This window comes from Rhodococcus sp. IEGM 1354 (assembly GCF_030056855.1).
In the GTDB taxonomy this organism is placed as follows: domain Bacteria; phylum Actinomycetota; class Actinomycetes; order Mycobacteriales; family Mycobacteriaceae; genus Rhodococcoides.
Map to the genome: position 1 here is coordinate 1 of NZ_JASHKT010000012.1, position 57671 is coordinate 57671.

General features: G+C 65.1%; 45 protein-coding genes (1 of these 45 running past the window's edge). 25 read left to right on the top strand and 20 right to left on the bottom strand.

Features of this window, described 5'->3' with window-relative positions; genetic code table 11:
• Nucleotides 1–93: 93 nt before the first annotated feature.
• Nucleotides 94–426: a metallopeptidase family protein gene (locus QM588_RS21510; RefSeq protein ID WP_283316420.1), complete on the bottom strand. Its 333-nt coding sequence runs from the start codon at nt 424–426 to the stop codon at nt 94–96.
• Nucleotides 427–439: 13 nt separating this feature from the next.
• Entirely contained in the window at nt 440–1522 is a 1083-nt protein-coding gene (locus QM588_RS21515; protein ID WP_283316421.1) for a septum formation family protein, read from the bottom strand.
• Between the two features lie 34 nt (nt 1523–1556).
• On the opposite strand from QM588_RS21515, the gene QM588_RS21520 reads away from it, so the two are divergent.
• Both QM588_RS21520 and serS read left to right on the top strand, forming a co-directional pair.
• Nucleotides 1557–1949 carry an ankyrin repeat domain-containing protein gene (locus tag QM588_RS21520; RefSeq protein WP_283316422.1) on the top strand — a complete coding sequence of 131 codons (393 nt, stop codon included), beginning with the start codon at nt 1557–1559 and terminating at the stop codon, nt 1947–1949.
• Between the two features lie 11 nt (nt 1950–1960).
• Nucleotides 1961–3214 (top strand): serine--tRNA ligase, encoded by a 1254-nt coding sequence (serS, locus tag QM588_RS21525; protein WP_283316423.1) that lies wholly within the window; start codon nt 1961–1963, stop codon nt 3212–3214.
• A 7-nt stretch (nt 3215–3221) separates the two neighbouring features.
• Here the strand turns inward: serS and QM588_RS21530 are convergent, their stop codons facing one another.
• Nucleotides 3222–4109 carry a hypothetical protein gene (locus QM588_RS21530; protein ID WP_283316424.1) on the bottom strand — a complete coding sequence of 296 codons (888 nt, stop codon included), beginning with the start codon at nt 4107–4109 and terminating at the stop codon, nt 3222–3224.
• A gap of 100 nt (nt 4110–4209) precedes the next feature.
• Between QM588_RS21530 and QM588_RS21535 the strand changes: the two genes are divergently transcribed.
• Both QM588_RS21535 and QM588_RS21540 read left to right on the top strand, forming a co-directional pair.
• Entirely contained in the window at nt 4210–4950 is a 741-nt protein-coding gene (locus QM588_RS21535; RefSeq protein WP_048319140.1) for a lysophospholipid acyltransferase family protein, read from the top strand.
• A 9-nt stretch (nt 4951–4959) separates the two neighbouring features.
• On the top strand, nt 4960–5445 hold the full coding sequence (locus tag QM588_RS21540) for a GNAT family N-acetyltransferase (protein ID WP_283316425.1): 486 nt from the start codon (nt 4960–4962) through the stop codon (nt 5443–5445).
• Between the two features lie 25 nt (nt 5446–5470).
• On the opposite strand, the gene QM588_RS21545 is transcribed toward QM588_RS21540, so the two are convergent.
• Together QM588_RS21545 and QM588_RS21550 are read right to left on the bottom strand one after the other, a co-directional pair.
• Complete coding sequence (locus tag QM588_RS21545) at nt 5471–6874, bottom strand: sensor histidine kinase (RefSeq protein ID WP_283316426.1); 1404 nt, start codon at nt 6872–6874, stop codon at nt 5471–5473.
• On the bottom strand, nt 6874–7557 hold the full coding sequence (locus tag QM588_RS21550) for a response regulator transcription factor (protein ID WP_283316428.1): 684 nt from the start codon (nt 7555–7557) through the stop codon (nt 6874–6876). The genes QM588_RS21545 and QM588_RS21550 overlap by 1 nt, the downstream gene beginning before the upstream one ends.
• 118 nt (nt 7558–7675) lie before the next feature.
• Here QM588_RS21550 and QM588_RS21555 point away from each other — a divergent pair, with 118 nt between their 5' ends.
• The gene (locus QM588_RS21555; RefSeq protein WP_283316430.1) at nt 7676–8278 is read left to right on the top strand and encodes a hypothetical protein; all 603 of its coding nucleotides are present in this window, start codon (nt 7676–7678) and stop codon (nt 8276–8278) included.
• A gap of 76 nt (nt 8279–8354) precedes the next feature.
• On the opposite strand, the gene QM588_RS21560 is transcribed toward QM588_RS21555, so the two are convergent.
• From QM588_RS21560 to QM588_RS21585, 6 genes are all read right to left on the bottom strand, one after another.
• Nucleotides 8355–9188 carry an LLM class F420-dependent oxidoreductase gene (locus QM588_RS21560; RefSeq protein WP_283316432.1) on the bottom strand — a complete coding sequence of 278 codons (834 nt, stop codon included), beginning with the start codon at nt 9186–9188 and terminating at the stop codon, nt 8355–8357.
• Between the two features lie 105 nt (nt 9189–9293).
• Nucleotides 9294–9752, bottom strand: coding sequence for a nitroreductase family deazaflavin-dependent oxidoreductase (locus QM588_RS21565; RefSeq protein ID WP_283316433.1), 459 nt, complete (start codon nt 9750–9752; stop codon nt 9294–9296).
• Nucleotides 9753–10146: 394 nt separating this feature from the next.
• Nucleotides 10147–10740 (bottom strand): DinB family protein, encoded by a 594-nt coding sequence (locus QM588_RS21570; RefSeq protein WP_283316435.1) that lies wholly within the window; start codon nt 10738–10740, stop codon nt 10147–10149.
• Between the two features lie 5 nt (nt 10741–10745).
• The gene (locus QM588_RS21575) at nt 10746–11489 is read right to left on the bottom strand and encodes a CPBP family intramembrane glutamic endopeptidase (RefSeq protein ID WP_283316436.1); all 744 of its coding nucleotides are present in this window, start codon (nt 11487–11489) and stop codon (nt 10746–10748) included.
• A gap of 19 nt (nt 11490–11508) precedes the next feature.
• Nucleotides 11509–12807: a YhgE/Pip domain-containing protein gene (locus QM588_RS21580; protein WP_442972960.1), complete on the bottom strand. Its 1299-nt coding sequence runs from the start codon at nt 12805–12807 to the stop codon at nt 11509–11511.
• Between the two features lie 51 nt (nt 12808–12858).
• On the bottom strand, nt 12859–13452 hold the full coding sequence (locus tag QM588_RS21585; RefSeq protein WP_283316438.1) for a TetR family transcriptional regulator: 594 nt from the start codon (nt 13450–13452) through the stop codon (nt 12859–12861).
• 94 nt (nt 13453–13546) lie between these two features.
• On the opposite strand from QM588_RS21585, the gene QM588_RS21590 reads away from it, so the two are divergent.
• A complete protein-coding gene (locus QM588_RS21590) occupies nt 13547–14593 on the top strand; it encodes an NAD(P)-dependent alcohol dehydrogenase (protein ID WP_283316439.1) in 1047 nt (348 codons plus the stop codon).
• A 52-nt stretch (nt 14594–14645) separates the two neighbouring features.
• Here QM588_RS21590 and msrA read toward each other — a convergent pair whose 3' ends face one another.
• Together msrA and QM588_RS21600 are read right to left on the bottom strand one after the other, a co-directional pair.
• A complete protein-coding gene (msrA, locus tag QM588_RS21595) occupies nt 14646–15158 on the bottom strand; it encodes a peptide-methionine (S)-S-oxide reductase MsrA (RefSeq protein WP_283316441.1) in 513 nt (170 codons plus the stop codon).
• Between the two features lie 55 nt (nt 15159–15213).
• Nucleotides 15214–16245, bottom strand: a complete 1032-nt coding sequence (locus tag QM588_RS21600; protein ID WP_283316443.1) for an NADP-dependent oxidoreductase — start codon at nt 16243–16245, stop codon at nt 15214–15216.
• A 60-nt stretch (nt 16246–16305) separates the two neighbouring features.
• Between QM588_RS21600 and QM588_RS21605 the strand changes: the two genes are divergently transcribed.
• Nucleotides 16306–17142: an HAD family hydrolase gene (locus QM588_RS21605; RefSeq protein ID WP_283316444.1), complete on the top strand. Its 837-nt coding sequence runs from the start codon at nt 16306–16308 to the stop codon at nt 17140–17142.
• Nucleotides 17143–17218: 76 nt separating this feature from the next.
• On the opposite strand, the gene QM588_RS21610 is transcribed toward QM588_RS21605, so the two are convergent.
• Nucleotides 17219–19405 carry an N-acetylmuramoyl-L-alanine amidase gene (locus QM588_RS21610; RefSeq protein ID WP_283316446.1) on the bottom strand — a complete coding sequence of 729 codons (2187 nt, stop codon included), beginning with the start codon at nt 19403–19405 and terminating at the stop codon, nt 17219–17221.
• Nucleotides 19406–19620: 215 nt separating this feature from the next.
• Here QM588_RS21610 and cobM point away from each other — a divergent pair, with 215 nt between their 5' ends.
• From cobM to QM588_RS21690, 16 genes are all read left to right on the top strand, one after another.
• A complete protein-coding gene (gene cobM, locus QM588_RS21615; protein WP_283316447.1) occupies nt 19621–20364 on the top strand; it encodes a precorrin-4 C(11)-methyltransferase in 744 nt (247 codons plus the stop codon).
• Nucleotides 20361–21110, top strand: a complete 750-nt coding sequence (gene cobF / locus QM588_RS21620; protein WP_283316448.1) for a precorrin-6A synthase (deacetylating) — start codon at nt 20361–20363, stop codon at nt 21108–21110. The genes cobM and cobF overlap by 4 nt, the downstream gene beginning before the upstream one ends.
• Before the next feature lie 67 nt (nt 21111–21177).
• Nucleotides 21178–22407, top strand: coding sequence for a UDP-galactopyranose mutase (gene glf, locus QM588_RS21625; RefSeq protein WP_283316449.1), 1230 nt, complete (start codon nt 21178–21180; stop codon nt 22405–22407).
• A complete protein-coding gene (locus QM588_RS21630; protein ID WP_283316450.1) occupies nt 22404–24311 on the top strand; it encodes a glycosyltransferase in 1908 nt (635 codons plus the stop codon). The genes glf and QM588_RS21630 overlap by 4 nt, the downstream gene beginning before the upstream one ends.
• Entirely contained in the window at nt 24289–24825 is a 537-nt protein-coding gene (locus QM588_RS21635) for a phosphatase PAP2 family protein (RefSeq protein WP_176456748.1), read from the top strand. Before QM588_RS21630 ends, QM588_RS21635 begins: the two co-directional genes overlap by 23 nt.
• Complete coding sequence (locus QM588_RS21640) at nt 24822–25727, top strand: decaprenyl-phosphate phosphoribosyltransferase (RefSeq protein WP_032381079.1); 906 nt, start codon at nt 24822–24824, stop codon at nt 25725–25727. Before QM588_RS21635 ends, QM588_RS21640 begins: the two co-directional genes overlap by 4 nt.
• Nucleotides 25705–27570, top strand: a complete 1866-nt coding sequence (gene zomB, locus QM588_RS21645; protein WP_283316452.1) for a flagellar motor control protein ZomB — start codon at nt 25705–25707, stop codon at nt 27568–27570. Before QM588_RS21640 ends, zomB begins: the two co-directional genes overlap by 23 nt.
• A 213-nt stretch (nt 27571–27783) precedes the next feature.
• Nucleotides 27784–28794, top strand: coding sequence for an alpha/beta hydrolase (locus tag QM588_RS21650; protein WP_283316454.1), 1011 nt, complete (start codon nt 27784–27786; stop codon nt 28792–28794).
• Between the two features lie 330 nt (nt 28795–29124).
• A complete protein-coding gene (locus tag QM588_RS21655; RefSeq protein ID WP_283316456.1) occupies nt 29125–30138 on the top strand; it encodes an alpha/beta hydrolase in 1014 nt (337 codons plus the stop codon).
• Nucleotides 30139–30357: 219 nt separating this feature from the next.
• Nucleotides 30358–32259: an alpha/beta hydrolase-fold protein gene (locus QM588_RS21660; RefSeq protein ID WP_283316458.1), complete on the top strand. Its 1902-nt coding sequence runs from the start codon at nt 30358–30360 to the stop codon at nt 32257–32259.
• A gap of 83 nt (nt 32260–32342) precedes the next feature.
• Nucleotides 32343–32894: a DUF732 domain-containing protein gene (locus QM588_RS21665; RefSeq protein WP_283316459.1), complete on the top strand. Its 552-nt coding sequence runs from the start codon at nt 32343–32345 to the stop codon at nt 32892–32894.
• Between the two features lie 9 nt (nt 32895–32903).
• Nucleotides 32904–33857 carry a cutinase family protein gene (locus QM588_RS21670; RefSeq protein WP_283316460.1) on the top strand — a complete coding sequence of 318 codons (954 nt, stop codon included), beginning with the start codon at nt 32904–32906 and terminating at the stop codon, nt 33855–33857.
• Nucleotides 33858–34120: 263 nt separating this feature from the next.
• The gene (locus tag QM588_RS21675; RefSeq protein ID WP_027494807.1) at nt 34121–35119 is read left to right on the top strand and encodes an LLM class F420-dependent oxidoreductase; all 999 of its coding nucleotides are present in this window, start codon (nt 34121–34123) and stop codon (nt 35117–35119) included.
• A gap of 179 nt (nt 35120–35298) precedes the next feature.
• Entirely contained in the window at nt 35299–37197 is a 1899-nt protein-coding gene (fadD32, locus tag QM588_RS21680; RefSeq protein WP_283316461.1) for a long-chain-fatty-acid--AMP ligase FadD32, read from the top strand.
• 42 nt (nt 37198–37239) lie between these two features.
• Complete coding sequence (pks13, locus tag QM588_RS21685) at nt 37240–42279, top strand: polyketide synthase Pks13 (protein ID WP_283316462.1); 5040 nt, start codon at nt 37240–37242, stop codon at nt 42277–42279.
• Nucleotides 42280–42282: 3 nt separating this feature from the next.
• A complete protein-coding gene (locus QM588_RS21690) occupies nt 42283–43827 on the top strand; it encodes an acyl-CoA carboxylase subunit beta (protein WP_027494804.1) in 1545 nt (514 codons plus the stop codon).
• A gap of 152 nt (nt 43828–43979) precedes the next feature.
• On the opposite strand, the gene QM588_RS21695 is transcribed toward QM588_RS21690, so the two are convergent.
• The 5 genes from QM588_RS21695 to QM588_RS21715 form a co-directional block, all read right to left on the bottom strand.
• Nucleotides 43980–44942, bottom strand: a complete 963-nt coding sequence (locus tag QM588_RS21695) for a hypothetical protein (protein ID WP_283316464.1) — start codon at nt 44940–44942, stop codon at nt 43980–43982.
• A 363-nt stretch (nt 44943–45305) separates the two neighbouring features.
• Nucleotides 45306–48623 carry an arabinosyltransferase domain-containing protein gene (locus QM588_RS21700; protein WP_442972961.1) on the bottom strand — a complete coding sequence of 1106 codons (3318 nt, stop codon included), beginning with the start codon at nt 48621–48623 and terminating at the stop codon, nt 45306–45308.
• Nucleotides 48624–48698: 75 nt separating this feature from the next.
• Nucleotides 48699–51902, bottom strand: a complete 3204-nt coding sequence (locus QM588_RS21705; protein WP_283316466.1) for an arabinosyltransferase domain-containing protein — start codon at nt 51900–51902, stop codon at nt 48699–48701.
• Entirely contained in the window at nt 51880–53649 is a 1770-nt protein-coding gene (locus tag QM588_RS21710) for a glycosyl transferase (protein ID WP_283316467.1), read from the bottom strand. Before QM588_RS21710 ends, QM588_RS21705 begins: the two co-directional genes overlap by 23 nt.
• Nucleotides 53650–53939: 290 nt before the next feature.
• The gene (locus tag QM588_RS21715; protein WP_283316468.1) at nt 53940–54914 is read right to left on the bottom strand and encodes a helix-turn-helix transcriptional regulator; all 975 of its coding nucleotides are present in this window, start codon (nt 54912–54914) and stop codon (nt 53940–53942) included.
• 163 nt (nt 54915–55077) lie between these two features.
• On the opposite strand from QM588_RS21715, the gene QM588_RS21720 reads away from it, so the two are divergent.
• On the top strand, nt 55078–55473 hold the full coding sequence (locus QM588_RS21720) for a YybH family protein (protein WP_283316470.1): 396 nt from the start codon (nt 55078–55080) through the stop codon (nt 55471–55473).
• Nucleotides 55474–55480: 7 nt separating this feature from the next.
• Nucleotides 55481–56908, top strand: a complete 1428-nt coding sequence (locus QM588_RS21725; protein WP_283316472.1) for an amidase — start codon at nt 55481–55483, stop codon at nt 56906–56908.
• 391 nt (nt 56909–57299) lie between these two features.
• Here the strand turns inward: QM588_RS21725 and QM588_RS21730 are convergent, their stop codons facing one another.
• Nucleotides 57300–57671, bottom strand: partial view of a galactan 5-O-arabinofuranosyltransferase gene (locus tag QM588_RS21730; protein ID WP_283316473.1) — the 3' end only. Its footprint extends 1626 nt past the window's final position; only the last 372 of its 1998 coding nucleotides appear in the window; the start codon falls outside the window, past its right edge — the gene reads right to left on this strand; it ends in the stop codon at nt 57300–57302.

Here is a 57671-nt window from a genome sequence, read left to right on the forward strand (position 1 = left end):
AGGCCCTCGCGGCCTAGGCTTTGCATTAACGGTCCAACCCACGGGGTCCAGTGCAGTGCAGTGGTCCATTGACGCGTTCGGGGGCGAGCGCGATCAGCCGAATCCCAGTTGATGCAGGCGTTCGTCGTCGATGCCGAAGTGATGGCCGATTTCGTGGGCGACGGTGATGGCGATTTCGCGTCGAGCCTCGTGTTCGTCGTCGACCATGTCGAGGATCGGCTTGCGGTAGATCGTGATGACGTCGGGTAAGTGTCCGCTGTATTCGTAGCGTTCGGTCAACGCGATGCCCTCGTACAACCCGAGGATGTCCTCGGTGGGGTGTTCTTCCTCGACGAGGACGACCACGTTGCTCATGAAGTCGGTGAGTTCTCGCGGCAGTGTGTCGAGGGCGTCGGACACCGCTTCTTCGAAATCGACGCGGGTCATGTGCGTGGGGATGTCAGCCTCCGGTGGTGATCGGAGCGGCACCGGGCAGCGGGGTCGGGAGGGCGCGGCCGTCGGGGGCTGCAGGCGGCGGCACGGGTGCGGCACCGTTGATGAGGATGTCGCCCTTTGCGCTGCCGACGATGGTCGCGAACCCACCGGAGTCGAGTTCCTTGCCCACCGAGCAGGTCACCTGACGGCTACCGGCGAGCCAGCTCGAGACGTCGATGGTGTCCCAGAACAACGTCAGGGTCTTGTCGCGGAGGGCGTTCTCCGAGCCGAGGTATCCGTTGACGGCGTCGGTGCAGGTCTTCTCCAGGTATGCGTCCTGGTCGCCCTCCGACGGATGGCCGCCGGGGAATTGCTGCGTGAGGTTGATCACCGATGCCACCTCGAACGCGTGGGGAGTCGAGCACTCCACCGGATCGGCAGGCACGTTCTGGTTGATTCCGATGCACGTGCCCGTCGGCCACACCTTGGACTGGTCCTGGTCGAGGATCGAACCGGTCATCTCGAGCAGCGCACCGGTGTTCGACGGCATCTGTACACCGCACCGCAGCGTGCGCTCGCCCTTGGACCATCCGGCCTGGCTGGGGAACATCAGGCCGACGCCGTAGCGGCCGTTCGGGTCGAACTTGGCACCGACGTAGCCGTCGACGGCGGCGGTGCAGTGCTCGTCGCGCAGTTCACCGAAGCGCAGCGCTCCTGGGTAGGGCGCGCCGGGGCCGAATTCGATGCCGGGGTAGACGCTCATGTCGATGTCGCGGGCCACCTCGAAGCGGTGGGCGTCGGCGCACGGCACTTCGCTGAGGTCCTGACGATCGGTCTCGGGATCGTCGGTGGGCGTCCACTGCAGGCATACGCCCGGGTCGGCGGCACCGAAGGACTTCGCGGACACCGGTCCTGCGGTGGCGGGGCCACTGGCAGTCGAATGCGTGGTGATCTTCTCGGGAGTCGAGAATCCGCCGGACAGGAACACTGTTGCCCCCGCGGCCAGGACTGCACCGACGGCCACCATGGCGAGGCCGCGTCGAGCAGTGGTGGCCGAGAGAGTTCTCCGACTCTCGCTCGTCGTGGGGTCTGGTTCTGTAGCGGACATCGCCCTCCATCATGCCCGAGTATGTTCGGTCGACATGAGCGACCCAACGGGTGACGACGACCTCAGTGAGCTGGCCGGTCGACTGTTCGCAATGGCACGTACCGGTGACGCCGTCGGTCTGGCGAGTTACGTCGACGCCGGAGTTCCGGTGAATCTGCACAACGAGTCGGGGGACACCCTGCTCATGTTGGCCGCCTACCACGGTCACGCCGATGTGGTTCGGGTGCTGGTCGAACGCGGTGCCGATGTGAACAAGGCCAACGACAAGGGTCAGAGCCCACTCGCGGGTGCCGTGTTCAAGGGCGAGGACGACGTGGTGCGGCTGCTCGTCGACGGCGGAGCCGACCCGCGCGGCGGCCACCCGTCGGCGATCGACGCAGCCACGATGTTCGGACGCGAGGACTACCTGGGCTTGCTCGGCAAGTAAGGTTTGCTCTCGTGATCGACCTGAAATTGCTTCGCGAGAACCCCGACGCAGTGCGCGCCTCGCAGCGCACCCGAGGCGAGGATCCCGCTCTCGTCGACGCTCTTCTGGATGCCGACGCCTCCCGCCGCGCCGCTGTGCTGGCCGGGGATCAGCTGCGTGCCGAGCAGAAGGCGCTGGGCAAGAAGGTCGGCAAGGCATCGGCCGAGGACCGTCCCGCGCTGCTCGCCGGGGCATCGGAACTGGCCGCGAAGGTCAAGGCGGCGCAGGCAGCCGAGACCGAGGCCGACGCAGCTCTCGACGCGGCTCACCGGGCGATCTCCAACATCGTCGAGGAGGGAACGCCCGCGGGCGGCGAAGACGACTTCGTGCTGCTCGAGACCGTCGGCGAAATCCCCGAGTTCGACTTCGAACCGAAGGATCACCTCGAACTCGGCGAGTCGCTGAACCTGATCGACATGGAACGCGGAGCCAAGGTGTCGGGCTCGCGTTTCTACTTCATGACCGGTTACGGCGCGTTGCTGCAGCAGGGGCTGCTTCAGCTCGCCGCGCAGAAGGCAGTCAAGAACGGGTTCACGATGATGATCCCGCCGGTTCTCGTGCGGCCGGAGATCATGTCGGGAACCGGGTTCCTCGGCGCACACGCAGACGAGATCTATCGCCTCGAAGCCGACGACCTCTATCTCGTCGGAACCTCCGAAGTTGCTCTTGCGGGCTACCACTCGGGTGAGATCATCGACCTCGCCGACGGCCCCAAGCGCTACGCCGGCTGGTCGTCGTGCTTCCGCCGTGAAGCGGGCAGCTACGGCAAGGACACGCGCGGCATCATCCGCGTCCATCAGTTCGACAAGATCGAGATGTTCTCGTACATCAAGCCCGAGGACGCGGCGGCCGAGCATCGCAAGCTCCTGCAGTACGAGAAGGAAATGCTCGCCGCAGTCGAACTGCCCTACCGCGTCATCGATACCGCAGGCGGAGACCTCGGGTCCTCGGCTGCTCGCAAGTTCGACTGCGAAGCATGGGTCCCCACGCAGAAGGCATACCGCGAGCTCACCTCGACCTCGAACTGCACGACCTTCCAGGCCCGACGCCTCGGCGTGCGATACCGCGACGAGAACGGCAAGCCTCAGACCGCCGCAACCCTCAACGGCACCCTCGCCACCACGCGGTGGATCGTGGCGATCCTCGAAAACCACCAGCAGGCCGACGGCACCGTCCGGGTTCCCGAGGCACTCGTGCCCTTCGTCGGTACCGATGTCCTGAAGTAGTTCTCGATCAGGCGATGTCGCCGATGCAGTAGCCCTCGCCGCCGATCGCCAGCAGGAACGTGCGGTTCTGGTACACCCCCGAGGCGTCGATGATGTCCGCATTGACCTGCGTGTAGACGCCGTTCTGAGCCGTCACGAACACACTGTCGGGATCGAACGAGGTGATGCTCGGCAGAATTGCCGGGTTCTCGGCCAGAGGTGGGGCAGTAGGAGACCCGGTGCCGTTGGGATCCCACGTGCCGCGGCTGTCGCACACCAACGGGTAGCTCTCCTCGACGTCGCCCCGATTGACGGGGATACCGGCGATGCGTCCCAGATAGCGATCGACGGTGTACACCGCGTCCGTCGCGTCGAACACCGGCGTCGTTCCGGTGGGATAGACGATAGGGCAGGCGTAGCCCGACGCGATCTCGCCGCGTTCGATGGCGACCGTTGCGGTGGGTCCGGTCCACGTCACCGCGTACTGACCGTCGACGGCGGGAGCCGCCACCGCAGCGAGGATGGCACCGGTGTCGACATACATCGTCGGGATGTCGGTGGGCGGTACGGTCCAGCACCTCGCGGTGACGACACCTATGCCGCCGCCGGTCAGATCGTTGACGAACGGCCGGAGCGCCGCCGCGGCCGCGGGATTTCCGGGGGCTTCGCCGACGGGCGGACCCGGTGGGATGGGCGGCGGTGCCGGGGTGGTGGCCGTGGGCTCCGGGGTGCTCGGCTCGGCGGCATTCGCGGACTCGGCGGTGGACTCGGCACTGCCGCTGGACGGGGCTGCGGCCTGATCGGATGGGATCCCAACCGCGGAATCGCAGGCACCGACCAGCGCAATCATGGCGATCAGCGGCAGCGCGGTTAGGCCGACTCGGCTGCGCCGCGGTGAAGCCGCTCTGTTCTTCACGTGAATTCTCTCCCCCGTAGCTTCTCGAACTGCGCACGACCCGACCGCGCTCCTGGCCGGACCTTTCTCCGACCCCGTCCACCGACTACGCTAACCGACTGTGGAACCCGTCTACCGATCAGTCATCGGCATCGCACGCACAGTGTTCGCGTTCGAGGGCCTGAAGTTCGAGGTAGAGGGCGAGGACAACATCCCGGCTACCGGTGGCGCGGTCATCGCCGTCAACCACACCGGATACATGGACTTCACCTACGCCGGGCTGCCGCCGCGGCGAGTGAAGCGATACATCCGCTTCATGGCCAAGAAGGAAGTCTTCGACAACAAGATCTCCGGCCCCATCATGCGTGCGCTCAAGCACATCCCCGTCGACCGCGGTGCCGGTGCGCAGTCGTACAAGGCAGCCGTCGACAGTTTGCGCAAGGGCGAACTCGTCGGCGTGTACCCCGAAGCCACCATCAGCCGGAGCTTCGAGATCAAGGAATTCAAGTCCGGTGCAGCTCGGATGGCCATCGAGGCCGGTGTCCCCATCATTCCGACGGTCATCTGGGGTGCACAGCGCGTGTGGACCAAGGGCTACCCGAAGCGATTGGGCCGCACCAACACTCCGATCTCCATTGCCGTGGGTGAACCGATTGCGCCGGTCGGGCCGCCGAACGAACTGACCGACAAGCTGCGGTCGGTGATGCAGAAGATGCTGCTCGAGCTTCAGGAGGGCTACCACCACGAGCCCGGCGCGTACTGGGTTCCGGCCCGACTCGGCGGCAGCGCCCCGACCCTGGAGGAAGCCGACAAGCTCGACGCCCAGGACCTGGCGGCACGTGCAGCCAAGCGCGTCGAGTAGCCGGCGCGCATGAACCTCCGCGGTGAACGGGTCGTGTTGCGGCCGATCACCGCCGAGGACGTGCCGGAGCTACGCCGAATACTGCACACCCCCGAGGTGCATGCACGCTGGGGTGACGAGGACGCCGACGAGAACTGGCCGTTCGACAACCATGAAGAAACCCGCCTGATTGTCGAACTGGGCAGCGCAACAGTCGGATTGATCCAGTACGGCGAAGAGACCGATCCGATGTACCGGCATGCGTCGATCGACATCTTCCTCGATCCGGCTGTACACGGCCGCGGCGTCGGAAAGGACGCGGTAGGCACGCTGGTGCGTTACCTGACGGTCGATCTCGGTCATCACCGCCTGGTGATCGATCCGGCCGCCGACAACGCGATAGCGATAGCCTGTTACAGCGCAGTCGGTTTCGAGCCGGTCGGGATCATGCGCAAGTACGAGAAGGGCCCGAGCGGCTGGCACGACAGTCTGCTGATGGACCTGATCGTCGAGTAGCTGACATGTTCAGGGTTGCAGGTGTTCACGCGTTCAGGGGGAGAGTCAGGCGAAATCGTGCGCCCGAAGGGCCTGTGACACAGGCGAGTTCGCCGCCATGGGCGCGCGCCAATGTTCGAGCGATCGACAGCCCCAGTCCGACGCCGCCGGATGCGCGGTCACGGGCGGAATTCAGCCTGACGAGTCGCTCGAAGATGCGCTCACGGTCTGCCTCGGCGACACCGGGTCCTTCGTCGTCCACGGTGACGACTGCTTGGGTATCCCTGCCGACCGCTACCCGAATCGTGCCGCCGGATGGGGTGAAACGACCGGCATTGTCGAGCACGTTCGACAGGATCTGTTCGATGCGTCCGACGTCGATGCGAACCGGAACCGACTGCGCCGCATCGATATCGAACCGAATGTCCGGCATCAGCAATGCTGCCCGCTCCACCGTACGGCGGGTGACGTCGACGAGGTCGGTATCGGTCGATTCCAAGTCTGACGTGTTTTCTGCGCGAACGGAATCGAGCATGTCGCCCACCAATCGTGACGCCCTGCTCGATTCCCCGACCAACAGCTCGCTCCACCTACCCACCCGATCGGGGCGATGCTCGGCGTCGCGCTGCAGCGACTGAGCCAACGCCGAGATGCCGGCGACCGGAGTACGCAGCTCGTGTGCGGCATCGGCCAGAAAGCGCCGCATGTCCTCCTCGGCGAGGCGGGCTGTCCGCGCCGCTGCTGCCTCGCGGCGCTCCGCGTCCTCCAAGGCATCGAGCATCTCGTCCACGGCTGAGGCAGTACGGCCGAGGTCGGTGTTCGGTTTGGTGGGAAGCAGCCGTCTACCCCTGTCGCCGTTGGTTATTCGGCGGGCAACCGATGTCATCGAGTCCAGCGGGGACAGTGCTCGCCGCACGGCAAAGGTCAGTGCAGCGGCAGCCAGCAACAACGTGACAGCACCTGCCCCCAGCATCAGGATGCGCAGTTGACGCCGAACATCGGCGATGGCGGTGGTATCGCCGAGGAGCGACAGCGTCGAACCATCGGGCAACGGTTCGGTGATCTCGAACGAATCGGACGGGGGCGCAGGAGGATCGGGCGGACCGGGAGTTCTCGACTGGCCCGCAGGCGGAGCTGGGGTAGCCGGGCGGATGTCCGGCCCCGGTGGTCCGCTGCCGGGAGCGCCGTACACCGTGCCGTCCGCAGCGGTGACCCGAACTCGGATAGCGTCGCCCTGCAAGGCCTGCACCAGATCCCCGGACCCGACGCCGCTCTCCACGAGCTCGACGGCACGAGTTGCCCGATCCGACAACCGCGCCTCCAGATCACGCCGAAGCTGTTGACCGAGAACGACATCCACCGAGGAACCGACAATCACCAGCAGTGCCGCGAACAACACGACGACGGTGGCGACCACCCGCATCCGAAGCGACGGAGTCGGCGTCCGCATCACTGTGGAGCCCGCAATGCATAACCCAAGCCGCGGACGGTATGGATCAACCGCGGCCCATGCGCTTCCATCTTGCGACGCAACGCACTGATGTGAACTTCCACCAGGTTCCCGTCGTACGCGCCGTAGCCCCAAACCGATTCGAGGATGGAGGTTTTGGAGACGGTGCGTCCGCGCTGTGCGATGAGGAACGTGGCCAAGCGGAGCTCCGTCGCCGTCAGATCGAGAACCTGACCTGCCCGAGTGACAACTCCGGCGGGCTCGTCGACCAGTAGATCACCGACCTGAACCGCGTCGGACGAACGACCGCGACGCCGCAGCACGGATCTGGCGCGGGCGACCACCTCGTCGAGCTGGAACGGCTTGACCACATAGTCGTCGGCACCGTCGCCGAGTCCACGCAACCGGTCGGCCAGCTGGTCTTTCGCGGTGACCATGATGATGCCCGCATCGGTGCTCTGCCGGACGACGTCGATGAGAGCGAACCCGTCCCGTGCACCGGGCAGCATGACGTCGAGGATCACCACATCGGGACGAAATCCTGCCATCGTGGTCTCGAAGTCGTCGCCGTCGGGCAGGGACACGGCGGTGAAACCCGCGTCCTCGAACGCGGCCACCAGCGCTTCCCTGATGGGTAGCGAATCCTCCACCACCATCACCCGGGGAGCGGAACTGTATGTCATGCCTCGATTGTCACCCACCAGCTGAAGTGATCCTGAAGATGCGCTCGGCTTCAGGGTGACTTCAGCTAGCGGCGGCAGTGTCGGAGACAGACCGAAACAGTCCGAACAAGGAGTCAACGTGAACGATCAGACCCAACCGATTCCCGCCGCATCGAACCCCGAGCCCGGCACCGCTCGGGAGAACAAGCCCAAGCGGTGGAAGGGACGGGTGCCGCTGGCCGCGACCGCAGCAGCGGGACTTGCCATCGGAGCCCTGGTGACCGCGGCTGTGTTCGCAGCCACCGGACCCGACGCCTCGCCAGGCGTGTCGACCGTGGCGTCGTCTTCTGCCCTCGGACAGCGAACCGATGGCGGCGGTGGGGCGGATGTACCTGCGGTGCCTGATGCTCCTGCCACTCCGGATTCCGGCGACGGATCGACGGTCCCTGCGGTTCCGACACCACCGGGACCCGCGGACGGTACAACACCGGCCGCGCCGGATAACGGCGCAACTCCGCCGCCACCGCCCGCGAGTGGTCCGGGCAAGGGCGGCCCAGCTGAAGGCGGTCCGGGCAGGGGTGGGCCGGGCGCAGGTGGCCCGGGAGCGGTGTGCGCACCAGAAGACGGAGCGACGCCGCCCGCGCCGCCGGCACCGGCCGATGGCGCAACTCCGCCCGCGCCGCCGGCACCCGCTGACGGTGCAACGCCTCCCGCGCCGCCGGCAGCTCCGTCCGGTTCCTGACCTCTACCGGCCCCCGCACCTCGTCGGTGCGGGGGCCGGTGTGGGTGGAGGCGCGACTTTCGAACGCGCCCAGGTTTTATCTCCCGCGGTACGCGGACGCCAGCGCGGCGTACTCGTCGAGGATTTTCAACGATTCGTCGTGCGGCGCGGTCGGCAGCATGAGCGCAAGCTGCCCGAATCCCAGTCCTTCGCAGGCTTGCCAGTACTCGGGGTCCGCGGGGGTGCCGAACTGGAGCAACGGAACGTCGTGCCCGAGTCCTTCGCGCATCTGATCGATGCGCTTGGACATGACATCGACGGGCTGTGGGTTGGCTATCCACCCGGCGTCGTGCCGGATGACGCGCTTCACCGTGGCGTCGGAGGCACCGCCGATGAATATCGGGGGGTGCGGTGTCTGCACCGGCTTGGGACGGAGGTAGGAGGGTTCGATATCGACGTGCTTGCCGTAATACTCGGCCGGCTCGTTCGTCCACAGGGTTTTGATTGCCTCGATTTGTTCGTCCAACAGCGCTCCCCGCGTCTTCGGGTCGGTGCCGTGGTTGCGGATCTCCTCGAGGAGCCAACCAGCGCCCACACCGAATCCGAACCGACCCCGCGAGATCAGGTCGATACTTGCAGATTCTTTTGCAGTAGTGATGGGATCACGCTGAATGAGCAAGGCGATACCGGTGACCAGCTCGATCTTCGATGTCACCGCTGCGGCCGCTGCCAAAGTGACGAAGGGGTCGAGTGTCCGGTAGTAGAAGTCGGGCATCTCTTCGCCCGTAGGAAACGCCGTCTCCCTACTGGCCGGGATGTGAGTGTGCTCGGCGACCACCAGCGAGTCGAATCCACGCTCCTCGATGGCGCGAGCCAGCGACACCGGGTCGATCCCGTCGTCGGTGACAAAGGTGGAGATTCCGATCTTCAAGGCTGTTCCTAACGTCGGGTGTTGCCCGTGCAACTCGTAACCGGGTGTACGTCGCTGTTCGGCCAGGTCGAGGTGACCGGGCGTGAAGTGGGATGACCGCCAGGGTCACTCCAGGATGATGACGGGGAGTTGCCGGTCTGTCTGGGACTGAAATTCGGCGTACTGAGGGAAGGACTCGACGGCCAGTTTCCACCACTGCTCACGCTCGGCCCCATCGAGCTCGCGGGCGTTGAGTGTGACAACTTTCGTTCCGTCCTGCACCGTGACGGTGGGGTTTGCCTTGATGTTGTAGTACCACGACGGGTTCGTGGTGCCGGCACCGTTGGAGCCGACCATGGCGTACTTGCCGTCGGCTTCGACGCGCATCAAGGGCACGTACCGCTTCTTGCCGGACTTCGCCCCGGTGATCGTGAACAGCACGACAGGCAGACCCTGATACTCGGCACCCTCGGTGGTGCCCTGCTCGAGAATCTGCTCGGTCAGCTCGCGGACCCAGGACTTGGGGCTCAGCTCGGTTTCGGTGGCGGTCTCGTTGTCAAGCACGTGGGCGCCAACAACCGCCATGGCCGGAAATTCCCGATACGTCTCGCTCAACGAAACTTTGCCCCTTCTCCTGGTAATTCCACCCCTTCCACACCGGGGATCGGGGCATCGATGCGTGGGCAACGCGTGGTTGGCCGCGGGCGCAGATTATCGCCGAAGACATTTTCGAGTACATCCGTGTCGGACGTGCATCCGATACGCGATCGGGCAGGCTGGGGTCTTCGCTTCGATAGCAGGGGCGACACCGGTATCGAAGCTCCGCTCCGGGAAGGCCGTGAGAATCGAGGAAAAAGAACGGTAGACGGACAGTGATCACTGCCCGGGATTTCCGCGCAGGCTGTCGTCGCGCTGAATCGGGTCATCGATCGCGGTTGGACAGATACACCGCGAAAATAGCCGTCGAGCCGAAAAAGGCTCAGTCGGCGGGACGGGCTTGATCAGCCTCTAGAGCAACGGTTTCCAGCTCGGATCGGTACCGATCCCACCAGGCTGCGTCGCCGTCGGCCATGTTCTCGTTGCCGAGGCGCAGTCCGACGGAGTTGTCGATCAATTCGCGCAGTATGTCTGCGTGTCCGGCATGTCGATTCGTTTCGGCAATCATCTGGACCAGGACTCGGTGCAGCGTCACTTCTTGCTTCTCCACCGGCCAGTGCAGGACGCGTCCGAACGAGTCGAGTTCGTGGGCGTCGATGGTCTTGTCGGAGTGTTCCCAGGCCTCCCGGTACAGGGCGACAATGGATTCCGACGATTCTTCGGCGGTGGCCCACATGTCGGAATTCAGCCGGGCCATGCCTTCTGCTTCCAATTCCGCGAAACGAGCTGGAAACTCCCGGCCGAACGTGAGGCCGAAGTAGCCGTATTCGACGATCGCGAGGTGCTTGACCAACCCCAGGAGGTTGGTTCCCGTCGGCGTCATCGGTCGCCGCTTCTGGTATTCGGTGAGTCCGTCGAGTTTCCACAGCATGTTCTTGCGCGCGATACGCAGGTACTCGTGCAGATCGTCTTTCATCGGTATCAATTCATCGAGGCGTGCCACACGAGGGCTGCGGCCAGTGCGCCGAGTCCGTTCAACGCCCAATGCAGGGCGATGGGCGCGATGAGACTCCCGCTTCGACTGCGCAGCCAGGTGAAGACGACCCCGGCGGCGGCGGTCGCGACGACTGCGAGCGCGATTCCGACGATCTGCCCGAACAGCCCGCCGCCGAGAAATCCGCTGAGCCCTACGTTCCCGGCAGTCAGGCCGAGCGAGGACGCGATGTGCCACAGACCGAAGAGCAGGGACCCTGCCGCGAAGACTCCGCGTGCGCCGTAGATGCGGCCCAACGTGCCGTGCAGTACCCCACGGAACGCGAGTTCTTCCGGGATGACCGTCTGGAGCGGGATGACGATCATCGAGGCGACCAGGGCTGCAGAAATGGTGGCATAGCGATCGGCCATGAAGAAGGGCCGCGTCAGCGGCAGCAATGCACCGATGGCGATGACGGTGACAACGATGCCGACGGCACCGAGTGCATAGAGCGAACCCGTCTTCCACTGCTTGGGTGAGAGTCCCAGCTCGGCCCATCCGAGTCCGCGACGGTTCGACAGGATCACCAGCAGAACGGCGGCGATCGGAACCGTCGCGATACTCGCCCACACCGTGGTGAAGTGCGCGATGAGGTTGGTGCCCACGAGCACGAGAACCACGATGGCGACGTCGAGGTAAGCGCGGACGGCCCGACGAGGTGCGACGCTCCCGGCTGGGTTGACAGCAAGCATTGGATCGAGTGTACCGGCGTCAGCTGATGGCACCCGGAGAATCGAGGCTTCTGTCGAGGCCCTTGCGGTCGTAGAGAAGGGTGAACAACAGCCCGAACACGAGCCCGATGAGCAGCCCGAGAGACGTCATACCCACCGAATGCAGCAGGCCGGCGTCGGGCGAGGCGTTGAAGTACAGGATCGATCGGGTGCCGAGGAAAATTTGATGCATCGGCTCGAACTGCGCCAGCCACGTGAAAATCGGCGGACTCGCCTCGAGGGGAATCGTGCCACCCGAGGACGGCAGTGCCAGGATGATGAAGACGATCAAGTTGATCAGCAATCCTGCTGTGCCGAATGCGGACATCACCGCCAACGCCGTGAATCCGACGGCGGTGATCGCGAACGCGCCGTACATCCACAGGGTCCATGCATGGGTGATGGGCATGCCGAGCAGATGGCTGAGCAGTAAGTACAGGCCGGACACGAGCATGGCCAGAACGAACATCACCAGCCACTTGACCAGCAGGGTCTGGAACCGGCTGATCCGGGTGGGTCCGCGGTGGATGTACTTCGGGCCGATTTCGGTGGGGGTGAACCCCAGTAGGCCGTCGACGAGGGTGCTGACAATGGTCGCACCGGTGAATCCCGCCAAGACGAGTAATAGCGCGTAGTAGAACGCAGACAGGCCACCGCCGGTGCCGTCGGGCAGTGGATCATGCTGAGCAACAATCACATCGATCGGCTGGGCGAGAGTGAGAGCACTCGCACCGGCCAGCGGAGTATCGCCGAGTTGCTGGCGAACCTGATCGGTGATCTGTTGGCCGACGGTCTGATTCACCGATTCGAATGCAGGAGTGGCAACTCCGGTCACGAGCGACATCCCGAAGCTGCCCGCCCGCGGATTGGTGTAGACGGTGATGATCGGCTTCTCGATATCACCGGGAATGATGCTGCCCTCGGCCAGGATTCCCATTCTCTTGGTGAAATCACTGGGGATGACGATGGAGCCGTAGACCTCGGCCGTGGACAGCAGCGATTCGGCCTGTGCCGGGCCGACCTCGCGGAACGCGACCTTCTCGGAGTCGACGTTCTGGATCAACCCGTCGACGATGTCGTTGCCGATATTGCGTTGCTCGCCCGCAAGGGTGTCGCCCTCGTCCTGGTTGACGATCGCGATGGGTAGGTCGTGCAAGTTGCCCCGCGGATCGAGAACGCCGCCCAGATACAGGGCCGCGAGGAACGACATCAACGCCGAGACAACGAGGATCGGAGCGAGCCAGAAACGCGGCGAACGAAGCACGTCGGCCATCGACCGAGGGGTTCTGTCGGAGGTCACCGGATCAGTGTCCCAAGTTCGGCTCCTGTGTGCGCGGTAGTTCGACCCCTGCTAGGAAGTCTCGCCCTTCTGGACAGGTCGGCAGAATGCGCGCCGGACAGTGGCGGCAAGGGCAGCCCGTCGTCGGTCGTGGTCCGTCTCGGGCTCACTACGGTCGGCGGTGTGAATGATGGCCGCCTGAGCCCACGTGCCGGCCAACGCAATCAACATCGACCAGATATCCGCGGCGTCCACGTCGTCCACCAGCAGCCCGGCGCGTTGAGCGCCGGCGATCATGACGAATTTCTCATCGTCGTGTCCGGGTCTGCGGTCGAACAGCGGCCCGGTCGGAGTTCGCTCCAGCCGGGCCCACGTCAGCAGACGTACCAGCGTGGGGTCGCCGAGGTACATGTCGTAGAGCTTCACCGCGTACCCGGGCAGGTCGCCGGGAGTGAAGGCGATGTTCTCGATATCGGTATCTACTCGCGTATCGAATGCGACGTCGAACAAGGTGTCCTTGTTGCCGAAGTAGCTGTAGATCAACGATTTGTTCGACGCGGCCGTCGCCGCGATTCGGTCCACTCGTGCTCCGGCGATGCCGTGCGTCGCGAACTCCTCGGTAGCGGCGGCCAGCAGTCGAGCTCGGGTAGCCGTCGAATTGCCCATGTGAGAACCATACATTTCCAACTGGTTGGTTGAAAACCGTCTGACGACCCGCTACCGTTTCCAACCAGTTGGTTACTTCTGAAGGGATACGAACATGCGAACAGCTACCGGATACCGAGCCGTCGACGAGACCGCGCCACTCGAGCGGTGGACATTCGACCGGCGGGATCTTCGCGACGACGACGTTGCCGTTCGGGTGACGTACTGCGGGGTGTGCCACACCGATCTGCACTCGACGCGGAATCCAGGTGACTTCCCGGTGGTGCCCGGGCACGAGTTCGTCGGGGAGGTGATCGAGATCGGTTCCGGGGTCACGGACTTTGCCGTCGGCGATGCGGTAGCCGTCGGGAACATCGTCGACTCGTGCGGTCGGTGCGATATGTGCACGGTGGGTCAGGAGAATTTCTGTCGAGAGTTCCCGACGCTGACCTACGGTGGGCGCGACCGACATGACGGAACTACCACTCGCGGTGCGTATTCCGACGAGTACGTGGTTCGCGATCGGCTCGTCTACCACCGCCCGGGAAACCTCGACCCAGCGGCAGTGGCACCCCTGATGTGTGCCGGCATCACCGTGTGGGAGCCGTTGCGCCGCTGGAACGTCGGCCCTGGCGTGAGGTTGGGGGTGGCCGCAATCGGCGGGCTCGGCCATCTGGCGGTCAAGCTGGGCCGCGCACTCGGGGCGGATGTCACCGTATTCACCACCAGCGCAGGCAAAGCCGCCGATGCGAAGAAACTGGGTGCTCATCACGTGGTTGTCTCGACCGACGACGCCGCGATGAACGCACTGGCAGGTGGTCTCGATCTGATCATCGACTGCGTGCCCGTCGAGCACGATCTCGCGCCGTACCTACGCTGCCTCGCGCTCGACGGAACGCTCTGCACCGTGGGCTATCTCGGCTCCACCACCGTCGACTTCATGGACCTGCTCATAGGCCGTAAGAGTCTGGCGTCGGCGGGCAGTGGTGGACGCCGATACACCCAGGAATTGCTGGATTTTTGCGGCGAACACGGCATCGTCGCCGAGGTGGAGACGATGCCGTCCGCTCGAGTGAACGACGCTTTCGATCGGTTGGCAGCCAACGACGTTCGGTACAGATTCGTCCTCGATATGTCGGATCTACGCAGCCAACCTATGTGAGTGGAACCTCGTAGCAGGCTACGAAGTTCCAGTCACATGCGGCGCAGCCGCTCTAGGCGGTTGCGCGACGCGGCAGCTTCCAGTCCGGGCGTACCCAGTGGCAGGTGTATCCCTCGGGGTACTTCTGCAGGTAGTCCTGGTGCTCGGGCTCGGCTTCCCAGAAGTCTCCTGCCGGGGTCACCTCGGTGACGACCTTGCCCGGCCACAGCCCCGACGCGTCGACGTCGGCGATCGTGTCCTCGGCGATGCGCTTCTGCTCGTCGTTCAGGTAGAAGATCGCGGACCGGTAGCTGGCGCCGATGTCGTTGCCCTGGCGATTCTTCGTGCTGGGATCGTGGATCTGGAAGAAGAACTCCAGCAGATCGCGGTAGGACGTCTTGGTGGGGTCGTAGACGACCTCGAGGCCCTCGGCGTGATTGCCGTGGTTGCGGTACGTGGCGTTGGGAACCTCGCCGCCGGTATACCCGACGCGGGTGGAGACCACTCCCGGGAGCTTGCGGACGAGCTCTTCGGCTCCCCAGAAGCACCCTCCGGCGAGGATGGCGGTTTCGGTGGCTGCAGACATCGTTACTCCTTAGGCTCTATCGATCGATACATGGGTTCCAACGAACGAGCGGCCGTCATAATTCCGAGTCGTGGGTGCGTTCGCCGACCTCGAGGACCAGTTTGCCGGTGTTGGCACCGTCGAACAACAGATTCAGCGTCGAACCGAAGGCGGTGATTCCGCCGATCTCGATTTGTTCGCGCGCGGTCATCTTGCCGCTGGTGAGCAGCTCCGACAGAGCGTCGACACCTTCCTGGTAGCGATCGAGATAGTCGAAGATGATGAACCCGGTCATCGACGCGCGGTTGATCAGCAGGGAGAGGTAGTGCGCGGGGCCGGGCTGCGGTTCGGTGGCGTTGTAGCCGGAGATGGCCCCGCACAACACCACTCGCGCTCCCTTGCGGAGACGCGAGAGAGCCGCGTCGAGAATCTCGCCACCGACGTTGTCGAAGTACACGTCGATCCCCTTCGGCGCAGCGGCCTTGAGGCTCTTGTACACCGACTCGTTCTTGTAGTCGATCGCCGCATCGAAACCGAGTTCCTCGGTGAGCCATGCGCACTTCTCGGGTCCACCGGCGATGCCGATCACTGTGGCTCCCTTGGCTTTCGCGATCTGACCGGCGATGCTGCCCACGGCCCCCGCGGCCCCCGAGATGACGACGGTATCGCCCTCGGTCAGCTTGCCGACGTCCATCAGGCCGAAGTATGCCGTCAATCCGGGGAAGCCGAGGGCTCCGAGCCACGTGGGTGCCGGTGCGACGGATTCGTCGACCTTCTGCACTCCAGTGCCGTCCGACAATGCATGCTCGGTGACGCCGAAAAATCCCGAAACAATCTCTCCCACAGCGAAATCGGGGTGATGCGATTCCAGCACCCGTCCCACGGCATGCGCGCGCATCACCTCACCGATGCCGACGGGAGGCACGTACGAGCGTGCGTCGTTGAGCCAACCGCGCATGGCGGGATCGAGGGAGACGTAGTCGACGGTGACGACGAACTCGCCGTCGCCCGGAGTGGGGATGGGTTCCTCGGTGAGATCCCACGTCGACTCGTCGGGACGCCCCACGGGGCGCTGAGCCAATCGGATCTGACGGTTCACGGATGTCATCTACCGTTCCTTCCACGTCGAAGACAGTTCGGTTCGACACTAGGGCAGAATGACGTCACGATGACCAACGCGCCGAACACCACCCGCCTCGCCCCTCGCCTCGTCGCAAGCGATGTCGATGGGACCCTGCTCGACCAGCACGAACGGGTCAGCGAACGCACCAAGCGTGCTGTCGCAGCCGTCGTAGCGGACGGAGTGCCGTTCGTGCTGTCCACCGGTAGGCCGCCGCGGTGGATCCACCCCGTCGTCGACGGTCTCGGATACGCGCCGATGTCGGTGTGCGCCAACGGTGCGGTCATCTACGACGCGGCCACCGACCGGGTGCTCAGTGCCGAGACCCTGGACGTCGAGACCTTGCAGTGGCTGGCCGACGTCGCCTACCGCGCGCTGCCCGGGTGCGGTCTCGCGGCCGAGCGCGTCGGCCGATCGGCGCACGACGCGGCCACGCCGCAGTTCGTCAGCTCGCCCGGGTACGAGCACGCGTGGCTCAACCCCGACAACGTCGAGATGTCCGAGGACGACGTGGTCGACGTGCCTGCGGTGAAGCTGCTGATCCGGCTCTCGGGATCGACCAGCGGCCACATGGCAAACATTCTTTCGCCGCTGATCTCCGGCCGCGCCGACCTGACCTTCTCCACCGACAACGGGCTCATCGAACTGTCGGCCCCGGGCGTCACCAAGGCGTCGGGCCTGGCCAAGGTAGCCGAGACACTGTCGGTGGACGTCGCCGACATCGTTGCCTTCGGCGATATGCCGAACGATGTGCCGATGCTGTCGATGGTCGGACTCGGCGTTGCCATGGGCAATGCACATCCGGCTGCCGTCGCGGCCGCCAACGAAGTGACCGTCACCAACGCGGAAGACGGAGTGGCGCAGGTACTCGAACGCTGGTGGTGACGCCAGTACAGGGGCGCATCGAACACGACAAGGGCCGAGTCACCACGGTGACTCGGCCCTTGTCGACTGTCTGAACTCAGCCCGCGGGTGCGGGCTCCGGTGCCGGAGCGGGCTCGGCAACAGGTGCCGGCTCCACCGGCGCGGCGACCGGCTTCTGCATTTCTGCGTTGTACGTGTCGTTGTATGTCTTGATCACCGTGGTGACGATTCCGGTGAGCTCGTTGAAGATCAACGAACCGTTCTCGAAGTCCGTGCGGAAGCCCTCCGGCACCTTGAACTCGTCGGTGAGCGGCAGACCGAGGACGCCGTCGACGCCGCCCTGCTGCAGGTACTGCTGGAAGATCTTGCCGATGACGGCCACGGCCTGGCCGGCCATGTTGGTGATGATCTCGCCGTTCTGGAACTGAGCCTTCTCGCGGCCGCCGCTGACCTGAACCAGGCCGCTGACCGGTACGCCGAGAGCGCCGGTTTCGCCGCCCGAGGACAACCACTTCTGCGCGACGGGGCTCGTCGACGCCAGGCGCTGCAATTCTGCGACCAGGGCCGGGATGTTCTCGCCCAGAGTCGAACTGACGTCGGTGCCCGGGCGTGACGGTGCCGGGTCGGTCACCGCGGTGTCCGGTGCGGTGGCATCGGGCGCGGTCTCGGGTGCTGCCGGTGTGACGTCGCCGCCACCGCCGAGGTTCGCGGCCGCGATGTCGCGGATCTCCCCGAGCCTGGCGTATCCGGCGTCACCGGGGCATTCGGTGTTGCCGACGTCGCGGTGACCGAAGATCACCGGCAGGTCGACGGTTTTGCCTTTGCCGATGAACGTGAAATCCGTTCCCTCGGAGGTCATCGTCGTGGTCCCCTTGGGATCCAGACCTGCCTTACCGAGTCGCCAGCCGAGGAACTTGCCGACCGAATCGACGGTCTCCTGCGACGGATCCTGAGTGGAGTAGTCGCCCATCATGGCCACTCCGACGGTGTTCTCGTTGAATCCGCCCGCGTGCGCACCCTGGACCGGCTTGTCCAGGCCGCCGGCGCGACCCTCGAAGATCTGGCCGTACTTGTCGACGAGTGCGTTGTAGCCGATGTCGCACCAGCCGAGCGTCTGTGCGTGGTACGCGTAGATGGCGCGGACGATCTCGGCCGACTCGGACTTGGAGTAGTCGTTGCTGCCTGCGGTGTGGTGCACGGTGGCACCGCCGATGAAATCGTCGATTGTCGGGTTGGCACAACGGATCGACTCGTCGGCACCCCACTGGGCGCGGGTGATGACGTTGGGGCCTGCATCGCCCGCCACCGGAGTGGCGAGGTCGCTCAACGCCGAATCGGCGGGGGACGTGCCGGGGGTGATGAGCACGGCGCTGATGTCGCTCACTGCCGACGCCAACTGCTCGGCCGACACCTCAGGAGCGGCTTCGGGCGCAGCGGGCTCTATCGGTGCCGGATCCTGTTGGCGCAGCGGCTTGCTCGACGACGCGGGTGTGTAGCCCAATGGCTGCTCCGCAACGGCGGGAGCAGCTGCAGGTGCCGTGGCATCGGAAGGCAGCGGAACAACCGGGACCTCCGGAACCGGCGGGGTTGCAAAGCTCTCGGGAGCAGCGCTGCTCGTCAGCGGAGTCAACAGCACCTGCACGGCCTTGGTGAGTCCCACGAAGATCGGTTCGGTGCCCTGCTTTTCCGCAGCGGGAACGGCGTCGCTCGCAGTGGTATCCACCGGTGCGGTCTGCAGCCACGGGCCCCAGGATCCGTCCTCGAGCTGCCGGCGAACCTGTGCAGACGCACCGTTCAGTTGCTCGGAGGTCAACGCCACCATGCTGAACGGGGTGTCCTGCGAGATTTCCTTGACTGCGGCTCCGAGCGGCGGCCCGGTGGGGTCGGCAGCCTCAGGATTGACCGGTGCCGAGGCGTCCACCCTGGGAATCGGTGCCTGCGCGGTCGCGCCACCCGGTGCGGGTGTGGTCAGGCCCGGAATGTCGGGGATCTCGATCGGCGGGATCACGATGGAATCCGGCAGCGGCAGGTACTTCAGATCGGAGAGCCGCAGATCGGGCAGCGGCAGGCCGGTGAGCTCCTGCAGCGGAATGACGATGTCCGGTGCTGCGCTCAGCGCGGTCTCGACGATCTTCGTCGGCACGGTGACCGGGGTTGTCTCGTTGGCCGGTCGAACTCCGGTGGTCGTGCTGTCTGTCAGCCCTGCGACCGCAAACGGGGTCGCGACGGCGAGTAGTGCGACAGCACCGAGAACGATCGACGGCTTCGTTCGACGGTTCGGCAAGGCGGTACTCCCTGGTTGTTGGTAGGTACGCGTCTTAGGATCTCCACTGCTGAACAACATGAATCACATCAGCAACATGAGTCCCATCAGACACAAGGCTAAACCTTAGCTTGACAGTTAGCCATCCACGGGAAGTTCCGTTGGCGCGGCGCGTCGGGGCTTGCATTCCTGGGTCATTCCGCAGGCTCCACTCCCGCCCCCTACGCTTTCCATCTGTGACTGTGCACTTCATCGGAGCCGGACCCGGAGCGGCAGACCTGCTCACGTTGCGGGCTGTCGAGTTCCTGCGATCCAGTCCGGTGTGTGTCTACGCCGGTACCTACATCGACGACGCCATCCTCGAACATTGCTCGGCCGGTACTCGCCTGGTCGACACCGCGAAGCTCGATCTCGACGCCATCACCGCCGAACTCGTCGCAGCCGACCAGCGCGGGGACGACGTCGCACGCCTGTGCTCGGGCGATCCGTCCCTCTACTCCGCGATCGCAGAACAGTCGGCTCGACTCGACGCCGCGGGTGTGCCGTGGGACGTCACCCCGGGAGTGCCCGCCTACGCGGCCGCTGCGGCCACGTTGGGCGTCGAGCTGACCGTTCCCGAGGTGACGCAATCGGTGGTCCTCACTCGCGCGCAGGCCCGCTCGACGGCGATGCCGGACACCGAGGCGCTGGCCAACTTCGCCGCCACTCGCGCGACGTTGGCTTTGCATCTGGCCATCACCCGCACCCGTGTCCTCGCCGACGAGTTGGCGCAGTTCTACGGCTCGGACTGCCCCGCCGCGGTCGTCTTCCATGCCAGCAAGCCCGACGAGATGGTTCTGCGCGGCACTCTGGCCGACATCGCCGACCAGGTCGAGGCCGCCGGCCTGCGTCAGGCCGCAGTGATCCTCGTCGGGCCCGCTCTGGCTCGACGCATCGTCGCCGAATCCCACCTGTACGACGCCTGCCGGGAACGCTCGTGAAAATCCATCTGATCGGCATCGGCGGTGGCCACCCGGATCAGGTGACGGTGCAGGCCGTCGAGAAGCTGCGGGCCGTGGACGTGTTCATCGTGGCGGACAAGGGTGCGTCCGTCGGCGATCTCGCAGCAGCCAGGCAGGAGATCCTCGAGCGCCACCACGGTGGCAGCTACCAGGTCATCGAGGTGCCCGACCCGCCACGCGACCGGTCTCCCCGGCAGTACGAGACCGCGGTCCTGGACTGGCACGACGCCCGCGCCCGGGCGTACGCCGACGTGTTCGACGGGCTCGCCGACGGCACCGTCGTCGGGTTCCTCGTCTGGGGCGACCCGGCGCTGTACGACAGCACGATCCGTGTCGTCGAGCGGGTCGCTGCGCTGCGCGGCGACATCGAGTTCGATGTCACACCCGGCATCTCGAGCGTGTCCATGCTGGCGGCGAGTCATCGACTCGTGCTCAATCGCATCGGGGGCCCGATCGTCATCACCACCGGCAGGAACCTGGCCGGCGACGTCGCAGCCGGGCTGGACAACCTCGTCGTGATGCTCGACGGCAACCTGGCCTGCAGTGCGCTGACCGGCGCAAGGTGGGGCATCCACTGGGGAGCCAACCTGGGTACGGCCGACGAGAAGCTCGTGGCCGGGCCGCTCGACGACGTACTCGACGATATTCGCCGCGCCCGCGCCGAGGTCAAAGAGGCGCACGGCTGGGTGATGGATACCTACCTGCTCCGACGCCTGCCGGGTTGACACCCGACCGGCCGGGCGGTGCCTGGCGGGGTGGAGCCGTCACGATCGTCGGATACCCTGGTTGCCCGTGACTGCTGTAAGCCCCGAGACCACCTCTTCCGACGCCACCGCGACCGGCCGCTACGACCTCATCGTCGTCGGATCCGGGTTCTTCGGTCTGACCGTGGCAGAACGGGCGGCATCCCAGCTGGGCAAGCGTGTTCTCGTTCTCGATCGGCGACACCACCTGGGCGGCAACGCGTATTCGGAGGCCGAGCCCGAGACGGGTATCGAGATCCACAAGTACGGTGCGCACCTGTTCCATACGTCCAACAAGCGCGTGTGGGACTACGTCAACCAGTTCACCGACTTCACCGGCTACCAGCACCGCGTCTTCGCGCTGCACAACGGTCAGTCGTACCAGTTCCCGATGGGTCTGGGGTTGATCTCGCAGTTCTTCGGAAAGTTCTTCTCCCCGGCCGAGGCGCGGGCGCTGATCGAGGATCAGTCCAGTGAGTTCGACTCCAAGGACGCGCAGAACTTCGAGGAGAAGGCGATCTCGCTGATCGGACGTCCGCTCTACGAGGCGTTCATCCGGGACTACACGGCCAAGCAGTGGCAGACCGACCCGAAGGAACTGCCCGCGGGCAACATCACCCGGCTGCCGGTGCGTTATACCTTCGACAACCGCTACTTCAACGACACCTACGAGGGCCTGCCGATCGACGGCTACACCGCGTGGCTCGAGAACATGACACGCGACGAGAAGATCGACGTCCGCCTGAACACCGACTGGTTCGACGTTCGCGACGAGTTGATCGCCGAGAGCCCGAACGCCCCGATCGTCTACACCGGGCCGCTGGACCGCTACTTCGACTACTCCGAGGGCGAACTGGGTTGGCGCACAATCGATTTCGAGACCGAGGTGCTCCCGGTCGGCGATTTCCAGGGAACGCCGGTGATGAACTACAACGACGGCGACGTGCCGTTCATTCGTATTCACGAGTTCCGTCACTTCCACCCCGAGCGCGAGTACCCGACCGACAAGACGGTCATCATGCGCGAGTTCTCCCGCTTCGCCGAGAGCGGCGACGAGCCGTACTACCCGATCAACACCCCCGACGATCGACAGAAGCTCGAGGCGTACCGCAACCGGGCGAAGGCCGAGACGGCGTCCAACGGTGTGCTTTTCGGTGGTCGACTGGGCACGTACCAGTACCTCGACATGCACATGGCCATCGCGAGCGCATTGAACATGTACGACAACACCCTGGCCCCGCACTTCGAGACCGGCACCGCCTTGGCGGGGGACAAATGACCGCCAAGCACCTGCTCGAGGACGGGGTGGCAGACGTCGCGCCGGTCCTCGGGAAATCGCTGTTGCAGCGTGTACTGCTGCCCCGTTCGGGTGAGCCGCTCGACGTGCGCACGCTGTACCTCGAAGAAGCGACCACCAATGCCAAACGCGCGCACTCGCTCTCGCGTACCTCGCTCACCATCGGCGGCGAGTCCGAGGTGTCGTTCTGCACCTACTTCAACGCATTCCCGGCGAGCTACTGGCGGCGCTACAGCATCCTGAAGTCCGTGGTGCTGCGCGTCGAGGTGTCCGGCCACTGCCGGATCGACGTCTACCGGTCCAAGGCCGACAGCTCGCGCATCCACGTCGAGGGCCGCGAAGCCGTGGACGGCGATGCGGCGCAAGAGTTTCTGATCGACCTCGGCCCGTTCGAGGACGGCGGGTGGATCTGGTTCGACATCACCTCCGACTCCGAGGTGGTCCTCGAGAGCGCGGGTTGGTACGCGCCGATCGAGGCTCCCGGCGAGGCGACCGTCGCCGTCGGCATCCCCACGTTCAATCGGCCGACCGACGCCGTCAAAGCGCTTGTCGCCCTTGGCTCGGACCCGTTGGTGCTCGACGTGATCCAGGCCGTCATCATGCCGGATCAGGGCACCCGCAAGGCAAAGGACGAGCCAGGCTTCGACGAGGCCGCAGCGGCCCTCGGCGGGCGTCTCGCGATCCACGACCAAGCCAACCTCGGCGGTTCCGGCGGCTACAGCCGGATCATGTACGAGGCGCTGAACAACACTGCCTGCCAACACATTCTGTTCATGGACGATGACATCGAGATCGAGCCCGACTCGATTCTGCGGGCGTTGGCTATGTCGCGTTTCGCCAAGGTACCCACGCTCGTCGGCGGCCAGATGCTCAACCTGCAGGCGCGCAGTCACCTGCACGTCATGGGTGAAGTGATCGATCGCGGGAACTTCATGTGGACGGGCGCGCAGAACGTCGAATACGACCACGACTTCTCCGAGGATCCGCTGCGCACCAGCAAACTGCTGCACCGACGCATCGACGTCGACTACAACGGCTGGTGGATGTGCATGATCCCGCGCGTCGTCGCCGAGGAACTCGGGCAACCGCTGCCGCTGTTCATCAAGTGGGACGACGCCGAATACGGGCTGCGCGCACGCGAAGCCGGCTACCCGACGGTGACGCTGCCGGGTGCCGCGATCTGGCACATGGCGTGGAGCGACAAAGACGACGCCATCGACTGGCAGGCGTACTTCCACCTGCGTAACCGTCTCGTTGTCGCGTCGCTGCACATGCCCGGTGACGGCAAAGGCCTGGTGCTCGACACGATCAAGGCCACCGTCAAGCACCTGCTGTGCCTCGAGTACTCGACGGTCGCGATCCAGAACCTCGCGATCCGTGACTTCCTGGCCGGTCCCGAGCACATTCTCGACATCCTGCCCACGGCACTGCCGACGGTGCACGCACTGCGCAAGGAATTCCCCGACGCCGTCGTCGTCGGCAGTTCCACGGAGTTGCCGCTCGCATCCGGTGAGGAAGTCGGAGCCGTCGGCTTGCCGACCAACCCGATCTCCAAGATCCGTCGTCTGGCAAAGGGCTTGCTGCACAACGTCAAGCCTGCGCACGAGCAGCACCACGAGCGTCCGCAGCTCAACGTGCCGACTCTCGACGCACGCTGGTTCCTGCTGTCCCAGGTCGACGGGGTCACCGTCACTACAGCGGACGGCCGAGGCGTCGTCTACCGCAAGCGCGACCGCGCCCAGGCCGCGGCGTTGCTCAAGGAAGCGCTGTCGTTGCGCAAGCAGTTGGCAGCCGAATTCCCTGCCCTCAAGGCTCGATACCGCGACGCCGTGCCGCACCTGACCAGTAAGGAAACGTGGGAACGTGTCTTTCGTTACCAGGCGTAAGAGCCAGACCGAGGCACCGACCGAAGTGCGCATCCTCGAAAAGGTGCAGGCCACGGTCGGCAGTGCCCCCGGTGCGATCACGGTCGCACGCGGGATGTCGCACTTCGGCGAACATGCCCTCGGCTGGGTGGCGATCGCAGGCATCGGCGCTGCTCTGGACGCGCCGCGGCGGCGTCAGTGGGCGTCGGTGGCCGTCGGTGCCGTCGGATCGCATGCCGCGTCCATCGTCATCAAGCGCATCGTGCGCAGGCCGCGTCCCCACGATCCGGCCGTCCGGATCAATGTCTCGACGCCGAGCAAGCTGAGTTTCCCGTCGTCGCATGCGACATCCACCACAGCGGCTGCGGTTCTCCTCGGCCGCGTGACCGGGCTACCGTTACCGGCGGTCCTCGTCCCACCCATGTTGCTCTCGCGCTTGGTGCTCGGAGTCCATTACCCCACCGATGTGCTGGCCGGATCTGCACTCGGCGCGTTGACGGCTGCTGCCGTCGTGAAGTTCGAAGGAGACAAATGAGCGAGGATGCCGCACCCGTAGGCGCACCGCCGAAGAATCTGGCGGACGGCATCGTCAAGGCGCTTCGTCCGCGTCAGTGGGTCAAGAACGTGCTGGTCCTGGCTGCGCCGCTGGCGGCAGGCTCGGTCACCGATCGCGACGTGCTGCTGTCCGTCGCGCTCGCGTTCATCGTGTTCTGCTTCGCCGCCTCGGGCATCTACCTCGTCAACGATGCGCTCGATGTCGAGGCCGACCGCGCACACCCCACCAAGCGATTCCGTCCGATCGCTGCTGGTGTACTGCCGGTCAACGTCGCCTACGGGATGGCAGTGGTGTCCCTCGGCCTGGCCATCGGACTGTCGTTCATCGCCAACTGGAAACTCGCCCTGGTCATCGGCGTCTACATCGCGGTCCAGCTGGCGTACTGCTTCGGCCTCAAGCACCAGGCCGTGCTCGACATCTGCATCGTCTCGTCCGGCTTCCTGCTCCGCGCGATCGCCGGTGGCGTCGCTGCCTCGATCCCTCTCTCGCAGTGGTTCCTGCTGATCATGGCGTTCGGCTCACTGTTCATGGCGGCAGGCAAGCGCTACGCCGAGCTGCAACTGGCCGAACGCACCGGGGCGAAGATCCGTAAGTCGCTCGAGAACTACACCACGACATATCTGCGCTTCGTGTGGACGCTGTCCGCGACGGCCGTCGTCATCTGCTACGGCCTGTGGGCATTCCAACAGGACGCCGAAACGGACTCCAACTGGTTCGCCATCTCGATGATTCCGTTTACCATCGCAATCCTGCGATACGCAGTGGACGTGGACGGCGGCGAGGCAGGCGAACCCGAAGAGATCGCGTTGGGAGACAGGGTTCTCCAGCTACTCGCCATAGCGTGGATCGGAGTGGTTGGTGTCGCTGTCTACCTCGCCTGACCAGCGAGACGCGCGAGATGACACCCCGGCACCGGCGGTCTCGACCAGGGCGGTCTTCTGGGTCGGGGCCGTCGTCACCGGTGCCCTGTTTCTCTGGGGTGCCTGGGAACGTCGCTGGATCGCCGACGACGGCCTGATCGTCCTGCGCACTGTCCGCAACCTGTTGGCCGGTAACGGCCCGGTGTTCAACGCGGGCGAGCGCGTCGAGACCAACACCAGCACCATCTGGACGTACCTCGTCTACGCGGGTAGCTGGCTCAGCGACGGCCGGCTCGAGTACGTGGTCCTCACGATCGCGCTCGTGCTGTCCACGGCGGCCGTCGTCATCGCGATGATCGGCACGTTCTCCCTGCGTGGGCGCACTGCTTCGCGCACCCTGTTCCTCCCCGCCGGCGTCCTGGTGTACATCGCCGTTCCTCCTGCCCGCGACTTCGCAACGTCCGGACTCGAGACCTGCCTGGTCATCTTCTGGCTGGCGATGCTGTGGTTGCTCATGGTCCGCTGGGGCCAGCGTCGCAGCGGTGGCGTCGAACTGCTGCTGCTGGCTTTCTTCGCGGGCCTGGGACCACTCGTCCGCCCGGAGCTGTCCATCGTGTCGGTACTCGCACTGGCGATGATCTTTCTCGCCCCGCAGACGTGGTTGTCGAGGCTGCGCGTATTTGCATTCGCGGGGGCGGTTCCCGTGCTCTATCAAATTTGGCGCATGGGCTACTACGGCCTTCCGTACCCCAACACTGCAGTGTCCAAGGACGCCGGCGGTGCCAAGTGGTCGCAGGGGTGGGCGTATCTGACCAACTTGATGGGACCGTACCTTCTGTGGCTCCCGCTGGTGCTGCTCCTGCTCGGTGCGGCCCTGTCGGTGACACGAGTGCGCCCGACGCTGCCCAGAACAGTGGGCGGCCTGCTCGCTGCGTTGCGCACACCGACCGCTGTCGTCGTTTTCGTGCTCGTCAGTGGATTGTTGCTCGCTGTCTACGCAATTCGAGTCGGCGGCGATTTCATGCACGGGCGAACATTGTTGCCCGCCCTGTTCACGCTGCTGTTGCCCATTTCGGTATTGCCCGTCGCGCTCCCGTCGCGATGGTCCGGTGATCGTGCGACTGCTGTTTTCGTCGCGGATGTACTCGTCTGGGGTGGGATCGTCGTCTGGGCAGTACTTGCCGCGAATACGACGGGAATGCCGCAGGGCTCGATCGTCGGACGAAGCGGAATCGTCGACGAACGTGCGTTCTATTCGCTCAACACCGGGCACGCTCATCCGATCCTGGCGTCGGACTATCTCGATTATCCGCGGATGCGGGCGATGGTTCAGGCGATCGACGACACCCCGGACGGCGGATTGCTCCTGCCGTCCGCGCAATTCACCTACTGGGATGTCGTTCCGCCGCCCCTCCCGATCCCCGAAGGTGGTTTCGGTCACACCGTCTACTTCCTCAATCTGGGGATGACGAGCATGAACGTCGGCCTCGACGTGCGGGTCATCGACCAGATGGGGCTGGCGTATCCGTTGGCTTCGCACACCGAGCGCCTCGAGAACGGCCGCATCGGTCACGACAAGAACCTCTTCCCGGACTGGGTCGTCGCCGATCTGGGACTGGTCGGTATCCATCCGTACCTGCCCTGGTACATGGACGAGGACTGGGTGACCGAGGCTCAGGTGGCGTTGACCTGCCCGGACACCCAGGAAATGCTGACGTCCTACCGAGCGCCGTTGACGAAGGATCTGTTCGTCCGGAATGTGAAGCGTTCGTTGTTCTATGCCGGTTATCGATTCGACCGAGTGCCGAAATACGAAATACAGCGATGTGATCTTCCGGCACCTGTACTGAAGGCCGATAATTAGCCGACAGAACACGAGAAGATCACCGGGTTGCGCCGATTCGGTCTCGACGCGAAGATGAGCTGTCTCGATCCTGTAACGGACGACGTACTTCGTGCGATAAGTGCGGAGGATATGTATGCGCCAGACCCTGGGTCGGGCGCATACATGATGAACTTGCGAGATCAATCGTTGATTGCGTAACCGATGTGACGAAGCTGCTGAGAGGTCGAGTGCATGCTGGGTAGATGGAAGAGCCGGTCCGGGGACAAGCGAGCGGGCTCCTGGGGACGCCGCGCTGCGACGTCCATGCTGATGGCAGTGGTGCTACCGCTGGGCTTGGCCGTGGCGGGCGGTGGCGCAACTGCCAACGCAGCGTTCGACGGCAACGCCATCGACGTCTGGACGGACTCGAGCATGGGCCCGATCAAGAGTCGGGTGTGGCGGGCAGCGGACGGTAACACCAACCGCGTCGTCTACCTGCTCGACGGTCTGCGCGCCACGACGGACATCTCGGGCTGGGAGCACGAGACCGACGCCGGTGCTGTGTTGGCCGGTTACAACATCAACGTCGTCGAGCCGGTCGGTGGGCAGTCGAGCTTCTACTCGGACTGGTACGCACCGTCCAACTTCAACGGTCAGAAGACCACCTACAAGTGGGAAACCTTCCTGACGCAGAACCTCCGCGAGAACCTGCGCGCCAACTACGGCTTCAACCCGAACCGCAACGGTGTCATCGGCATCTCGATGGGCGGCTCCGCCGCCCTCACGCTGGCCGCGTACCACCCGGATCAGTTCAGCTACGCCGGTTCGCTGTCGGGCTACCTGAACATCTCTGCGCCCGGTATGCGCGAGGCGATGCGTCTGGCTCTGCTGGACTCCGGCCGCTACAACATCGACGCGATGTGGGGCCCGCCGTGGGATCCGGCATGGCTGCGCAACGACCCGTTCGTCTTCGCGCCTCGCCTGCGCGACAACGGCACGCGCGTGTGGGTTTTCGCAGGTAGCGGTCTGCCCGGCGGTCTCGATCGCCCACGGAGCTTCATCGATTACTACAACACCGCGAACGGTATGGGCCTCGAGGCCATCGCCCTGGCGAACAGCCGCGCCTTCCAGATCCGCATGGCGAGCATCGGTGCCAACAACGTCACGTATGCGTTCCCGGCCGTCGGTACCCACCAGTGGGGTTACTGGGGCGAGCAGATCCGCGTCATGGCACCGGACCTGAGCGCCAACATCGGTAACTGATCCACCCGGCAGCGTTTCGGACGCAGTCCCCGCTTTCGGCCCTGTAGTGATAATTCACGACTTTTCAGGGCTGTTCAGCGGGGACCGCGCAGGATAGTCTCCTGTTTCAGAAACTCGCAGAGGCGAAACTGGGACGCTGATCACAATTTTGCCTTGGAACCGCTCGATGGAATAACCTCCATCGAGCGGTTCGCCTGTTATGCAGCAGAACCACAGCGTTTCGACACACCACAGCTTCACCCCGGCCTCATGGGCCGTCAGTCAGCCCTGTTCGATTGCCGGGGGCCGCTACGACAGCGGAGACCGCGTAGATGAGAGAGAGCACGATTCATGCGATTTGCCGGCCTCAGCAGTAACCCGAAGGCGTCATCACGCTGGCGTCAGCGCCTGCTCGGCGTGGGTGCTGCCGCACTCGTTCTGCCGATCGCAGCCGGTGTCGTCGGCGGCGCAGTCGCAGTCGCTGCCCCCACTGCCATCGTCCACCAGACCCCGGCCGGTGGCCGCGAGGATCTGATCGTCCCGTCCGAGATGGGTCCGATCAAGGTCCAGGTCCAGTGGGCGGCGCGCGGCGGAAACGCTGCTCTCTACCTGCTCGACGGCCTGCGTGCCCGCGACGATCGCAACGCCTGGACCTTCGAGACCAACGCGCAGGATCAGTTCGCCAACGACGACGTGACTCTGGTCATGCCCGTCGGTGGACAGTCCAGCTTCTACAGCGACTGGTACACCTCGTCGAACTTCAACGGCCAGGAAGTCACCTACAAGTGGGAGACGTTCCTGACGCAGGAGCTCCCGGCGTTCCTGGAGAACTACGGCGTCTCGCGCAACAACAACGGTGTTCTCGGACTGTCGATGGGTGGTTCGGCTGCCCTGACGCTCGCCGCGTACCACCGCGACCAGTTCAAGTTCGCCGGCTCGCTCTCGGGCTACCTGAACATCTCGGCCCCGGGTATGCGTGAGGCAATCCGCATCGCGATGCTCGATGCCGGCCGCTTCAACGTCGACTCCATGTGGGGACCGCCCTGGAACCCGGCCTGGCTGCGCAACGACCCGTTCGTCTTCGCGCCCAGGTTGCAGGGTCTGTCGCTGTACATCTCCGCAGCCAGTGGCCTGCCCGGCCAGTTCGACCACCCGGCCGCGCCGATCGATTTCTACAACACCGCCAACGGCATGGCTCTCGAGGCACTCTCGCTCGCCAACACCCGTGCATTCCAGATCCGCATGGGCACCCTGGGGATCCCGGCGACCTACAGCTTCCCGGCCAACGGAATCCACGCCTGGCCGTACTGGGGTGCCGAGCTGTGGAAGGCACGCACCCAGATCCTGGACGCGCTGAACGCCTAATTCGGTTCCGTAACGTGCTCTCCGACAATGCCGCCCCACGCTCTCGCGTCGGGCGGCATTGTCGGTTCGAGCGCAGGCCCTCCGAGCCTCCCCAATTCACATTCGCACCACCAGTCACAGCGAGTCTGCTGTTCGTGGCCATCGGGCACGTGTAGAAAGACATACGAAGCATGTCTCGAGACGAGACCTTCGGTCGTCACAGGAAAGAGAGTCACCATCATGCGCACTGGGCTTGTTCGGTTCGGTCGTACCCCATCGGCCGGCACACGGGCTCGGCGAGCGGCAGCAGCAGTCACTGTCGCCTCCGCGCTGATGATTCCCTTCGCGACGACGACCCTGGCCACTGCAGCCCCGGTTGCTCATGCCGCCCCGATGGCGCAGACCGGCCCCGCCTACACCCAGACCGGTGGAGCGACCGTCACCTCGGTGGACTGGCTCTCCGATCGCCGCGTCGCACTGTGGATCCAGTCGCCGTCTATGGGAACACCCATCCAGGTGCAGCTGCTGCTCGCGCGTGACTGGAACATCAACCCGCAGGCCACGTTCCCGCAGGTGTACATGTTGGACGGACTCCGGGCGACCGACCAGGAGAACGGCTGGACGGCCGAGACCGACGCCGAGGCGTACTTCGCCGACAAGAACGTCAACGTCGTCCTGCCGATCGGCGGACAGTCCAGCTTCTACTCCGACTGGGTCGATCAGGACAACGGCAAGAACTACCAGTGGGAGACGTTCCTGACCAAGGAGCTGCCGCCCATCCTGGCCAAGGACTGGCGCAGCACCGACAACCGCGGCGTCGTCGGGTTGTCGATGGGTGGCACGTCGGCGATGTTCCTCGCGGCTCGCAACCCCGGCTTCTTCAAGTTCGCCGGCTCGCTGTCGGGCATCCTGACCACCACTTCGCTCGGCATGCCGCAGGCCATCCAGTACGCGATGACCGACGCCGGCGGCTACAACTCCAAGGCCATGTGGGGCGCACCGTCCAACTCGCTGTGGGCCCAGCACGATCCGTACCTGCTGGCCGACAAGCTGAAGGGCGTCAGCCTCTACATCTCGAGCGGCAACGGCTCGACCGGCCCGTACGATCAGCCGTCGCCGATTCCGGGCGTCAGCACCAACTACGCGGGTATGGGACTCGAGATCCTCTCGCGACTCACCTCGCAGACCTTCGCCACCAAGCTCAACCAGCTCGGAATCCCCGCGCAGGTCAACTACCGCCCGTCGGGCACGCACTCGTGGCCGTACTGGCAGTTCGAGCTGCACCAGCTGTGGCCGCAACTCGCTACGGCACTCGGCGTCGAGGTCGACAAGCCCGCCTGCAGCGTCGCGGGCATGATCGGCAATGCGAGCGGCGCGAACTCGTGGCTGGGTCCCTGCCTCACCGCGGAGTACAACGTCGCCGGTGGTCGAGCTCAGGACTTCACGTTCGGTCGGGTCTTCTTCACTCCCGACACCGGGGCGCAGGTGGTTGCCGGCGCTATCGGCGGCATCTACCAGGGCAACAAGGGCCCCGAGGGTGCGCTCGGCTTCCCGAAGACCGGCGAGATCGCCACTCCCGACGGCCGCGGACGCTTCAACGCCTTCCAGAACGGCATGGTCTACTTCACGCCGCAGACCGGAGCCCATGTGGTCAAGGGGGCCGTGCTCGACGAGTGGGCAGCCCAGGGCTACGAGGGCGGCCCACTGGGATACCCGGTGCTCGACGAGGTGGCAACACCCAACAAGCCCGGCTCCGTGCAGGGCTTCGAGATCGGCGCGATCTACACCTCGCCCGACGCCGGTGTGCATTCGGTGCAGGGCATGATTCTCGGCAAGTACGGTGAATTGGGCTGGGAGAGCGGACCTCTCGGGTTCCCGAAGTCCAACGAGATCGGCCCCATCCGGGACGGCGGACGGTTCAACCAGTTCGAGACCGGCAACATCTACTGGAGCCCGGTCAGCGGAGCCTGGTCCATGCCGTACGGCCCGATCTTCGACGCCTGGGGGTCGGTGGGCTACGAAGGTGGCCGCCTCGGCTACCCCACCAGCGATCAGTTCGACATCGACGGTGGCGGTAAGCAGCAGAACTTCCAGTTCGGCATCATCACCGTCAAGGACGGCGTGGCCACGATCGCTCCGTGACCGGAGGCAGTCACGGCTTCAGAGTTCTCTCAGAGCGTGGCTGTACGCTCGCCTGCGACCCGACGACCGAAGGATTTCGATCGATGACGCGTAACTCTCTGGCCAGAACTCTGTCACTCGGCGTGCTCGCCGTGGCGGCGAGCTCGATGCTGGTGGCGTGTGGAAGTGACGACTCGACGGCAACCGGAGCGCCGACCAGCACCACCACGGCAGCTGCGACGACGACCGAGGCGAGTTCGTCGACGTCGGCGGCCGAGAGCACCACCACCACCGTCGCTCCGACCACCAGCCCGGGGGAGGCTGCGACGGCACCGCCGGAGCAACCCCAGGCCGTGCCGGACGACTTCCCGGGGCCGACGGAGAGCCAGATCGACGACCGTGGACAGAGGTTCCTCGCCGAGCTGAAGAGCAAGGGCGTCACTCCGGCGGGCAACGGTGACATCGCGGTGTCGACGGCCAACTACATCTGTGCCGCGCAGGCGCAGGGCGTCGCAGCCGACGAAATCACGACCTACGTCACCGCGAACGTCGGCGTCGAGGCGAGTGCCGCCGGAACGCAGATGAACGAGACCCAGGCCGCGCAGGCCGCCCAGACCTACATCGCCGCCGCGCAGGCGACGTACTGCAAGCCGTAGCTCGCGCCGATGGCAAAACGTAAGCGCAGAGTTCTTCCGGTCATTGCCTTTGCGGTGATTCTCGGTCTGATCATCGTTGCCCTGTGGTACTTGCTCGCCGGGCGCTTGCCATCCGGTCCGGGCCCAGTCCCGCCCCCAGGGCCCGAAGAGCCGACGTCGCAGCCGGCGGACTGCCCCGACGTGCAGGTCATTGCCGTTCCCGGGACGTGGGAGTCCTCGTCGACCGACGACCCGTACAATCCGACCGCCAATCCGGTGTCGCTGATGCTCAACGTCACGCGACCGCTGCAGGAGCAGTTCCCCGGATCTCGTGCGGACGTCTACACGGTGCCCTACGTCGCGCAGTTCTCGAACCCCATCGCGCTGCCGCCGGACGGCCAGCAGTCGTACAACAACAGCCGCACCGAGGGCAAAGCCGTTGCGGTGCAGAAGATGTCGGACGTCGCGGCGCGATGCCCGCTGACCAACTTCGTCATGGCCGGCTTCTCTCAGGGAGCAGTCATCTCCGGTGACATCGCGGCCGACATCGGCGCGGGCAACGGACCGATCTCCGCCGATCGTGTCCTCGGCGTCACCCTGATCGCCGACGGCCGCCGCGACGGAGTGTCGGGTACCGACGTGCCGGGACCGCTCGACGGCGTCGGAGCCGAGGTCGCCCTCGGGGGACTCGACCTCCCCGGCATCACCATGACGGGGCGTCGGGACGGCGGATTCGGCGCGCTCGACGACCGGACCAACCAGATCTGTGCGCCCGGCGACCTCATCTGTGCGTCCCCGTCGGATGGCTTGTCGCTGCGCAACATTCCGCAGAGCATCCAAATTCTGATCGGGGCCGCGGGAAATCCGGTGCACGCGTCGTACAACAGCTTCGTCGTCGACGGTTCGGGTACGACCGCGACGCAGTGGACTGCAGCGTGGGCGGCCGATCTGATCGAGAATGCGCCGACGCCTCCTCACTCGTGATCGGGTCTCGGGGAGCGCAGTGACCGGTGTCATGGATAACGGACAGGTCACAACGCGGCGTGTCGCCGACTGGTGCAGGGCACAAACCTGTGGTCTGCGACCCCCAGCCGGTGGGATCCGCTCCTGCGAGCGGCTAGAGTGGCGCCTTGGACCTGCGCGGATCGGCCCCGGCCGACTGCCCCGCACGGTGTGCCCAGACCCCCGGTACCGACCACTTCAGACCCTAGGTGCCGGCCGCTCCAGACCCCAGAGGAGATCATTAGATGAGTTCCGCCGAGGCCGCGACCCCCGGGCCGCGCAAATTCCGCTTCGCTGCAGGCGGAGAGGGAAACGCGGAGGAGGGCGGGGCTCGGAAGTTCATCAAGCTGGCTCAGCAGGCCGAGGAACTGGGTTACGACAGCTTCATGATTCCCGATCATCTCGGTAATCAGGTCGGGCCGATCGCCGCGCTCGGAGCTCTCGCCGTCGCCACCGACAAGATTCGGCTCGGCACGGCGGTGCTCGCAAACGGCTTCCGCCATCCCGCAGTGCTCGCCAAGGATGCTGCGACCATCGATGTGCTCTCCGGCGGACGGCTGGAACTCGGACTCGGCGCGGGCTGGATGCGCGAGGAATACGACAAGGCCGGCATCACCTACGACCGTCCCGGCGTCCGCATCGAGAAGCTCGCGGAGACGCTCGACATTCTCGACGTGTTGCTGCGCGGCCAGGAATGCAACTACGAGGGCAAGCACTACACGATCACCGGTCTCAAAGGCAGCCCTCGTCCGCGTCAGGGACCGCGTCCGCCGATCTGCATCGGCGGCGGCGGCCCCAAGATGCTCGCGCTGGCGGCCAAGCACGCCGACATCATCTCCGTAGTGCCGAGCACCTCGAAGGAAGGCAAGCTGCTGCTGTCGGGCATGACCATCGAGAAGACCCTCGAGCGCGTGGAGCTCATCCGGGCTGCCGCAGGGGATCGGTTCGACGACATCGAGCTGAACTGGGCGATCACCACCATCGTGGTCACCGACGATCGCGAGCAGATGGCCGAGATGGCGCTGGCTGCGCTGGACAACGGCTATCCGCCCAACGTCGACGTGGACGTCAAGCTCACGGTCGAGGACATTCTGTCGTCGCCGTACCTGGCATTCGGAACGTACGAGGAAATCGCCGATCAGATCCGTAACGTTCGCGCGCGGACGACGATGTCCTATGTCGGGGTTTTCCCCACACAAATGGAAGCATTCGCTCCGGTTGTCGACTTGCTGAAAGGCGAGTGACGCAGGCGTGTGTCGGTAACATGGAGTCGGCCTCTAGGTCGACCGAAACCGACACCGCTGGAGTTACCACTTAGTAACATAAAACGCTGTTCGGTGTCTGCATCGATGAACGTCGTCAATGCAAGGCCAGGTCACGCACGATGTGTGGCAGCGATTCGTGTCGGAGGAGATTGAAGCAAATGAGCCACACGTTCGATGATTTCATCGATGAGAACGGCCACATCACCATCGGTGAAGGGCAGACACTCGTCCGCCACGTCGAGGCGAACGTCGAAGAGAATGCCGACACGCTCGCGTACCGGTTCATGGACTACTCCCGGGAACGGGACGGTGAAGCGCACGAGTTGACCTGGTCACAGTTCGGCAAGCGGCTGCGCGCTGTCGCCGCTCGTCTGCAGCAGGTCACCGAGCCCGGTGACCGCGTGGCGATCCTCGCTCCCCAGGGCCTCGAGTACGTCATCGCGTTCTTCGGTGCGATCTACGCGGGCACCATCGCGGTGCCGCTGTTCGATCCCGACGAGCCCGGCCACACCGACCGCCTGCATGCCGTCCTCGGCGACTGCAAGCCCAGCGCGATCCTCACCGCCAGCAACTCCGCGGCGGGCGTTCGTGCGTTCTTCCGCGCGCTCCCCGCTGCCGAGCGGCCCCGCATCATCGCCGTCGACGCCGTTCCGGACAGCGTCGGCGAGACGTGGGTCGAGCCCAAGGCAGGGTTGGACGACATCGCCTACCTGCAGTACACGTCGGGTTCGACGCGGACACCGGCCGGCGTCGAGATCACGCACCGCGCGGTCGGCGTCAACGCGCTGCAGATGGTCGACAGCATGGAGATCAACTACGACTCGCGCGGCGTCACCTGGCTGCCGATGTTCCACGACATGGGTCTGCTCACCGTCATCCTCCCGGCCCTCGGTGGCAAATACATCACGATCATGAGCCCGCGCGCGTTCGTGCAGCGGCCGTGGCGCTGGATCAAGGAACTCGCCGCCGTCTCCGACGGAGCAGGCACGTTCGCCGCGGCCCCGAACTTCGCGTTCGAGCACGCCGCCCAGCGTGGACTGCCCAAGAACGGTGAGAGCCTCGACCTGTCGAACGTCATCGGCCTGATCAACGGCAGCGAGCCCGTCACTACGTCGTCGATGAAGAAGTTCAACGAGGCCTTCGGCCCGTACGGTCTGCCGAAGTCGGCGATCAAGCCGTCGTACGGCATGGCCGAGGCCACGCTGTTCGTCTCGACGAGCAAGCACGCCGACGAGGCCAAGGTCGTGTACGTCGACCGTGTCGAGCTGAACGCAGGCAACTTCGTCGTCGTCGCGCCCGACGCTCCCGGAGCCATCCCGCAGGTATCGACCGGAACCGTCGCTCGGAGTCAGTGGGCCGCGATCGTCGACTCCGAAACCGCCACCGAGGTGCCCGACGAGCACGTCGGCGAGATCTGGCTGCACGGCGAGAACATCGGCAAGGGCTACTGGGGTCGCGAGACCGAGACCAGCGAAACCTTCCACAACAAGCTCGTCCACCGCGTCGCCGACGGTTCGCACGCCACGGGTGCCCCCGAGGGTGCCAACTGGATGCGGACCGGAGACTTCGGCGTCTATCACGACGGCGAGCTCTACATCACCGGCCGCGTGAAGGACCTCGTCATCGTCGACGGCCGCAATCACTACCCCCAGGACATCGAGTTCTCGGCACAGGAAGCCAGCAAGGCATTGCGGCCGGGCTTCGTGGCGGCGTTCGCGGTACCGCTCAACCAGCTGCCCGACGTCGTGTTCGAGTTCAGTGGTGCCGCGTTGACCAAGGATTCGGACGACAGCTCCGAGCAGCTCGTCATAGTCGCCGAGCGTGCTCCCGGCTCGGGCAAGGCAGACCCGGCTCCGATCGCCGACGAGGTTCGTTCCGCAGTCTCGGCGCGGCACGGCGTCACGGTCCGCGACGTGCTGCTCGTCCCGGCCGGATCCATCCCGCGTACGTCGAGCGGCAAGATCGCCCGGCGCGCCTGCAAGGCCGCCTACATCGAGGGCACCCTGCGCGGCGGTTACCAGCAGACGGCATTCCCGGACGCCGAACTACCCGACTGATCTCTGGGCCTCCCGTTCCTTCGATACATAGCTTGGTGAGTAATGGCTGAACAAGAGACAGACAAGATTCAGAGTGCCGACGGGACGGACCTCACGGTCGCCCAACTGCGGGATTGGCTGCGCAACTGGGTTGCGGACGCGACCGGTCAACCTGCGTCGGCCATCTCCGACGACCGTCCGATGGAGGAATTCGGTCTGTCCTCTCGCGATGCCGTCGCCCTGAGCGGTGAGATCGAGGAGCTGGTGGGGGTCACGCTGACCGCCACCGTCGTTTATCAGCACCCCACCATCGCCTCGTTGGCCAAGATCATCATCGAGGGCGAGCCGGACGAGCCGGTCGGCACCGTCGACGATGCGTTCTACACCAGCGGTGGCCAGTCGGGCGACGCCCACGACATCGCGATCGTCGGACTGTCGTCGCGCTTCCCCGGCACCGGTCACACCCCCGAGGAGATGTGGTCGCTGCTCATCGAGGGCCGCGACGGCATCACCGACCTGCCCGAGGGCCGGTGGAAGGAATTCACCTCCGATCCCGTCATCGCCGCAGCGGTCGACGCGACGGTCACCAAGGGTGGCTACCTCGACGACGTCAAGACCTTCGACGCCGAGTTCTTCGCGATGTCGCCCAACGAGGTCGTCAACGTCGACCCGCAGCAGCGTCTGGCGCTGGAACTGACCTGGGAAGCGCTCGAGCACGCGCACATCCCGGCCAGCTCGGTCAAGGGCAGCCAGGTCGGCGTCTTCATCGGCAGCTCGTCCAACGACTACCAGCTCATCGCCGTCAGTGATCCGGCCGTGCATCCCTACGCGCTCACCGGCACCTCCACCGCCATCGTCGCCAACCGCGTGTCGTACTTCTACGACTTCCGCGGGCCGTCGATCGCCGTCGACACCGCCTGCTCGTCGTCCCTCGTGGCCGTTCACCAGGCAGTGCGCAGCCTGCGCACCGGCGAATCCGATCTCGCCGTGGCAGGCGGGGTCAACATGCTGCTCGCCCCGCCGATCACCGTCGGCTTCGGTCAGACGGGCGTGCTCGCTCCCGACGGCCGAATCAAGGCCTTCTCCTCCGACGCCAACGGCATGATCCGCTCCGAGGGCGGCGGCCTCGTCGTACTCAAGCGACTCGAGGACGCCGAGCGTGACGGCGATCAGGTGCTCGCCGTCATCGCCGGATCCGCGATCAACCAGGATGGCCGCTCCAACGGACTGCTCGCGCCGAACCCCGACGCGCAGGCCGACGCACTGCGATTCGCGTATCGCGACGCCGGCATCAACCCGTCGGGCGTGGACTACATCGAAGCGCACGGCACCGGAACCATCCTGGGCGACCCGATCGAGGCGGACGCGCTCGGCCGGGTGGTCGGCCGTGGCCGCGACGCGGACAAGCCGGCATTGCTGGGCTCGGCGAAGACCAACTTCGGACACCTCGAATCTGCCGCAGGCGCAGCAGGTTTGATCAAGGTCGTGTTGGCGATGCAGGAGAACAAACTTCCGGCGTCACTGAACTACGTGGGCCCCAACCCGTACATCGACTTCGACAAGGCACACCTGAAGGTCATCCCGGAGGCCACCGACTGGCCCCGGTACACCGGCAAGGCCGTCGCGGGCGTCTCCGGCTTCGGGTTCGGCGGCACCAATGCGCACGTCGTCGTGCGTGAGTACGTACCGGGTGAGACCTCGGCCGAATTCGATCCCGCTGCAGTGGATCCCGAGGCCGCCGTGGTGGAGGGCGTCTACGAGGAACAACTCGATTCCGAGACGACCAGCCCGGTTGCCGAGGCCGAGACCATCCTGGCCGAGTCCGAAAATGCGCCGCAGACAGTCATTCTCGCAGTGTCTGCCGCGTTGCCGTCACGCCGTAAGCGCGCGGCGTCGGAACTGGCCGACTGGCTCGAGACCGAAGAGGGCAGCACGACGCCTCTCGTCGATGTCGGCCGCACGTTGGCCCGCCGTAACCACGGGCGTTCGCGCGCAGTGGTTCTCGCGTCCACCACGGCCGAGGCCATCGCCGGCTTGCGGGCCATCGCGGCGGGCAAGCCGGGACCGGGCGTGTTCTCCGCGGACTCGCCCGCATCCAACGGGGCAGTGTGGGTGTTCTCCGGATTCGGCTCGCAGCACCGCAAGATGGCATCGCGTCTGTACCGAACCAATGCCGTGTTCGCCGCCGAGGTGGACAAGGTGGACGAGCTGCTCGTCGACGAAGCCGGCTACTCGATCCGCGAGATCATCCTCGACGACTCGCAGACCTACGAGTTCGAGAACTCCCAGGTCGCGATCTTCGTCATCCAGATCGCCTTGGCCGCAACGCTTCGCGCACACGGTGCCGAGCCGTCGGCCGTCATCGGCCACTCGATGGGTGAGGTTGCCGCGGCGTACGTTGCCGGTGGCCTCAACCTCGAAGACGCCGTCCGCATCATCTACGCCCGCTCGAGGCTGCTGGCCGAGGGGCAGGACGGCCTCGGTGCCGCCTCGCAGGGTGCCATGGCACTCGTCGAGTACACCCCGGACGAGGTCAAGACCCTCACCGACCAGTTCCCCAATGTGGAGCCCTGCGTCTACGCCGCGCCGACGCACACCACCGTCGGTGGACCGCGCGCCGAGGTCGAAGCCCTCGTCGAGATGGCCGAGGCCGCAGGCAAGATGGCCCGACTACTCGACGTCAAGGGAGCAGGCCACACCGCAGCGGTCGACGTACTGCTCGGTGAGCTCGCCGCCGAGCTCGCCGGAATCGAACCGAGCAAGCTCACCGCCGGGGTCTACTCCTCGGTCGATCGTGAGGCGCACTACCGCGTCGGACATGCGGCGATCCACGGCGTCGACTACTGGACCAAGGGAATGCGTCACCCGGTCTGGTTCACCCAGGCCGTCAATGTTGCTGTGGGAGATGGGCACACGACGTTCGTCGAGCTCGCCCCCAATCCCGTCGCGCTGATGTCGGTCGCTGCTACCGCATGGGCGGCCGGCTTGGCCGACGCCACGTTGATTCCGACGCTCAAGCGCAAGGAAGACGAGGCTGACACGTTCCTCGCCGCGCTGGCGCAGCTGTACGTGCACGGTCACGCGCTGGAACTGGCGACACTGTTCGAGTCCGGTCCGTACGCCGCAATTCCGCGAACTGCGTACTTGCGCAAGGAGTTCTGGCTCAACTCGCAGGTCAGCTCCAGCGGTAACTCTCGCGTTCCCGGTGCCCGGGTGGCACTGCCCGACGGCCGTCACGTCTGGGAAGTCCAGGCCTCGGCCGTCTCGGGATTCGATGCCTTGGTCACTGCCGCTGCCTCGCAGGTGTTCTCCGATGTGGCCCTTGGTGTTTCGGTATCACACGCTGCAGTGCCGAAGGTGGGCACTGTCGTCACCACACTGACCTCGCACCTCGGTGGCGCGTCGGTCCAGGTCCATGCACACGAGGGCTCGGCGTTCACCCTGCTGCACGAGGCCGTCGTCACCTCGGGTGACGCTCGGCCGGAACCCGTTGTCGCGGTGGAGGAGCGATCTTCGTCTCCGATGGAAGAGCTGCCCGAGGTCGTCGAGACGTTCGGTGATCGCTGGGATCCGAACGGCAACCAGAAGCTCGAAGATCGGTTGGCGATCATCGTCGCCGAGTCGATGGGCTACGCGCCCGAGGATCTGCCGCCCGAGGTTCCGCTGATCGAACTGGGACTCGATTCGCTCAGCGCCGTTCGGATCAAGAACCGTGTCGAGTACGAATTCGACATTCCCACAGTGCAATTGCAGGCCGTGCGTGATGCGAACCTGCGCGAGGTGGAGAAGTACCTGCGCTACGCGATCGAGAACCGGGACGAGGTGCAGGCGCTGGCAGACAAGCAGGCCGCCGAAAAGGCTGCCGAGCAGGCCGCCGACAGTGGCGCGACTGCCCCCGACGCAGCCCTGGAGACGGCCGTCGCCGCACCTGAGACCACGGTGCCGAGTGCGGAATACCAACCCGCACCGGTGGCCGCAGCGCAGACCGACCTGGGCGGCAAGGAAGCGTTCGCCGAGGCCGCCGGATCCGATGTGCCCCCACGTGACAACGCCGAGCGGATGACGTTCGCGACGTGGGCAGTGGTGACGAAGGAATCGGCCAAGGGCATCTTCAACACCCTGCCGATCCTCGACGACGAGACGGCCGAGAAGTTGGCCGCTCGCCTGACCGAGAGGGCCGGCGGCGAGATCACCTTCGACGACGTACTGGACTCGGAGACCATCGAGCAGCTCGCCGACAAGGTGCGCCCGCACCTCGAGGACGGCGAGATCGACGGTGTCGTGCGCAATCTTCGGGCTCGTCCCGAGGGCTCCACGGCCACATCGGTGTTCGCGTTCCACTCGGCCGGAAGCTCCACCGTCGCCTACGAGCCGCTGCTGCGGAAGTTGCCGGCAGGCACGCCCATGTACGGCCTCGAGCGCGTCGAAGGACCCATCGCTAAGCGCGCCGCGGAGTACGTGCCGTTGATCAAGGCGATCCAGCCCGAGGGACCGTACGTGTTCGTCGGATGGTCGCTCGGCGGCATCCTCGCCTACGAGGTGGCGCGTCAGATGGAGGAGGAAGGCATCGAGGTCGCCTACGTGGGACTGCTCGATACCGTCATGCCCGGGACCAAGATCCCCGATACCAAGGACGAAGTCCGCAAGCGTTGGGAGCGGTACGCGGAGTTCGCGAAGAAGACGTACAACGTCGACTACCCGATCCCGTACGACAAGTTGGTCGACTCCGACGACGAGGGCCAGATTCGGATCATCACCGATCTGGTCAAGCTCAGTGGGGCAAAGATTCCCGGCGGCATCATCGAGCATCAGCGGACGTCGTGGCTCGACAATCGGGCTATCCAGACGGCCGAGCTCAAGGAGTACGGCGGGCACGTCACGCTGTACCTGGCCGACAAGTACCACGACGACGCGATCGCCCTCGAGCCCGCATACGCCACCCGCGAAGAGCACGGTGGTTGGGGACCGGTGGTGAAGGACCTCGAGATCGTCTACGTCGGAGGCGACCACCTCGCGGTCGTCGACGAGCCGTACATTGGAAAAATTGCGGCCCATCTGTCGAAGACGCTCGAGAACATCGAGTCTGCAAGAACCGGAGCGTAGATTTTGAGTGGCACCACTGCGGAGAAGCTGGCCGAGCTACGGGCGAGGCTGGAACTGGCCAAGGAACCGGCCGGCGAGATCGGCATCGCCAAGCGCGCCAAGAAGGGCATACCCAGCGCCCGAGATCGCGTGAACTCGCTGCTCGACCCCGGCAGTTTCGTCGAGATCGGCGCGCTGGTGAAGGCCCCGAACGATCCGGGTGCCCTCTACAGCGACGGCGTCGTCACCGGGCACGGAACCGTCGACGGCCGTCCGATCGCCGTGTTCTCCCACGATCAGACCGTGTTCGGCGGAACCGTCGGCGAGATGTTCGGCCGCAAGGTCGCCGGCATCATGGATTTCGCGATCAAGATGGGCTGCCCGGTCGTCGGCATCAACGACTCCGGTGGAGCTCGCGTGCAGGACGCCGTCACCTCCCTTGCGTGGTACGCCGAACTGGGTCGACGCCATGAGGCGCTCTCCGGCCTGTGCCCGCAGATCTCGTTGATCCTCGGCAAATGCGCCGGTGGCGCGGTGTACGCACCGATCAACACCGACATCGTCGTCGCCACCGAAGAGGCGTACATGTTCGTCACCGGGCCGGACGTCATCAAGTCCGTCACCGGAGAGGACGTCAGCCTCGACGAACTCGGCAGTGCCCGCGTCCAGGCCATCAACGGCAACGTGCACCACGTCGCTGCCGACGAGAAGGCCGCATTCGACTGGATTCGGAACTACCTGAGCTACCTGCCGTCGAGCTGCCAGGAAGAGGCACCGGTGATCAACCCGGGGCTCGAGCCGGAGATCACCGAATCCGATCGCACGCTCGACTCGTTCATGCCCGACGCCGACAACGCCGGTTACGACATGCACGACATCATCCTGCGCATCTTCGACGACGGCGAGTTCCACGAGATCGCCGCCCAGACTGCACAGAACGTCATCACCGGCTTCGCCCGCGTCGACGGTCGACCGGTGGGAATCGTCGCCAATCAGCCGATGCACCTATCCGGGGCACTCGATGCCAAGGCAGCGGACAAATGTGCTCGGTTCATCCGCCTCAGCGACGCCTACAACATTCCGATCATCTTCCTCGTCGACACACCCGGCTTCCTGCCCGGCGTCGACCAGGAAACCCTCGGCGTCATCCATCGCGGTGGCCGCTTCATCTTCTCGTTCGTCGAAGCGACGGTGCCGAAACTGACTGTCGTGATTCGTAAGTCGTACGGCGGCGGATACGCGGTGATGGGCTCGAAGCAGCTCGGATCCGACATCAACCTCGCCTGGCCGACCGCCCGCATCGCCGTCATGGGTGCCGAAGGTGCCATCAACATCATGAGTCGCAAGCAACTCGCCGAGGCAGGCGAGAACGCTCCGGCGTTGCGCAAGCAGCTCATAAACTTCTACAACGAGCATGTCGCAACCCCCTGGATCGCCGCCGAGCGTGGCTACATCGACGCCGTCATCGAGCCCTCGCAAACGCGCCTCGAAATTCGCAAGGCTCTGCACATCCTGAAAGACAAGGAAGTACACAAGAGTCCGCGTAAGCACTCCTTGCTGCCGATCTAGCGAACCGCGCCCGTCTACGTCGGGGGTCGCTTCGCTCCCGTTCGCGTCAATGAACCACTGCACCGGTCAGACGTATGCGGAGGTCCATTCACGCATCCGCTGGTTCGGTGTCAATGAGCCACTGCACCGGTCAGACGTGTTAGATGGTCCATTCACGCGGTTGATTCGCGCGGAACCATCACCACATCCGGTCGCGGTCTGGCGAGAGCGTGCTGATAGTTCATACGCAAGTCGTCGAGCACCTGGTTGGGCCGATCGCGGATGTCTTGTGGTGAATGGGACACGACGATCAGTCCGTGGGCCTGCATTCGGTTGCGCCGGGCTTGGGTCCGTTGGTAGTCGGCCGGTGACAGATGGTGCGCGATGGAATCGATTTCTCGGGCCAGTCCGACGGCGTCGATCCACCCGTCGGTGTTGGCGATGAACTCTCCGCTCCGGGCGTAGATGTCGCAGTTGTGTGTCATCGCAGGCAGACCGCTGGTTCGGTACAGTCGCTGGTCTTCGAGTTCCGCCACCGAGTGCGCGTTGTCCCACAAGTCGCTCAATACACGGCGAGTGAGCGCGCTGTAGCGACGTGGCCCCTCGGCCAGTTCGCGAGCGATCTCCTCGATGGATACGCTCCCTCTTTGGAGCACCTCGGTCAGCAGGGTGATGCATCGCGCCTCGGATTTCGCGGCCCGTGTGGCGTCGACCAATGACCGCACCAGAGGGGCAACTCGAATGCTGCCCTTGGTGATCGGCTCGGGAAGCCGCCACGTCCGCTCTGCTCGGACGAAGGACACCGATGCCCGACGCATCTCCGCGGGTAGCAGTAGATGAACCTCCCCGGCGGATCCGTTGGTGCCATATCCGAACGAATCGAGCCCGACGCAGCCGGTGATCATGCTCTTCGGGCCGCCGTATGCGAGCGCCGCGGCTGACCGCTCCAGCGTCGACGGATGACCGTTACGCAGCAGCACGACACCCGGCAGCAACCGCTGCCACGGACCGCCGGCCGCGCATCTGCTGTCGATCGCTGCGTCACTCACGCGCGCTTCGCGAAGCTGCCGGCGCGTCACGACGCCGGTCGAGCTCAGCTCGAACAATGAACCCGCGTTCCATAGTCGTCTTCTCATGCCCGAAGAGTGGAATTCGGCACCGACACCTTCGTTGCGTTCCGGCGCTGTCGCCCGGTGTCTGTGGATAGCCGCCGAGCCTGTGGATGGATCGGCCTACCAGTCCCGATCCGGACGACGCTGTCGGAGTTGGATGCTAGGGCGCGCCCGCGAAGGATAGGAGAGCGTCCGCAGTCGTGCACCCACCGGAAGGTGAATGGACCGTAGACGCGCTCAGACGTATGCAAGGGTCCATTGACCCACAACGGGCCGAGACATGAATGGACCCTTGCACGGTCGAGACGTGTGCAAGGGTCCATTCACGCGGGGCGGGCGGCACCACGCGGAGCGAGCGGGCGACACCACGGAAAGGGGCTGGGTGGGCTAATTCTCGAAGACTCGCAGCTGTCCGTCTTCGTAGAATCCCGATCGCGTGGCTTCTCCGGTTTGCAGGTCCGCGGGTACGGCGTTGGGGTAGTACTGCTCGTAGCGTTCCAGTGAGCCCCAGTCCCTGGCCCAGTCGTTTTTGAGGTAGGTGGGGACGGCGACTGGTTTGGCGAGTAGTTCGGACCATCCCAGCGGTCCGCCGTTTTCGCCGGATTGCCAGGTGTCGGTGGAGCTGACGGCCAGTGGGCGGTCGGGGAGGATGCGGTAGCCGGGTACCTCGGCGACGCCGTAGCGGTGGTCGAACGGTCGTTGGCATGGGAACTGAAGTCCGACGGCCCAGTCGAGCAGAACGGGCTGCTCACTGCCGATCATGGTGTTCAGATTTTCCATCACCGGTACTCGCGGCGGGGTGAATGCGAGCCATTGGTCGCCGGTGAGGTTGGGGTCGTTGGCGACGATGCGGACGGCGTCGGCGTCGGGTGCGATGTCTGCCAACGGAACTCGTAGATTGCGCCACGAGGGGGCGGGTCCGATGTCGCGGGGCAGATAGGTGCCCTGTGCCTGGACGCTTCCGTCGGGCTGACGCTTGCCGTATTCGAGCAGCAGCGATTGGCCGTAGGTGAGGGCACCGGTGTCGTCGTAGGACCAGATGCGTCCGGCTGCGGAGAACACGACGAGTGGTGCGTCGTCGCTGCGGGCAGGTAGCTGGTACCAGCTCGAGGTGGCCTTGGCCGGTTCCTGGATTCCCTCTTGGTAGGAGCCGAGGACGGGTGTGGTGGCGGGGTCGAGTCCGAAGGGCAGGGCGGCGGTGGAGCCGTTGACGCCCAGTGCGCCGGTGCCTCCTGCTGTGCCCGAGCTCTGGCCTTCCTCGAAGGCGGGTCCGACGGCTTGTTGGTCGGTATTGCCTTGTCCTGGTTTGACTTCCACGGCGTCGGCACTTAGATCGCTGGGGATTCCGTTGGCGGTGAAGTTGCGCAGGGTGTCGCTGGCTCCGCCGAGGGGTCCTGCTATGGGATCGAATTCGCCCGGCAGTGGGCTCAGTACGTCCGCGTTGGGGTCGGCTTCGACGAGCACGTCGTTGGCGAGTCCGCACGAATTTCCCAGTACCGATTGCACATTGGAGCGTGCGAGAGAGTAGGCGGGATATTGGGAGACGGCACCCTTGACGAGGGACAGGACCTCGAACAGCACCATGATTCCGGCGATGACGGTCAGTGGTGCGGCGGCGAACTTCCGAATGCGTTTGCCGCGCGCCGACGTCGGTTTCGGTTGTGGCGGTGCGTATCCCTCACGTAGATACTGGAATGCCGCGACGGCGAGGACCAGTCCGAAGAGGACGAGGAACAACGAGCCGGATTCGTTGCCGCCGAGCGAGACCGTCTTGTCGAACCACGGCACGCCGTAGCTCGAGACGTACCAGTAGCCGTTGATGCCCGAGAACGACAGTGCCAGAACGAACATCAGGCCGGCTGTGAACAGTGACCGGTTTCGGCGTGAGCGCAGTGCGCTGGCCGAGACGGCCACTGCGGTCAGTGCGGCGAGCCCACCGGCGATTCCGGCGTAGGAACCGAAGTGGTGAGTCCACTTGGTGGGGTTGAACATCATGAAGAAGATGGTTCCGAGGACGACGCCGAGCAGTCGCCACGCGGGCCCGTTCGCGATGCCGGGAATGCGTCGGCGGCGCAGGAGCACGAACAGCGTGGTGAACAGGCACAGGAGCATCGCGAGGAACGCGAAGCGGCGGGCCACGGAACCGTCGACGGTCTGGACGAAGAGGTAGTAGTACCGCAGGAAGTCTTGGTACCAGGCCTCGTTGGGGCCGATGATGGTGCGCACTCGCGTGGATTCGATGACCGTCGCGTAGGTCTGGTCGGCGAACACGACGACGAGGACGAGGACTCCGGCAGCGGCCAACGGTGCCAGCATGGCGAGGGTGCCGACCTGCCGGTGACGTCGGACCACGATGCGAGCGATGGGCCGGGCCCCGGCGAGAAGCGCTGCCACACACATCAATCCGGTGGGCGCGGCAGCCAGGGTGAAGGCGCCGATGAGGCAGGCGGCTGCGGCGGGGAGCAGTCTTCCGGTGGCGATGGAACGTTCGATCGAGCACCAGGTCAACAGTGCGCCGAGGGCGACGATGGGCTCGGGACGCAGTCCGTTGTTGTAGGGGAGCCAGAAAGCGAGGAACACCAATCCGCCGGTCCACAGCGCCACGTTCGACTTGCGCACGGCGCGTCCGAGTCGCGGCACCACCTCGCGGCTGATCACCATCCAGCACAGGACTCCGGCGATCAGGGCGGGCAGGCGCATCCACGGGCTGGCGGTCGAGATCTTGGCGAAGACGGCCAGGACGTCGTAATACCAGCCGAACGGTGCCTCGGGGACGCCGAACCAGCGGAAGTAGTTGGCCATGTAGCCGGAATGTTCGGCCGCGCGGGCCATGGTGAGCAGGTAGCCGTCGTCGGAGGTGTTGGCTCCGACGAAGTGCCAGCCGACGAGGACTCCGAGAACCGTGACGTCGACGCCGGTGAACTTCCACCAGTGGGACGGGAAGAAGCGGCGGTGCGCGCGGCGGTCGGTGCCGTCGAGCCGTGCGAGCGCGCCCATGGCCAACAACGTGCAGGCGATCGCCAGCACCATGATCAACGACTTCAGGATGGTCGGAGTCGACGAGAAGCGGGAGTCGACGTCGACGGTGACCGACATGTCGGCCGGGGCCGCGCCACTGAGATCACTGAAGATGCCGACTACCTGCGGACGGAGGTCGCCGTCGAGCCGACCCTGGAGGGGTTGGCCGCTGTCGTCGGTCAGTCCGGTGAAGGCTGCGGAGGTGTACTGGTCGTTCGAGGTGATCTCGATGGCGGCGCAGCGCGTGCTCTGGACGTCGGCGCGCGGTGCCGTCGCGACGACGACGTTGCGGTCGAGGACATCGACGTTCGACTCGCCGACGCGAACGAACAGGCTGTTGAGTGCGGCACCCTCACCTTGCGGGGGTGCGGTCGCCAGCAACAGCCCGCCCGACGCGGGTAGTGCGGCCACAGCAGAGCACGGGAGGGTGGCGGACAGTCGCAGGGGTGCCTGGGACACCAGTGGGGCGTCCACGTCCTGTAGGAGGCCGTTCTGCGGCCACTCGATGCTCGCGGTGGTCTGCGTGACGGGTGCGAACGGAGTGATCAGTGCGAACAGCACGCCGAGTATGCCGGCCACCATCGCTATCAGCCGGGGAATCCGTACCTGAGCACGAAGTTCGTCCGAGGCTCCGAGCGGAGCGGGGACGGGGGGACCAGCTGATGAATCTGTCACGACGTCGGGCACGATTGTCGATGTTATGCGAGCGTGACTTCGAGGTCACACAGGCGCCGTCCCCGGATCCGTTGGAGAAACAGGGAATCAGCCGGTCTTCATCGGTCCGTCGCTGGACAGTCCCGACCGAGACTGTTGCTCGACGGTGATCCCGGCGGTCGCGGCAGCCGGATCGAGTGGCGTGTATCTCTCGATCGACCCCCAATCGCGGGCGTAGTCGTCGGCGAGATACGACGGCAGAGTCTGGGCACCGAGAAGCAGTTCGGTCCACCCCAGCGGGCCGCCGCCGAACGAGTCCTGCCATGCGTTGGTGGATTCGGCTCCGGTTCGGTCGGGCAGGATCCGGTACTTCGGCACCTCGGCGACGCCGTCACGGTGATCGAACGGGCGCTGGCACGGAAACGCGAGCCCGACGGCCCAGTCCAGCAACACCGGATCGGTCGATCCGACCAGCGAGTTGAGCGTCTGCGTCTTCGGGACGCGCGGCGGGGTGACGGCGAGCCACTGATCCCCGGCCAGGTCGCTGTCCTCGGCGACGATGCGAACGACGTCCGCGTCGGCGGGTAGGTCGCTCATCGGTACCCGCAGGTTGCGCCACGACGGTGCGGGGCCGATGTCGAGTGGCGTGACGCGGCCGAGCGCCTGGACGTCTCCGCCGTCGCGGCGTCCGTATTCCAGTTCGACGCGTTGGCCTTCGGTGACGATGCCGTCCTTGTCCACTGAGCGGATTCGGCCTGCGGCGGCGATGGCGATCAGGTCGCCCTCGTCAGGCAGCGAATACCAACCGGAGGTCAAGGACGCGGGTTCGGTGGCTCCGAAGCTGCCGAGGACCGGGGTCGTTTCGGGGTTCAGCCCGAACGGCAGAGCGACTGTGCTGCCGTTGATTCCGACGTTCTCGTTGGTTCCGCCCGAGGTGCCTGCGGAGTTCGACGAGGTTGCCGACGCGCTCTCTTCGGAGTCCTCGGGGCGGATGGAGTTGGCACCGCCCTGGGCGGTGTCCTCGGAATCGGCCGTGAGGTCCTCGGCGACGCCGTCCGGGGTGAATCCGGTGCTGCCACCTGCTCCCAGCGCATCCGCGGCGGGATCGATCGGCTGCAGGACGGATCCGTTGACGTCGGTCTCCACCTGCACGTCACCGGCGAGTCCGCACGAGTTGCCGGCGAGTGCGGAGAAGTTGGAGCGGGCGATGGAGTACGCAGGGTATTGCGCCACAGCGCCTTTGGCGAACGAGAGCACTTCGAATGCGACGACGGCGCCGGCGACGATGGTCAATGCGGAGGGCGCGAAGCGTCGACGCGTGGTGGTTTCCGCTGTGCGATAGGGCAATCGGACATGTTGGTACGCCGCATACAACAGGGTCAGCACCGTGAGGCCGAGCAGGATGGTCGAGAAGCCCTTGCCGGCAATGGACGGCGGCTTGTCGAACCACGGAATGCCGTAACTCGAGACGTACCACCAACCGTTCGAGCTGGTGAACGCCACGGCCGTCAGGAACAGCACTGCGGCCGTGAACAGCGTTCTGTTACGCGGGGATCGGACGGTGGCCGCGGTGACGGCCACCGCTGCCAGTGCGCCGAGAGACGCGGCGAGACCGGCGTACACACCGAAGTGGTGGGTCCACTTGGTGGGGGTGAACATCATCAGAGCCAGTGCGCCCAAGACGATCCCGAGTATCCGACGCGATGGCCCGGTGGCGGTGCCGGGGATGCGTCCGTTCTTGCGGAGCATCACCGCGATGCAGACGACGATGCACAGCAGCATCGCGAACATGCCGAATCGTCGGGCGAGCGAGCCGTCGGGGGAGATGGTCATCAACGCGTCCCAGCGCACTCGTTCCTCGAACCACGGCACGTTCGGTCCGATGGCCGAGCGCACTCGGGTCGCTTCGAGCACGGTGCTCAGGGTTTGGTCGGCGAAGATCGCGATCACGACGGCCAGTCCCGACGCGATCAGGGGCGCGAGGACCGCGAGCGCGCCCACCTGCCGAGCTCGTTTGACGACGATCATCACGATCGGGCGCAGTCCGGCGAGCAGCGCGGCGACGGCGATCAGTCCGGTGGGTCCGGCGGCGAGGGAGAACGCGGCGATCAGTGTGCCGACCGCGGCGGGCAACAGTCGTCCGGTGGCGATGGCACGCTCGATCGAGCACCACGTGAGCAGCGCGCCCAGGGCGATGACGGGTTCCGGGCGCAGCCCGTTGTCGTAGGGCAGCCAGAAGGCGAGGAACACCAGGCCTGCGGTCCACAGTGCCACCCGGTTGCTCAGTACCGCGCGCCCGAGGCGGGGGATGACCTCGCGGCTGATGACGAGCCAGCACAGCAGAGCAGCGATGGTGGCGGGCAGACGCATCCAGATGCTGGCGGTGCTGACTTTGGCGAGGGCAGCCAGCATGTCGTAGTACGGCATGCCGAACGGTGCTTCGGGAACGCCGAACCAGCGGAAGTAGTTGGCCATGTATCCGGCGTGCTCGGAGACGCGGGCCATGTTGAGCAGGTAGCCGTCGTCCGAGGTGTTGGCACCGATGAAGTGCCACAACACCAACACTCCGACGACGACGGCGTCGACGCCGGTGACGGACTTCCAGCGCGACGGCAGGAAGCGGCGGTGACGTCGACCGTCCACGCTGTCGAGGCGATGCAGTGCGAACAGGGAGGCGACGACGGCCAGCGCGCCGACGATCATCGCCAGCAGCTTGAACGTCGTCGGGGTCGAGGAGTAACGGGAGTCGATGTCCACGCGCACGTTCAGACCGTCGACCGGCGCGGTGAGGTCGGTGAAGATACCGACGACCTGGGGTCGAACGTCGCCGTCGACAGTGGTGGCCGCGCCGCCGAGGTCGACAACCGTGCGAGAGGCGTTCGAGGAGATGGTCAATGCGCAGTCGGAGGCCAGGTCTGACACCGGAGCCTCGGCGAGAACGCGATCGCGCAGCAGTACCTGCAGTCGATCGTCGTCGACCCGGACGGTCAGTGCTCGCTGCTCGGTTTTCGCCGCCGCGATCGGAGCGGTGGACATCAGCGTGCCACCGCCGTCGAGTCGAGCGGCAGTACTGCACTGGATCGTCGCGTCCAGATCGAGCGGGGAGTAGCTCACCAGCGGGGCGTTGACGCTGCCGAACGAGCTCTGCGGCCAGGACAGCGTGGAGACGTCCTGCTGTACCGGTAGCAGCGGAGTGGCGATGGCCAGAACGGCACCGATGATGCCGGTGACGATCGCTATCAGCCGGGCGGTCGTCAGGTTCGAAGCGGTCGCAGGCACACCGGCGATGCTATTGGACGAGCGAGCGCACATCCCACACCCATACGCCGCCGGTGTATTGCGGCTGGACGTCGAGCAGCTCGGTGACCGTGCTGCGCAGGGCGACGGTGTTCTTGCTCGGCGGCAGTACCACGACGTCGGCTTCCCAGAAGCTCATGTCCTGCGCCGCCTGGCTTCGTTGGTCGGCGGTGATCTCGGGGACGGTGCCGGAGTCGTAGACCGAGCCGAGCAGCAGCGCCGTCGGGCGATCGACGGCGCCGTACTTGGCGACCTTCTCTTCCTGATCGCTCGGTCCGACGAAGTATCCGGCGGCCAGCGTGAAGCCCATGTCCGCGTCCATCTGCCAACGCAGCGGCCGGGCGTCCTCGGGTCGTGGCAGTGGGACGGTGACGACGGAACCGTCGTCGACGTAGTTCTGCCAGTCGCCGTCGGCGAAGAACCGGGGCGTGGGGGATTTGTCGACGGTGACCAGCGGGGTCGGTATCAGCGGAACGAGGGCGAGGGCGAGTCCGGCGATCCAGAATGCCGGCAGCGGCCGCAGTCCGTTGCGGAACGTCCGATCGGTCGCGAGGACAAGCAGGAGGGCCAGGGCGGGTACCGCACCGAGCGCGAAGCGGGTCTCGAGGACGGATTCGACGAGTGGGTATTCGGCGAGTTTCGTCCACGGCAGGGTGATGCCGGTGTCGTTCTTGCCGATCATCAGAGTTGCGCCGAGCGAGAGCACGCTCATGACTATGGCCGTGGCTGCCGCGGCCCTGGCGCAGGCAACACGCCACATCCAGACCGCCGCGACCAGGCACAGCACCAGCAGCGGCCAGCCGAAGTAGGCGTTCTCCTCGGTGGCATTGATGCGGACGTTCTGACCCGGAGTCGCCTCGCCGCCGAGGGATTGCGTCGGGAACTGGAACAGGGCCTTGGCGTCGTTGCCCATCGGTCCGTGTTCGAGGAACGAGTACGACTGCGGGCCGAAGAACTGCCACCACAGCGGAAACGCCACGAGCGTCAACGCGATGCCGGCGGACACCGCGAGTCGGGGAACGGCGTTGCGGACGGCGGGCCACAGGGAACGCGGGCGCGACAGGTAGTAGACGACGGTGAAGATGCCGAACGACATCGCGAAGATCAGCAGCGGTTCTTCGCCGAGCAGTATCTGCAGCGCGACGATCAAGCCGAGCCCGACGGTGTTCTTGGTGGTTCCGCCGCCGTGGGCGATGCGGGTGACCAGCATCGCGATGACGGGCAGTAGGAACAGCACCACGAAATTCGGGTGGCCGTTGGCGTGGGAGATGGCACCGGGCGCGAAGCCGCACAGCGCGCCGCCCATTGCGGCGGCACCTTTGGACGCGTTCAGCTGACGCGAGAACAGCCAGTACCAGGCGAACGAGGTGCCGGCGAGGCCTGCGGTGAGTGCAATTGCCCAGGTGACGGTGGGTCCGAACAACAGCGTGATCGGAGCGAGCGGGATGGAGATGCCGAACATCGCCGTGTTCGCCATCAGATTCACCCCGAGCGGGTAATTCTGCAGGTCACTCGACAGTGGATTGTCCAGATGCGCGACGGCATGGGCGGCAACGGAGAAGAACCACTCCCACATCGTCTGGTCCTGGCCACTGTTGTAGAGGTAGCCGCCGTTCAGATTGCGCCATTGGCCCTGCAGGACGTACACGGCGGCGATCAGAAATCCGACGGCCGCCACGACGTCGCCACGCCCGGCGCCGGAGTGTCGAGCCGGTGCCGTGGTCGGCTGCCGCTCGAGAACGCTCTGGTCGTGGGTGGTCATCGCGTCGAGATTACAGAAAGATCACGGTGGGCGAAAACTCGAACGACCTGGGTCACATAGGTGGGTAGTGACGCGCTCGCTGATTGTGGGTCGCCATTTCGTCCGGCTGTAGCGCTGTGCACAAGATCGATACTCCGGCCGACTGGTCTCCGCGTAGATGTAACCCGGTTGGCAGCCGGACGACACCTGATCTGTGCCGACCGGCCACTGGTGGCGGGGATGGCGGCAATGCCCGCCGGCGTCATATCCCGAAGAGCGCGTCCTACCCTCACAGAACGTGTTGCAGTGCTTCACTGTAGGACGGTCAGTCCTTGTGACGCTGCGATTACTGCCGCGTGAGACCTTGTGCCACAACCGATCTTGATGAAGATATGTTCGAGATGCTTGCCGATCGTGCGAGCCGAGCAACCGATCGACGATGCGATGGCACTGTTGGTAGACCCGCGGGTGAGGCCGTCCAGAACCTGCAATTCCGCCGACGTGAGCATGTAGGGAAGCGGTTCGGTCGACTCGCGGACCAGTAGACCGCCGGGTACGGCCTGGGTATGGACGGTGTGCCACCGGCCGCGGTGATCTCTCCACCTGCTGATCTTGCTGACCCCGGACTGGGAGAAGCGCAGTAGCGCGGATACCAGGTCGGAGTCGGCCGTCAGCATTGGGCCCTGCTCTGTACCTGCGACCTCTGCGATGGAACCGTCGAGACGGACCAGCGCTGTTCCGTCGGCGGCCGTGGGCATCGTTGCCAACAGACCTGCGATGGCACGATTTTTGTCGACCAGCGCGCCGAGAACGCCTTGGAGACGGAGAAGGTGGGTGACGGTGGGCCCCGCCAGGGCCACCTCACTGTCAGCGTTCAGGTGCAGACATCCGGTGTATCGGCCGTCGCGTGTGTACAGACGCATCGTCGTACCGTCCGTGTACCCGTTCGGACCGAAGACCTCCTGTATCGAAAATGATCTCCCGTAGTCGAAAGGAAAATCGCGCCAGCGGCGAGGAGTGGGATCTACGTTCTCCATGAATGAGAATGCTTCGTCTCGTGTGACGAACCCTGTGTCGAGATACTCGACGACGCTCGGCGGGTATCCGTCGCTTGCAACCGTCAGGTGGCGACGCTCGACCGGGTCATATGCCGCCACCGAGCAACCCGCCAGCGGGATCCACTCGTTGATCAGTGCCAAAATTTGATGGGCGTCCCGCTCCACATGAGCCGGAATGCTCTCCGCCGCGACCCACGAGACCTCGCTCAAAGTGTGCTCGAAATCCATGGATGGCCTCACCTCGGATCGGTAGCCGGTCCTCGATCAGGTTACGCGTCGCCGGTTGAAACGGAGTTTCAAGACCGAAAGATACGCAACTTGACGTATGTCGGGCGATGCCCATCCGCTCATATGTTTACAGCCTCCACCAGTACGAACGAGAGGCACACAGATGTCGTCAGATCATTTGAGTCAGATCGAAGACCTCAACCGCGGCTTCGGTGAAGCCTTTTCGCGGGGGGATGGCGCCGGGGTCGCCAGCGTGTATGTCGACAACGCGATCCTGCTGCCTCCTGGCGGTCCCACCGTGCACGGCCGAGACGAGATCGCGTCGTTCTGGCAAGGGGTCATCGATGCCGGGGGTGTCGCTATCGAACTCGAAACCGTCGCACTCGACTTCTTCGGAGACGTAGCTCGCGAAATCGGTCGAGGCGATCTGACGATGGCGAGTGCAGACGGGTCCACATCGAAGAGCGGACTGAAATACGTCGTGTTCTGGATGCTGACGCCCAATGGATGGCGTTACGAAACGGACATTTGGAATGCAGAATCCGACGAGCAGGCGTGAGGCGAACATGACAAATTTGGACGACTATCGACACCTGTCCGCCTCGGATCTCGCGGCTGCTGTGAAAAGTGGAGATCTGCGTGTGGTCGACGTCGCTGAGGCGGCACTCGATCGGTTGGATGCCACCAACCCGACGTTGAATGCTCTCATCTACGTCGATCGAGACCAGGTCATGGCCGACGCGCGCACACTCGATGACGAAGCGCGAACCGGGGACTTTCGAGGCGCGCTACACGGTGTGCCGTACACCATCAAGGACCTGACGGAAATGCGAGGGTTGCCCTTCACGATGGGCTTCCAGCCGTTCGCGGACAGGCTCGGTACCACCGATGCGGCGATAGTGACCCGCATGCGTGAGTCCGGGGGCCTGTTCATCGGCAAGACGAACACCCCGGAAATGGGCTACTACGGCGGATGCGACAACCATCTGTTCGGACCGACCCACAATCCGTTTGCCCACGGACACACTGCCGGTGGTTCCAGCGGTGGGGCCGCGGCTTCGGTGGCCGCCGGTGTAACTCCACTCGCAGAAGGAAGCGATGGAGCTGGATCGGTGCGCATCCCCTCATCGCTCTGCGGCACAGTGGGGCTCAAGCCCACAACGGGCGTTATTCCGCAGACTCTATTCCCTGGCCGCTACAACACCTGGTTGTTCCACGGACCGATCACACGAACGATCGATGACAACGCTTTGATGTTGGACGTTCTCGCCGGTCCCGATGTGTCGGATCCGCTGTCTCTCCCGGAGGCCCGAAGCCCGTTCCTGCAGAGGCACGACAGCGACATCACCGGGATGAAAATTGCCTGGTCGCCGGACCTCGGTACAGGGCAGCATGTGGACCCGGAGGTCTTGCGCCAGTGTGAGCAGGTGCTCGATGTGCTGTCCGACGCCGGTGCGGACATCACACAGGCAGGTCCGGATTGGCGGCCGCCCTCACAGGCGATGTGGAATTCGACCTGGGTACCGGGCTTCTCGACCGCGTACGACCTATTCGATTGGCAGTCCATGCGCGGAAAAGTCGACGACAATCTGATCGAGATCATGGCCGACGCCGAACGCACAACCGCTGTCGATGTGGGCCGCGCCGACGCCGAACGAGGCGCGATGTGGAACACCTGGACAGAGTTTCTCACCCGCTTCGACGTCGTTGTGTCACCGACGCTGACCAGCGCAGCGTTTCCGCTCGACCAGTTCGCCCCGAAGTGGCTGGATGGACGCAGCGTCCGGGAGCAAGTGCTCGACTGGCTGCTCACGTACCCGTACAACATGCTCGGCGCACCAGCACTCACTGTGCCAGCCGGGATGACCTCTGACGGAAAGCCCGTCGGATTCCAGATCGCCGGGCGGCACCGAGCCGAGACGACGTTGCTCAGAGTCGGCCGGGTGATCGAAGCGAAACGACCGTGGATCGGGAGCTACGACGCCATACCCTGAACCGGTATCGAGGCAGCTCGCGGATGGTGTCGACCGAGTGTGGTGGTTCCATCACTCACTGCTCCTTTCAAGGTCAAGCCGACGCCGGCAACACGGCCGCGCCTGATGGTGCTCCTGTATCCGGTGGGGTCGGTGAGAATTCTTGTGGAATCGGCCGATGCACCCAGTGGACCGGTCATCGGAAATCTCGGGTGGCACACATCAGCGGTAGCAACCGCTGATGTGTGCCACGGCTCGTGCGCATGGTTGGCCTCTTCGTCGACTTCTTCATGCGGTGCGCGGATCACCCGACGTCGATACCGGCTCGCTCGTGGATCGCGGGCACCTGCCTCTACGGCAACGCGCTACTCCACGGCGAAGCTCGATTGCACGCGCAAGGTGAAACACCCTGTCAGGTAGTTCGAACCACCAATGCGAAGGGGCCGATGTCGGTGACGGTGAACCGCGGATCCTCGAACAGTGATTCGGGGAAGGTGACGGTGTAGCGGCGCACGTTGGGGTCGTTGGGGTAGACGTCCTCGGCCAGGCGCAGGGTGTAGCCGTCGGCACCGCGGCGAAACAGGAAGGCGTCGGGAGCGCGCCATTGGCTCGTGTCGAGCGCCTCGATCATCTGGTCGGGAGTCTCGAGCTCGGTCCACCGCTCGATGGCGTCGGCTCGCTGATCGAACTGCGCCAGTGGATTGGCGTAGTGCGACGTCAGTCCTTGGAACCCGAAGTACGGGTAGTAGCTCAGGAACGAGGTGTCCGCGGTGAGCAGCACTGT

Bases quoted from the DNA above. Each gene is read 5' to 3' on its own strand.
- QM588_RS21510 (WP_283316420.1), bottom strand. From the start codon at position 426: ATGACCCGCGTCGATTTCGAAGAAGCGGTGTCCGACGCCCTCGACACA.
- QM588_RS21515 (WP_283316421.1), bottom strand. From the start codon at position 1,522: ATGTCCGCTACAGAACCAGACCCCACGACGAGCGAGAGTCGGAGAACT.
- QM588_RS21520 (WP_283316422.1), top strand. From the start codon at position 1,557: ATGAGCGACCCAACGGGTGACGACGACCTCAGTGAGCTGGCCGGTCGA.
- QM588_RS21540 (WP_283316425.1), top strand. From the start codon at position 4,960: ATGAACCTCCGCGGTGAACGGGTCGTGTTGCGGCCGATCACCGCCGAG.
- QM588_RS21545 (WP_283316426.1), bottom strand. From the start codon at position 6,874: ATGCGGACGCCGACTCCGTCGCTTCGGATGCGGGTGGTCGCCACCGTC.
- QM588_RS21550 (WP_283316428.1), bottom strand. From the start codon at position 7,557: ATGACATACAGTTCCGCTCCCCGGGTGATGGTGGTGGAGGATTCGCTA.
- QM588_RS21565 (WP_283316433.1), bottom strand. From the start codon at position 9,752: ATGGCGGTTGTTGGCGCCCACGTGCTTGACAACGAGACCGCCACCGAA.
- QM588_RS21570 (WP_283316435.1), bottom strand. From the start codon at position 10,740: ATGAAAGACGATCTGCACGAGTACCTGCGTATCGCGCGCAAGAACATG.
- QM588_RS21575 (WP_283316436.1), bottom strand. From the start codon at position 11,489: ATGCTTGCTGTCAACCCAGCCGGGAGCGTCGCACCTCGTCGGGCCGTC.
- QM588_RS21585 (WP_283316438.1), bottom strand. From the start codon at position 13,452: ATGGGCAATTCGACGGCTACCCGAGCTCGACTGCTGGCCGCCGCTACC.
- QM588_RS21590 (WP_283316439.1), top strand. From the start codon at position 13,547: ATGCGAACAGCTACCGGATACCGAGCCGTCGACGAGACCGCGCCACTC.
- msrA (WP_283316441.1), bottom strand. From the start codon at position 15,158: ATGTCTGCAGCCACCGAAACCGCCATCCTCGCCGGAGGGTGCTTCTGG.
- QM588_RS21600 (WP_283316443.1), bottom strand. From the start codon at position 16,245: ATGACATCCGTGAACCGTCAGATCCGATTGGCTCAGCGCCCCGTGGGG.
- QM588_RS21605 (WP_283316444.1), top strand. From the start codon at position 16,306: ATGACCAACGCGCCGAACACCACCCGCCTCGCCCCTCGCCTCGTCGCA.
- QM588_RS21630 (WP_283316450.1), top strand. From the start codon at position 22,404: ATGACCGCCAAGCACCTGCTCGAGGACGGGGTGGCAGACGTCGCGCCG.
- QM588_RS21640 (WP_032381079.1), top strand. From the start codon at position 24,822: ATGAGCGAGGATGCCGCACCCGTAGGCGCACCGCCGAAGAATCTGGCG.
- QM588_RS21650 (WP_283316454.1), top strand. From the start codon at position 27,784: ATGCTGGGTAGATGGAAGAGCCGGTCCGGGGACAAGCGAGCGGGCTCC.
- QM588_RS21655 (WP_283316456.1), top strand. From the start codon at position 29,125: ATGCGATTTGCCGGCCTCAGCAGTAACCCGAAGGCGTCATCACGCTGG.
- QM588_RS21660 (WP_283316458.1), top strand. From the start codon at position 30,358: ATGCGCACTGGGCTTGTTCGGTTCGGTCGTACCCCATCGGCCGGCACA.
- QM588_RS21665 (WP_283316459.1), top strand. From the start codon at position 32,343: ATGACGCGTAACTCTCTGGCCAGAACTCTGTCACTCGGCGTGCTCGCC.
- QM588_RS21670 (WP_283316460.1), top strand. From the start codon at position 32,904: ATGGCAAAACGTAAGCGCAGAGTTCTTCCGGTCATTGCCTTTGCGGTG.
- QM588_RS21675 (WP_027494807.1), top strand. From the start codon at position 34,121: ATGAGTTCCGCCGAGGCCGCGACCCCCGGGCCGCGCAAATTCCGCTTC.
- fadD32 (WP_283316461.1), top strand. From the start codon at position 35,299: ATGAGCCACACGTTCGATGATTTCATCGATGAGAACGGCCACATCACC.
- pks13 (WP_283316462.1), top strand. From the start codon at position 37,240: ATGGCTGAACAAGAGACAGACAAGATTCAGAGTGCCGACGGGACGGAC.
- QM588_RS21695 (WP_283316464.1), bottom strand. From the start codon at position 44,942: ATGAGAAGACGACTATGGAACGCGGGTTCATTGTTCGAGCTGAGCTCG.
- QM588_RS21705 (WP_283316466.1), bottom strand. From the start codon at position 51,902: ATGTGCGCTCGCTCGTCCAATAGCATCGCCGGTGTGCCTGCGACCGCT.
- QM588_RS21710 (WP_283316467.1), bottom strand. From the start codon at position 53,649: ATGACCACCCACGACCAGAGCGTTCTCGAGCGGCAGCCGACCACGGCA.
- QM588_RS21715 (WP_283316468.1), bottom strand. From the start codon at position 54,914: ATGGATTTCGAGCACACTTTGAGCGAGGTCTCGTGGGTCGCGGCGGAG.
- QM588_RS21720 (WP_283316470.1), top strand. From the start codon at position 55,078: ATGTCGTCAGATCATTTGAGTCAGATCGAAGACCTCAACCGCGGCTTC.
- QM588_RS21725 (WP_283316472.1), top strand. From the start codon at position 55,481: ATGACAAATTTGGACGACTATCGACACCTGTCCGCCTCGGATCTCGCG.